57 protein-coding genes, 1 tRNA gene and 1 pseudogene (1 of these 59 running past the window's edge) are annotated in these 55,373 nt (G+C 62.4%); 45 read left to right on the top strand and 14 right to left on the bottom strand.

Going from position 1 to position 55,373, the window contains the following annotated elements; all coding sequences use genetic code 11:
• The 4 genes from MTBSS4_RS06935 to MTBSS4_RS06920 all read left to right on the top strand — a co-directional run.
• Positions 1 to 811, top strand: the 3' portion of a protein-coding gene (locus MTBSS4_RS06935) for a glutamate-5-semialdehyde dehydrogenase (RefSeq protein WP_173982674.1). It extends 455 nt beyond the left edge of the window; only the last 811 of its 1,266 coding nucleotides appear in the window; its start codon lies off the left edge, out of view; it ends in the stop codon at positions 809 to 811.
• A gap of 76 nt (positions 812 to 887) precedes the next feature.
• Complete coding sequence (locus tag MTBSS4_RS06930; protein WP_173982673.1) at positions 888 to 1,028, top strand: hypothetical protein; 141 nt, start codon at positions 888 to 890, stop codon at positions 1,026 to 1,028.
• 41 nt (positions 1,029 to 1,069) lie between these two features.
• Complete coding sequence (locus MTBSS4_RS06925; protein WP_173982672.1) at positions 1,070 to 1,567, top strand: invasion associated locus B family protein; 498 nt, start codon at positions 1,070 to 1,072, stop codon at positions 1,565 to 1,567.
• A 7-nt stretch (positions 1,568 to 1,574) separates the two neighbouring features.
• A complete protein-coding gene (locus MTBSS4_RS06920) occupies positions 1,575 to 2,345 on the top strand; it encodes a methyltransferase, TIGR04325 family (RefSeq protein ID WP_173982671.1) in 771 nt (256 codons plus the stop codon).
• Between the two features lie 20 nt (positions 2,346 to 2,365).
• Here MTBSS4_RS06920 and MTBSS4_RS06915 read toward each other — a convergent pair whose 3' ends face one another.
• Complete coding sequence (locus MTBSS4_RS06915) at positions 2,366 to 2,908, bottom strand: hypothetical protein (protein ID WP_173982670.1); 543 nt, start codon at positions 2,906 to 2,908, stop codon at positions 2,366 to 2,368.
• A 203-nt stretch (positions 2,909 to 3,111) separates the two neighbouring features.
• Here MTBSS4_RS06915 and MTBSS4_RS06910 point away from each other — a divergent pair, with 203 nt between their 5' ends.
• Positions 3,112 to 3,606 (top strand): invasion associated locus B family protein, encoded by a 495-nt coding sequence (locus MTBSS4_RS06910; protein ID WP_173982669.1) that lies wholly within the window; start codon positions 3,112 to 3,114, stop codon positions 3,604 to 3,606.
• 24 nt (positions 3,607 to 3,630) lie between these two features.
• On the opposite strand, the gene fliP is transcribed toward MTBSS4_RS06910, so the two are convergent.
• Genes fliP through MTBSS4_RS06890 form a run of 4 tightly spaced genes read right to left on the bottom strand, consistent with a single transcriptional unit; the run spans position 3,631 to position 5,298 of the window.
• Entirely contained in the window at positions 3,631 to 4,374 is a 744-nt protein-coding gene (gene fliP, locus MTBSS4_RS06905) for a flagellar type III secretion system pore protein FliP (protein WP_173982668.1), read from the bottom strand.
• Positions 4,371 to 4,685 (bottom strand): flagellar biosynthetic protein FliO, encoded by a 315-nt coding sequence (locus MTBSS4_RS06900; RefSeq protein WP_173982667.1) that lies wholly within the window; start codon positions 4,683 to 4,685, stop codon positions 4,371 to 4,373. The genes fliP and MTBSS4_RS06900 overlap by 4 nt, the downstream gene beginning before the upstream one ends.
• The gene (locus tag MTBSS4_RS06895; RefSeq protein WP_173982666.1) at positions 4,685 to 4,960 is read right to left on the bottom strand and encodes a hypothetical protein; all 276 of its coding nucleotides are present in this window, start codon (positions 4,958 to 4,960) and stop codon (positions 4,685 to 4,687) included. The genes MTBSS4_RS06900 and MTBSS4_RS06895 overlap by 1 nt, the downstream gene beginning before the upstream one ends.
• Positions 4,957 to 5,298 (bottom strand): EscU/YscU/HrcU family type III secretion system export apparatus switch protein, encoded by a 342-nt coding sequence (locus tag MTBSS4_RS06890; RefSeq protein ID WP_173982665.1) that lies wholly within the window; start codon positions 5,296 to 5,298, stop codon positions 4,957 to 4,959. Before MTBSS4_RS06890 ends, MTBSS4_RS06895 begins: the two co-directional genes overlap by 4 nt.
• A 208-nt stretch (positions 5,299 to 5,506) precedes the next feature.
• Here MTBSS4_RS06890 and flgB point away from each other — a divergent pair, with 208 nt between their 5' ends.
• From flgB to MTBSS4_RS06830, 12 genes are all read left to right on the top strand, one after another.
• Positions 5,507 to 5,908 carry a flagellar basal body rod protein FlgB gene (flgB, locus tag MTBSS4_RS06885; protein ID WP_173982664.1) on the top strand — a complete coding sequence of 134 codons (402 nt, stop codon included), beginning with the start codon at positions 5,507 to 5,509 and terminating at the stop codon, positions 5,906 to 5,908.
• A 15-nt stretch (positions 5,909 to 5,923) separates the two neighbouring features.
• Positions 5,924 to 6,334, top strand: a complete 411-nt coding sequence (flgC, locus tag MTBSS4_RS06880; protein ID WP_173982663.1) for a flagellar basal body rod protein FlgC — start codon at positions 5,924 to 5,926, stop codon at positions 6,332 to 6,334.
• Between the two features lie 62 nt (positions 6,335 to 6,396).
• Positions 6,397 to 6,717, top strand: coding sequence for a flagellar hook-basal body complex protein FliE (locus MTBSS4_RS06875; RefSeq protein ID WP_173982662.1), 321 nt, complete (start codon positions 6,397 to 6,399; stop codon positions 6,715 to 6,717).
• 12 nt (positions 6,718 to 6,729) lie between these two features.
• Positions 6,730 to 6,999 carry a flagellar biosynthesis protein FliQ gene (gene fliQ, locus MTBSS4_RS06870; RefSeq protein WP_173982661.1) on the top strand — a complete coding sequence of 90 codons (270 nt, stop codon included), beginning with the start codon at positions 6,730 to 6,732 and terminating at the stop codon, positions 6,997 to 6,999.
• A 5-nt stretch (positions 7,000 to 7,004) separates the two neighbouring features.
• Entirely contained in the window at positions 7,005 to 7,769 is a 765-nt protein-coding gene (gene fliR / locus MTBSS4_RS06865; RefSeq protein ID WP_173982660.1) for a flagellar biosynthetic protein FliR, read from the top strand.
• Positions 7,770 to 7,773: 4 nt separating this feature from the next.
• On the top strand, positions 7,774 to 8,841 hold the full coding sequence (flhB, locus tag MTBSS4_RS06860) for a flagellar biosynthesis protein FlhB (protein WP_173982659.1): 1,068 nt from the start codon (positions 7,774 to 7,776) through the stop codon (positions 8,839 to 8,841).
• The gene (locus MTBSS4_RS06855; protein WP_173982658.1) at positions 8,831 to 11,122 is read left to right on the top strand and encodes a PAS domain-containing sensor histidine kinase; all 2,292 of its coding nucleotides are present in this window, start codon (positions 8,831 to 8,833) and stop codon (positions 11,120 to 11,122) included. Before flhB ends, MTBSS4_RS06855 begins: the two co-directional genes overlap by 11 nt.
• Before the next feature lie 114 nt (positions 11,123 to 11,236).
• Positions 11,237 to 11,785 (top strand): TetR/AcrR family transcriptional regulator, encoded by a 549-nt coding sequence (locus tag MTBSS4_RS06850; RefSeq protein WP_173982657.1) that lies wholly within the window; start codon positions 11,237 to 11,239, stop codon positions 11,783 to 11,785.
• A complete protein-coding gene (locus MTBSS4_RS06845; RefSeq protein WP_173982656.1) occupies positions 11,782 to 12,891 on the top strand; it encodes an efflux RND transporter periplasmic adaptor subunit in 1,110 nt (369 codons plus the stop codon). The genes MTBSS4_RS06850 and MTBSS4_RS06845 overlap by 4 nt, the downstream gene beginning before the upstream one ends.
• Positions 12,892 to 12,928: 37 nt before the next feature.
• Positions 12,929 to 15,997: an efflux RND transporter permease subunit gene (locus tag MTBSS4_RS06840; RefSeq protein WP_173982655.1), complete on the top strand. Its 3,069-nt coding sequence runs from the start codon at positions 12,929 to 12,931 to the stop codon at positions 15,995 to 15,997.
• A complete protein-coding gene (locus MTBSS4_RS06835; RefSeq protein WP_173982654.1) occupies positions 15,994 to 16,677 on the top strand; it encodes an RluA family pseudouridine synthase in 684 nt (227 codons plus the stop codon). Before MTBSS4_RS06840 ends, MTBSS4_RS06835 begins: the two co-directional genes overlap by 4 nt.
• A 104-nt stretch (positions 16,678 to 16,781) precedes the next feature.
• Positions 16,782 to 17,591: a universal stress protein gene (locus tag MTBSS4_RS06830; RefSeq protein WP_173982653.1), complete on the top strand. Its 810-nt coding sequence runs from the start codon at positions 16,782 to 16,784 to the stop codon at positions 17,589 to 17,591.
• Between the two features lie 457 nt (positions 17,592 to 18,048).
• Here MTBSS4_RS06830 and MTBSS4_RS06825 read toward each other — a convergent pair whose 3' ends face one another.
• Positions 18,049 to 19,077, bottom strand: a complete 1,029-nt coding sequence (locus MTBSS4_RS06825) for an IS110 family transposase (RefSeq protein WP_173982652.1) — start codon at positions 19,075 to 19,077, stop codon at positions 18,049 to 18,051.
• Positions 19,078 to 19,260: 183 nt separating this feature from the next.
• On the bottom strand, positions 19,261 to 22,902 hold the full coding sequence (locus MTBSS4_RS06820) for a vitamin B12-dependent ribonucleotide reductase (protein ID WP_173982651.1): 3,642 nt from the start codon (positions 22,900 to 22,902) through the stop codon (positions 19,261 to 19,263).
• A 354-nt stretch (positions 22,903 to 23,256) separates the two neighbouring features.
• On the opposite strand from MTBSS4_RS06820, the gene MTBSS4_RS06815 reads away from it, so the two are divergent.
• The 4 genes from MTBSS4_RS06815 to MTBSS4_RS06800 are packed head-to-tail and all read left to right on the top strand — an operon-like array spanning position 23,257 to position 25,058.
• Positions 23,257 to 23,607 (top strand): NADH:ubiquinone oxidoreductase subunit NDUFA12, encoded by a 351-nt coding sequence (locus MTBSS4_RS06815; protein WP_173982650.1) that lies wholly within the window; start codon positions 23,257 to 23,259, stop codon positions 23,605 to 23,607.
• Between the two features lie 35 nt (positions 23,608 to 23,642).
• Positions 23,643 to 24,137, top strand: a complete 495-nt coding sequence (locus MTBSS4_RS06810; protein ID WP_173982649.1) for an outer membrane lipid asymmetry maintenance protein MlaD — start codon at positions 23,643 to 23,645, stop codon at positions 24,135 to 24,137.
• Between the two features lie 16 nt (positions 24,138 to 24,153).
• Positions 24,154 to 24,651 (top strand): outer membrane lipid asymmetry maintenance protein MlaD, encoded by a 498-nt coding sequence (locus MTBSS4_RS06805; RefSeq protein ID WP_173982648.1) that lies wholly within the window; start codon positions 24,154 to 24,156, stop codon positions 24,649 to 24,651.
• Positions 24,648 to 25,058, top strand: coding sequence for a DUF2155 domain-containing protein (locus MTBSS4_RS06800; RefSeq protein ID WP_173982647.1), 411 nt, complete (start codon positions 24,648 to 24,650; stop codon positions 25,056 to 25,058). Before MTBSS4_RS06805 ends, MTBSS4_RS06800 begins: the two co-directional genes overlap by 4 nt.
• Here the strand turns inward: MTBSS4_RS06800 and MTBSS4_RS06795 are convergent, their stop codons facing one another.
• Positions 25,059 to 25,850: an MBL fold metallo-hydrolase gene (locus MTBSS4_RS06795; protein WP_173982646.1), complete on the bottom strand. Its 792-nt coding sequence runs from the start codon at positions 25,848 to 25,850 to the stop codon at positions 25,059 to 25,061.
• Positions 25,851 to 25,913: 63 nt separating this feature from the next.
• Between MTBSS4_RS06795 and MTBSS4_RS06790 the strand changes: the two genes are divergently transcribed.
• A complete protein-coding gene (locus MTBSS4_RS06790; protein ID WP_173982645.1) occupies positions 25,914 to 27,353 on the top strand; it encodes a sigma-54 dependent transcriptional regulator in 1,440 nt (479 codons plus the stop codon).
• Positions 27,354 to 27,380: 27 nt separating this feature from the next.
• On the opposite strand, the gene MTBSS4_RS06785 is transcribed toward MTBSS4_RS06790, so the two are convergent.
• Positions 27,381 to 29,003 (bottom strand): gamma-glutamyltransferase, encoded by a 1,623-nt coding sequence (locus MTBSS4_RS06785; RefSeq protein ID WP_254432423.1) that lies wholly within the window; start codon positions 29,001 to 29,003, stop codon positions 27,381 to 27,383.
• On the opposite strand from MTBSS4_RS06785, the gene MTBSS4_RS06780 reads away from it, so the two are divergent.
• Positions 28,996 to 30,366, top strand: coding sequence for a M48 family metalloprotease (locus MTBSS4_RS06780; RefSeq protein ID WP_173982644.1), 1,371 nt, complete (start codon positions 28,996 to 28,998; stop codon positions 30,364 to 30,366). The genes MTBSS4_RS06785 and MTBSS4_RS06780 overlap by 8 nt on opposite strands.
• A gap of 81 nt (positions 30,367 to 30,447) precedes the next feature.
• Positions 30,448 to 30,523: transfer RNA gene (locus MTBSS4_RS06775), tRNA-Phe, on the top strand.
• 163 nt (positions 30,524 to 30,686) lie between these two features.
• Here the strand turns inward: MTBSS4_RS06775 and MTBSS4_RS06770 are convergent.
• Genes MTBSS4_RS06770 through MTBSS4_RS06760 form a run of 3 tightly spaced genes read right to left on the bottom strand, consistent with a single transcriptional unit; the run spans position 30,687 to position 33,489 of the window.
• Entirely contained in the window at positions 30,687 to 31,718 is a 1,032-nt protein-coding gene (locus MTBSS4_RS06770) for a CBASS cGAMP-activated phospholipase (protein ID WP_173982643.1), read from the bottom strand.
• Positions 31,715 to 32,191, bottom strand: coding sequence for a hypothetical protein (locus MTBSS4_RS06765; protein WP_173982642.1), 477 nt, complete (start codon positions 32,189 to 32,191; stop codon positions 31,715 to 31,717). Before MTBSS4_RS06765 ends, MTBSS4_RS06770 begins: the two co-directional genes overlap by 4 nt.
• The gene (locus MTBSS4_RS06760) at positions 32,176 to 33,489 is read right to left on the bottom strand and encodes a nucleotidyltransferase (protein ID WP_173982641.1); all 1,314 of its coding nucleotides are present in this window, start codon (positions 33,487 to 33,489) and stop codon (positions 32,176 to 32,178) included. Before MTBSS4_RS06760 ends, MTBSS4_RS06765 begins: the two co-directional genes overlap by 16 nt.
• Positions 33,490 to 33,607: 118 nt before the next feature.
• Here MTBSS4_RS06760 and MTBSS4_RS06755 point away from each other — a divergent pair, with 118 nt between their 5' ends.
• From MTBSS4_RS06755 to MTBSS4_RS06720, 8 genes are all read left to right on the top strand, one after another.
• Complete coding sequence (locus MTBSS4_RS06755) at positions 33,608 to 34,486, top strand: WYL domain-containing protein (protein ID WP_173982640.1); 879 nt, start codon at positions 33,608 to 33,610, stop codon at positions 34,484 to 34,486.
• Positions 34,487 to 34,534: 48 nt separating this feature from the next.
• Positions 34,535 to 36,076, top strand: a complete 1,542-nt coding sequence (locus MTBSS4_RS06750) for a class I SAM-dependent DNA methyltransferase (RefSeq protein ID WP_173982639.1) — start codon at positions 34,535 to 34,537, stop codon at positions 36,074 to 36,076.
• A complete protein-coding gene (locus MTBSS4_RS06745) occupies positions 36,073 to 37,272 on the top strand; it encodes a restriction endonuclease subunit S (protein WP_173982638.1) in 1,200 nt (399 codons plus the stop codon). The genes MTBSS4_RS06750 and MTBSS4_RS06745 overlap by 4 nt, the downstream gene beginning before the upstream one ends.
• A 3-nt stretch (positions 37,273 to 37,275) precedes the next feature.
• Positions 37,276 to 38,106: a hypothetical protein gene (locus tag MTBSS4_RS06740; RefSeq protein ID WP_173982637.1), complete on the top strand. Its 831-nt coding sequence runs from the start codon at positions 37,276 to 37,278 to the stop codon at positions 38,104 to 38,106.
• Between the two features lie 12 nt (positions 38,107 to 38,118).
• Positions 38,119 to 41,493 carry a DEAD/DEAH box helicase family protein gene (locus tag MTBSS4_RS06735; protein ID WP_173982636.1) on the top strand — a complete coding sequence of 1,125 codons (3,375 nt, stop codon included), beginning with the start codon at positions 38,119 to 38,121 and terminating at the stop codon, positions 41,491 to 41,493.
• Positions 41,494 to 41,663: 170 nt separating this feature from the next.
• Positions 41,664 to 42,323 carry an ERF family protein gene (locus MTBSS4_RS06730; protein WP_173982635.1) on the top strand — a complete coding sequence of 220 codons (660 nt, stop codon included), beginning with the start codon at positions 41,664 to 41,666 and terminating at the stop codon, positions 42,321 to 42,323.
• A gap of 75 nt (positions 42,324 to 42,398) precedes the next feature.
• Positions 42,399 to 43,616 (top strand): hypothetical protein, encoded by a 1,218-nt coding sequence (locus MTBSS4_RS06725; RefSeq protein ID WP_173982634.1) that lies wholly within the window; start codon positions 42,399 to 42,401, stop codon positions 43,614 to 43,616.
• Positions 43,617 to 43,828: 212 nt separating this feature from the next.
• The gene (locus MTBSS4_RS06720; RefSeq protein WP_173982633.1) at positions 43,829 to 44,866 is read left to right on the top strand and encodes a hypothetical protein; all 1,038 of its coding nucleotides are present in this window, start codon (positions 43,829 to 43,831) and stop codon (positions 44,864 to 44,866) included.
• Between the two features lie 66 nt (positions 44,867 to 44,932).
• On the opposite strand, the gene MTBSS4_RS06715 is transcribed toward MTBSS4_RS06720, so the two are convergent.
• Both MTBSS4_RS06715 and MTBSS4_RS06710 read right to left on the bottom strand, forming a co-directional pair.
• Positions 44,933 to 45,259 carry a HigA family addiction module antitoxin gene (locus tag MTBSS4_RS06715; RefSeq protein WP_173982632.1) on the bottom strand — a complete coding sequence of 109 codons (327 nt, stop codon included), beginning with the start codon at positions 45,257 to 45,259 and terminating at the stop codon, positions 44,933 to 44,935.
• A gap of 13 nt (positions 45,260 to 45,272) precedes the next feature.
• Positions 45,273 to 45,605 (bottom strand): type II toxin-antitoxin system RelE/ParE family toxin, encoded by a 333-nt coding sequence (locus tag MTBSS4_RS06710; RefSeq protein WP_254432422.1) that lies wholly within the window; start codon positions 45,603 to 45,605, stop codon positions 45,273 to 45,275.
• Positions 45,606 to 45,708: 103 nt separating this feature from the next.
• Here MTBSS4_RS06710 and MTBSS4_RS06705 point away from each other — a divergent pair, with 103 nt between their 5' ends.
• From MTBSS4_RS06705 to MTBSS4_RS22095, 13 genes and pseudogenes are all read left to right on the top strand, one after another.
• The gene (locus MTBSS4_RS06705) at positions 45,709 to 46,689 is read left to right on the top strand and encodes an AAA family ATPase (RefSeq protein WP_173982631.1); all 981 of its coding nucleotides are present in this window, start codon (positions 45,709 to 45,711) and stop codon (positions 46,687 to 46,689) included.
• Positions 46,652 to 46,945, top strand: a pseudogene (locus tag MTBSS4_RS22760) (DUF3150 domain-containing protein); the annotation flags it as partial. The gene MTBSS4_RS06705 and the pseudogene MTBSS4_RS22760, both read left to right, overlap by 38 nt.
• Positions 46,946 to 46,958: 13 nt before the next feature.
• Entirely contained in the window at positions 46,959 to 47,480 is a 522-nt protein-coding gene (locus tag MTBSS4_RS06700) for a DUF3150 domain-containing protein (protein WP_217425514.1), read from the top strand.
• A gap of 11 nt (positions 47,481 to 47,491) precedes the next feature.
• Positions 47,492 to 48,985 carry a VWA domain-containing protein gene (locus tag MTBSS4_RS06695; RefSeq protein ID WP_173982630.1) on the top strand — a complete coding sequence of 498 codons (1,494 nt, stop codon included), beginning with the start codon at positions 47,492 to 47,494 and terminating at the stop codon, positions 48,983 to 48,985.
• Entirely contained in the window at positions 48,982 to 49,338 is a 357-nt protein-coding gene (locus MTBSS4_RS06690) for a hypothetical protein (RefSeq protein ID WP_173982629.1), read from the top strand. Before MTBSS4_RS06695 ends, MTBSS4_RS06690 begins: the two co-directional genes overlap by 4 nt.
• Before the next feature lie 252 nt (positions 49,339 to 49,590).
• Entirely contained in the window at positions 49,591 to 50,187 is a 597-nt protein-coding gene (locus MTBSS4_RS06685; RefSeq protein ID WP_173982628.1) for an inovirus-type Gp2 protein, read from the top strand.
• A gap of 98 nt (positions 50,188 to 50,285) precedes the next feature.
• Positions 50,286 to 50,861, top strand: a complete 576-nt coding sequence (locus tag MTBSS4_RS06680) for a hypothetical protein (protein ID WP_173982627.1) — start codon at positions 50,286 to 50,288, stop codon at positions 50,859 to 50,861.
• A 410-nt stretch (positions 50,862 to 51,271) separates the two neighbouring features.
• Complete coding sequence (locus MTBSS4_RS06675; protein ID WP_173982626.1) at positions 51,272 to 51,616, top strand: hypothetical protein; 345 nt, start codon at positions 51,272 to 51,274, stop codon at positions 51,614 to 51,616.
• 10 nt (positions 51,617 to 51,626) lie between these two features.
• Entirely contained in the window at positions 51,627 to 51,983 is a 357-nt protein-coding gene (locus MTBSS4_RS06670) for a hypothetical protein (protein ID WP_173982625.1), read from the top strand.
• A gap of 193 nt (positions 51,984 to 52,176) precedes the next feature.
• Positions 52,177 to 52,365 carry a hypothetical protein gene (locus MTBSS4_RS06665; RefSeq protein ID WP_173982624.1) on the top strand — a complete coding sequence of 63 codons (189 nt, stop codon included), beginning with the start codon at positions 52,177 to 52,179 and terminating at the stop codon, positions 52,363 to 52,365.
• A gap of 375 nt (positions 52,366 to 52,740) precedes the next feature.
• Positions 52,741 to 53,715 carry a YafY family protein gene (locus MTBSS4_RS06660; protein ID WP_173982623.1) on the top strand — a complete coding sequence of 325 codons (975 nt, stop codon included), beginning with the start codon at positions 52,741 to 52,743 and terminating at the stop codon, positions 53,713 to 53,715.
• On the top strand, positions 53,699 to 55,054 hold the full coding sequence (locus tag MTBSS4_RS06655; protein ID WP_173982622.1) for a hypothetical protein: 1,356 nt from the start codon (positions 53,699 to 53,701) through the stop codon (positions 55,052 to 55,054). The genes MTBSS4_RS06660 and MTBSS4_RS06655 overlap by 17 nt, the downstream gene beginning before the upstream one ends.
• A gap of 129 nt (positions 55,055 to 55,183) precedes the next feature.
• Positions 55,184 to 55,373: hypothetical protein (locus tag MTBSS4_RS22095; RefSeq protein ID WP_217425513.1), on the top strand; the 190-nt coding region annotated here is incomplete at its 3' end.

Raw genomic sequence — 55,373 nt, 5'->3', positions numbered from 1 at the left:
TTCGGAAAGTTTCCATTCGTCGTCGGCCATCATGGCTGCGCTGTCCAGGGGCATCGCCGGGGCCGGCCTGCCCGCCGACTGCGTCCAGATGGTGCCCACCACCGACCGCGAAGCGGTGGGAGCGATGCTGCGCCTTGCCGAATTCATCGACGTCATCGTGCCGCGCGGCGGCAAGTCGCTGGTGGCGCGCGTGGTCGAGGAGAGCAGGATTCCCCTGTTCCAGCACCTGGAGGGGATCTGCCACACCTATGTGGACGGCGCCGCCGACCTGGAGATGGCCAAGACGGTGGTGCTGAACGCCAAGATGCGCCGCACCGGCGTCTGCGGGGCCACCGAGACCCTGCTGGTCGACCGGGCCTGCGCCGACACCCACCTGAAACCCTTGGTGGCAATGCTGTTGGACGCCGGCTGCGAGGTCAGGGGCGACGCCGCCACCCAGGCGGCCGATGCCCGGGTCCTGCCGGCCAGCGATGACGACTGGCGCGCCGAATACCTGGATTCGATCATCGCGGTCAGGGTGGTCGATGGCGTCGGGGCGGCGGTGGAGCACGTCAACACCTTCGGCTCGCACCATACCGAGGCGATCGTCACCAACGATTCCAGGGTGGCCGAGACCTTCCTGAACGGCTGCGATTCGGCCATCGTGCTGTGGAACGCCTCGACCCAGTTCGCCGATGGCGGCGAATTCGGCATGGGCGCCGAGATCGGCATCTCCACCGGCAAGCTGCACGCCCGTGGCCCGGTGGGGGTCGAGCAGCTCTGCACTTTCAAGTACGTGGTCAGGGGGAACGGCCAGGTCCGGCCGGGGTGAATGTTGATTTCCCGGTCGGGCAAGGCTATAGACGGCTCGACCGGCCGCGAGGCCTTGGATTTCGGGGATGCCGCTCATGGGAACCTGCCGTCGCATATTCGGTATGATCATCGTCATCATCGCCGTCACTGGTCCGCTGGCCGGATGCGGCAATTGCGGCGCCGCCGGCAGTCGTGGCGGCAGCGCCGGCTGGTGCAGCGCGTCCATGGGATTTTGATGGACCGGCCGAGGCCACTATCCTGGAAGGATTGAGACTCCATGAAGCTTGCCGCCCTGCTTTCCGTCGCCGCCGGGCTGGCCCTCGGCGCTCCGTCTCCGGCCGCCGCCGCCGCCGCGGCCCCGGCCAAGGATGGGCAGAAGTTCGGCAACTGGGTCGCCAGTTGCGCTCCCGCTCCCAAGAATGACTGCCTTCTGGTCCAGACCCAGGTGCTCGAAGGCGGCGCCCGCCTTCTGGAACTGACCGTCGGCAAGGCCGGCACCAAGGGGGAATACGCCGCCATCGCCATGCTGCCGCTGGGCATCCACATTCCGTCCGGCGTCATTCTGGTGATCGACGGCAAGCAATCGCCCATGACGTTGCTGAAATGCTCGCATGACGGCTGTCAGGCGGTGGCCCCCCTCGGCAAGGCCAATGCCGCTCTGCTGGCCAAGGCCAAGACCATCCTGATCGGCATGGTCGACGAGGTCACCCGCAAGCCGGTGACCATCACGGTCTCTCCGGATGGCCTGTCCGCCGGCATGGCTGCCCTGAAGTAACGGCCGCATGACCACGCCCTTCAATATCTGGGACGGCATTCACGCCGATTTCGCCGCCGCTCCCGCCAGGGACGCGGTTACCGGCGGCGGCGACGGGGGGTTCGAGGGGGCCGAATGGCTGGGCAAGATGGAAGCCCTGGCCGGTCGTTCCCTGGACCAGCTCGCCCGGGCGGAAGCGCCGCTTTGCCGCGACTATCCGCTGGCGGTGGTCGCCGCCCTGGTTCCCGAGACCCCTGGCCGGCCACTGACCGTGGTGGATTTTGGCGGCGGCATGGCCAACGGCTTCGCCGGGTTGCGCACGTCGCTGCCCAAGGGGCGGCCCCTGGCTTTTCACTGCATCGAGAACGCGGCGGTTTGCGCCATCGGACGGCGCATGTTCGCCGGCGTCGGCGAGCTTCGCTTCCATGAAGACCTGGACGACGCGCCCGCCGTGGCCGATATCGTCCACGCTGGCAGTTCCATGCAATACATCGAGGACTGGAAGGGCATGCTGGCGCGGCTGCTGCGTTTCCAACCGCGTTATCTGGTGTTGTCCGACCTGCCGGCCGGCGACATCCCCACCTTCGTTTCGGTTCAGAATTACTATGACCGCGGCATGCGGCACTGGTTCTGGAATCTGGACGAATTCCTGGCCGAGCTTGCCCGCCAGGGCTGCCGCCTGCTGTACCGGACCCGGTACGAAGGCAGCTATCTTGGCCGCCACGGTCCCTATCCCATGGACAACTTTCCGCCCGGGTATCGCCTCGGTCACGCCTGCAACCTGATTCTCGCCACCTGACCGGGGGCGGCGGGACCCGGCTACTGCTGGAACACCTTGTTGAGCGCCGCCGCCTTGTCGTCGGCGCCGACGATCCAGAACGAGGTCGATTGGCCAAGGCTTGTCTTGGGAATGCGCGCCTCGAACCCGAAATCGTTGTGGCGCGGCGATTTCAGCGCCGCCGAGACGTCGGGGCGGGGCTTGTCCGGGACGATCTGCGCCACCACTGCTCCGTTGCTGACGAAGATCACCGCCTTGGCCGGGATGTTGCCGCCCGTATCGGCGGCCCAGCCGACGAACACCAGCATGTCGCCATCGGCGGCCACCCGTTCCAGATCACCCCTGACCGTATCCGAGGCGGCCACCATGCGGCCGGCGGAATCCGTCAGGCAACTGGCGCAGAAGCCGAAGGCCGCCGGTGCCGCCAGCGTCGCCGGCGTCGCCGTCCCGGCGGCCGCGGCGGTTTCCGAGCCCGAGGCCAGCGGTGGGCCGACCCGGCTCTTCATGTTCGCCCAGAAATCCTGGCCGGACGCGCAGCCGGAAACGGCCAGCACCAGCATTGCGGCGGCAACGATCCTGATCATCGGGTCCCTCGTTCCATTGGACAAGACGCGCAGGGAGCAGGGGTAGCAGGACGGACGGCCCGACGCAATTCAAACCGTGGCGGTCGGCGGCCGTCGCGCCAGGGAATTGCCGATTGACAGGGGCGACGCCATCGGCTCATAAGCGAGCCGGTGTGTCCCGGTGGGGATGTCGTCGATTCAACAAAGCCAGTCGAGAGGTCCAAATGCGGTTCGGTTCCCTGAAGAGTGCCCTCCTGGTCGCCCTGTCCTTCGGATTTGGCGTTCTGTCCTCCGATGCGGCCATTGCCGCCGCCAAGGATGGCCAGGTTTTCGGCGACTGGGTGGCCCGCTGCGCCGCCGCCGGCAAGACCTGCCGCGTGTCCCAGACCCAGGTGGGGGAAGGCGGCGCCCGCCTGTTCGAGATCAGCTTCGGCAAGATCGGCGCCAAGGGCGAGTTCGGCGTGGTCGCCATGGTGCCGCTGGGCATCCAGATTCCGGGCGGCGTCGCCATCCAGGTGGACGGCAAGCAGATCAACATGCCGGTGCTTCAGTGCCTGCCCAACGGCTGCCAGGCCGGAACCACCCTTGACGATGCCGCCGCCAAGTCTCTCGAAAAGGCCAAGTCCATGCTGATCGGCATGCTCGACGCCAACGGCAAGACCGTCACCATCGCCATCCAGACCAAGGGGCTGGCCGACGGGTTGCAGTCCATCCGGTAGCCAAAGCCGGGGGTGGGCGGCGCCTTATCCGTAGCTTTGCACCAGCGAGCCCACCACCAGATACCAGCCGTCGACCATGACGAAGAAGATCAGCTTGAACGGCAGCGAGATCATGGCTGGCGGAATCATCATCATGCCCATGCTCATCAGCACCGACGCGATGACCATGTCGATGACCAGGAACGGCAGGTAGATCAGGAAGCCGATCTCGAAGGCGCGGCGCAATTCGCTGATCATGAAGGACGGGATCAGCGCCTTCAGCGGCACGTCCTCGGGATTGGCGACCTCCTTGGCCTTGGACAGGTCCATGAACAGCTTCAGGTCCTGGGGCCTGACATGCTTGATCATGAAGGCATGGAACGGCTTGATGGCCATTCCGAAGCCCTCCATCTCGTCCAGCGATCCGTCCATCACCGGCTGAATGCCGGTCTCCCAGGCCTTTTCGAAGGTCGGCGCCATGACAAAGGCGGTCATGAACATGGCCAGGCTGACCAGGACCGTGTTGGGCGGCGCCTGCTGGGTGCCCAGGGCCTGGCGCAGGAAGCCGAACACCACCACGAAGCGGGTGAACGAGGTCACCATCACCACGATGGATGGCGCCAGTGACAGCACCGTGGTCAGGGCGACCAACTGGATGATGCGGCTGCTGGCGCTGGCCGGGCTGCCGCCCATGTCGATGCTGATGGACTGGGCCAGCACCGGCCAGGCGACGGCGGCGGTGCCGATGCCGGCGATGGCCGCCAGGGTCAGACGGGTCCGGCTGATCATGATCCGGCCTCCGGAGAGGCTGCTGGCACCCGAAAGCGGGGCGGCGGGCAGTCGCGCTCCACCACCAGGCCGCCTTCCCCCCCCAGCAGCAGCAGATGCTCGTGGTCGTCGCGCCGCACCAGCACCAGCCGATGCCGCGCGTCCAGCGGCAGCGCCTCGACCAGGGCCAGGCGGCTGGCGCCGCCGGGGCGGGCGGCGCGGGGGATGACCAGTCCCAGGCCCCAGCGCTTCAAGGCCCACATGGCGGCGAAGATGGCTCCCAGGACCACGGTCAGGGATAGAACGAAGCGAAGATAGGTCGAGGCTTCCATCAGGGCTCCGGTGTCAATCTCTGGCCGTCGGGATCGTAGCGTTCACGGAGGGCTTCGGCCAGCAGATCGAGGTCGGCGATCAAGGTTTCCATCTGCGGACGCAGCGATTGTCCGTCCTCGCGGCTCAGGTCAAGGGTGCCGCGGCAAATCCGGCGAACCTTGCCTTCCAGCGCCGCCAGATCGACCATGGTGCCGGTGGCCAGCAGGCGCCGCGCCGTTTCCACCAGGGACACCGCCTTTTCCAGTTCCTGGCGGATGCGCTCAAGCCCGCTCATGTCCGGTCCGCCGCCGTCGCGCGGCCGTTGGCGCGATAGACATAGGCCAGGATTTCGGCGACCGCCACGAAGGCCTCTACCGGAATAACCGTGTCGACCTCGACGGCAGCCAGAACCTCGGCGAGGTCCGGATCTGTCCGGACCTTGACGCCGTGGGCGAAGGCCAGTTCGAGAATCTGCTCGGCGACGCCGCCGCGTCCCGATGCCACCACCTTTGGCAGGTCGGGCTGGTCGGGGTCGTGGTGAAGGGCCACGGCGACGGCGCGGCCGGGGCGCCTGCCGGTCTGGCCGGCCGCCTCGGCGTGTTCGTTCCACAGGTCCTTGCCCTTGCCGCCCATGTCACACCATCGGTCGCGCCCGACCCTTGGGCGTCATGGCGGAAGTCTCGGCCCGTCGCGCTTAAAAAAGCTTTAAGTGGGGGAGGGGACAATGGACGCGAGGGCGATGGCGCGCTTTACCGTTTCTTAAGCGCGCCCGCCCATACTGACCATGGCGAAACAGCGCCGTCTCGGACATGGCGTCCGCCGGGCGGCAAGGGGTCTGGCGATGCTCGGTAGTCTCAATATCTTCAAGATGACCAAGGCGCGGATGGACTGGCTGGCCGAGCGTCAGGAGGTGCTGGCCGAGAACATCGCCAACGCCAACACGCCGCGCTATCTGCCCCGCGACCTGAAGGCGCCGGACTTCAAGGAAGTTCTGGCCGGGACCACCGCCGTTCCGGTCAACGCCGTCGCCACCAACGCCAAGCACATCGTGCCGGCGCAAGCCCCAGACCCGTTCAAGACGGTCGTTCAGCGCAAGGCCTTCGAATCCACTCCCGACGGCAATGCCGTCATCTTGGAAGAGCAGATGGCCAAGCTGGGCGAGTCCAGCACCGCCTACAACACCTCGGCGGCGCTGTTCCAGAAATACCAGAAGATGATTCGCATGGCGGTCGGTGGCCGCTAGAATCGGGGAACGATCATGGACGAACTGACCAAGAGCACCAGGATCGCCATTGCCGGCATGAAGGCCCAGTCGGAGCGCCTTCGGGTGGTGTCGGAAAACATGGCCAACGCCGATTCGGTCGCCCAGACTCCGGAAGGATTGCCCTACCGCCGCAAGGTGGTCACCTTCAGGACCGAGCTTGACCGGGCCAGTGGCATCAGTGCCGTCAAGGTCGACAAGGTGCGGCCCGACAATTCCGAGTTCCAGCGCCGCTACGATCCCAAGCACCCCGCCGCCGACCGTGACGGCTATATCCTGGCCCCGAACATCAATCCGCTGATCGAGATGATGGACATGCGGGAGGCCCAGCGCAGCTACGAAGCCAACATGAACGTCATCAACACCTCGCGCACCCTCATGACGCGCACGGTGGAGATGCTCCGCTGATTCGATCATAATGGCGTCTCCCGGCCGCGGGGTGACGCCGGCTCTGTCAGGAAATCAAGGCCATGTCCAACTTCACATCCGCCATCTCCGCCTATCGCGCCGCCGCCAATCCGCTGGCCGGCCTGGACAAGGACAAGGGCGGCCCCGACGCCCAGGAAGGCGTCGGGACCGACTTCGCCAGCGTCCTCAAGGACGCCGCCAAGATGGCGGTCGGCACCACCAAGGCGGCCGAGCAGGTCTCGCTGTCGGCCATCGCCGGCAAGGCCGACATCCGCGACGTGGTCGCCGCCGTCGCCAGCGCCGAGACCACCTTGGAAACCGTGGTCAATGTCCGCGACAAGGTGATCAACGCCTATAACGAAATCCTGCGTATGCCGATCTGAGGCGGCCTTCCGGTGACCGAGGCGGAACTCATCGACGTCGCCCAGCAGACCATCATGGTGATGATCAAGGTGGCTGCGCCGACCTTGCTTACCGGGCTGGCCGTCGGGCTTCTGATTTCGATCTTCCAGACCCTGACCCAGATTCAGGAACAGACCCTGACCTTCGTGCCCAAGATGCTGCTGGGATTCGGGTCGATGATCATCTTCATGCCGTTCATGCTGAACTCGCTGATCGAATTCTGGCGGTCGGTCATGGACAAGATCATCGCCGGCGGCGGCTGAGCGCGGTGCTGGCCGAACTTCTTCAACTGGATGTTTTCAAGTTCCTGCTGGTCTTCACGCGCCTTGGCACCGCCATCATGCTGTTGCCCGGCCTTGGCGGACAGTTGGTCAGCAAGCGGATTCGCCTGTGTCTGGCGCTGGCCGTCTCGTTCCTGATGCTGCCGCTGCTGGGCCGGCATTTCGTCGCCGTTCCCCCCACCTATGGCGGCGTCATCCTTCTGGTGTTCGGCGAGGTGGTGGTGGGCGCCTTCATCGGCACCATCGTGATGTTCATCATGTCGGTGCTCAGCCTGGCCGGGTCGATGATCGGCTATCAGGTGGGGCTGACCAACGCCTTTTCCTTCGACCCCATCGCCCAGCAGCAAAGCCAGCTCGTCACCAGCTTTCTCACCAATGTCGCGATGCTTGGGCTGTTCGTCACCGACCTGCATCACATGATGTTCGTGGCCATCGTCGAATCCTACGACCTGTTTCCCCCCGGGCTGCCGTTGCCCTGGGGCGATTTCACCGAGACGCTGTCGCATCTGGTCACCGAAACCTTCAAGATCGGAACCCAGTTCGCCATGCCGCTGATCGTCTTCGGGCTGATGTTCTATAGCGGCCTTGGCCTGCTGTCGCGGCTGGTGGCGCAGCTTCAGATATTCTTCATCGCCCAGCCGGTGCAGATCCTGGTGGGTATCTGGATGTTCCTGATCACCTTGCCGATGGTGCTGGGATTGTTCCTGCGCTTCTTCGAGACCACCCTTCACCCCTACATGATTCCGAGGTGATGCGGTGGCCGAGGACGACAGCGAGAAAACAGAAGACCCAACCGGCAAGAAACTCGGCGACGCCCGCAACGAGGGCAACGTTCCGCAGTCCCAGGAGATCAAGATCTTCGCGGGGCTGGCCGGCACCCTGGTCCTGGTCTCCATCATCAGCCCGTTCATGGGACGCGACGTCTTGCGCATGATGCTGCCCTTCATCGAGCGCCCCCATGCCTTCGCCATGGACCGCGCCGACATGGGGATCATCCTGTCGGATCAGGTCATGGGTCTGATCAAGGTGCTGATGTTTCCGTTGATGGTCATGCTGATTTTTGGCGTAGTTTCGAATATCTCGCAGGTTGGCTTGATGTTTGTCGCCAAAAAAATGAAGCCTGACATTAATAAGTTAAGCATAATTGCGGGGTTCGGCCGCATATTTTCGATGATGAACCTTGTTAATTTCATTAAGTCACTGCTGAAGATAGGAATTGTCGGCGTCGTCATCTATATGTTCCTGCGGGCTCGGACCAATGACGTGCTTGGCCTTGCCGCCGTCGATCTGTTCGCCTCGATGGATTATCTGCGGCGTGAGGTGATCGAGCTGATCATCATCGTGATGCTGATGGTGGCGGCGCTGGCGGTGGCGGATTACCTCTACCAGCGCTGGCATTTCATGGAAAAGATGCGCATGACCAAGCAGGAGGTGAAGGACGAGCACAAGCAGGCCGAGGGCGATCCCATCGTCAAGGGCCGTTTGCGGTCGCTGCGCATGCAGCGCGCCCGCCAGCGCATGATGGCGGCGGTGCCCCAGGCCTCGGTGGTGGTGACCAACCCGACCCATTACGCGGTGGCGCTGAAATACGACATGGACTCCATGGGAGCGCCGGTGCTGGTGGCCAAGGGCGTCGATCTGGTCGCCAAGCGCATTCGCGAACTGGCCGACGAGAACGAGGTCCCCATCGTCGAGAACCCGCCGCTGGCCCGTGCCCTGTACGCCACCGTCGAACTGGATCAGGAAGTGCCGCCCGAACATTACAAGGCGGTCGCCGAGGTCATTGGCTACGTCATGAAGCTGAAGGGCACACTTGCGCACTGATCGCACATCCTCCTGGCTGGAACGGCTGCGGAACCGGATTTTCGGTTCGGGACGGGGCGGACTCGCCTCCGCCGCCACCCTGGCCGGCGTCCTGGAATCCGAAAACCGCGCCGTGCTGGTGGTTGGGCGGGACGGATCCGAACTCTATCGCAACGCCGCTGGCCGCCGGCTGCTGGCCGAGGCCGGCGATCCGCTGTCGGTGCTGAAGACCAGGGCCGGAGACGATGATCGCGCCCTGGCGGATCTGGAGCGTCTGGACGCCGCCGCCGCCGTCGGGGCGCCGCGACGGGCCGAGATCGGGCTGGCCATGGCCGGCGGTGGCCGCGAATGGCTGGCGCTGGAGGTTGCCTCCGCCGGTCCGGACGGAGCGGTCGCCTGGATGGCGGAGGACATCAGCGCGCGGCGCGCCATCGAGGAAACCTTGCGCCGCGAAAACGAACTGCTGTCCGATTTCGTCGATTTCCTGCCGGTGGGTTGCTATTCGGCCGACGCCGACGGCACCGTCCGCTACGTGAACCAGCGTCTGGCCGAATGGCTGGGCAAGGGCGGCGACGAAATCATCGGCCGCAATCTGGCGGAGGTGTTCGGCGCCGTTCCCAATCCCGAGGAAGAGCGGGCCGAGTTGCGGCTGCGCGGTCGCAGCGGCGACGTCTTCCAGGGATTGGTGGCCCACTCGGTTTACGACGAGGGCGGGGAGATGTTCACCCGTTCGGTGGTGGTGCGCGACCTGGTGCCGGAACAGCAATGGGAACGGGCGCTGCGCGCCGCCGAGCGCCGCTTTCGCTGGCTGTTCGACGACGCTCCGGTGGGGATCGCCCTGGTGGACATGGACGGCGGGGTCGGGGGCTGCAATCTGGCGCTTCAGGCCATGCTGGGCACCGACCGCGACGACATGGTGGGCCGGCCGGTGACCAATCTCATCGCCGACGAGAACCGTCAGCAGGCGTCCGAGCAACTGGCCAAGGTGCTGTCGGGCTCGCAGCCGGGTACCCATCTTGAAGTGCGGCTGAGGGGGCGGCGCGACCTGATCGCCCAGTTGTTCGTCAGTCCAAGCCACGAGGACGGCGAGATTTCCGGTCTGGTGATCCATTTCATCGACGCCACCGAGCAGCGGAATCTTGAGGTCCAGTTCGCTCAGAGCCAGAAGATGCAGGCCATGGGCCAGCTGGCCGGCGGCGTCGCCCACGACTTCAACAATCTTCTGACCGCCATGATCGGCTTTTGCGATCTTTTGCTGCAACGCCACGGCGCCGGCGATCCAAGCTTCGCCGACATCATGCAGATCAAGCAGAACGCCAACCGTGCCGCCTCCCTGGTGCGGCAGTTGCTGGCGTTCTCGCGGCGTCAGGCGTTGCAGCCGCGTCTGCTCAACGTCACCGACGCCCTGGCCGAGCTTTCCAACCTGCTGCGCCGCCTGCTGGGCGAGACCATCGAACTGCGCATGACCCACGGCCGCGCCCTGGGGCTGGTCAGGGTCGATCCCGGCCAGTTCGATCAGGTCATCATCAATCTGGCGGTCAACGCCCGTGACGCCATGCCGGGCGGCGGCACGCTCAGCATCCGCACCAACGCGGTCCGGGTGGACCAGCCGGTGCAGCGAGGCCCCGAACTGATGCCGGCCGGCGAATACGTCCTGATCGAGGTGTCCGACACCGGCACCGGCATTTCCAAGGAGAACGTCGCCCGCATCTTCGAGCCGTTCTTTTCCACCAAGGAAGTGGGGGCGGGCACCGGTCTCGGCCTGTCCACCGTCTATGGCATCGTGCGCCAGACCGATGGCTTCATCTTCGTGGAAAGCCAGCCGGGGCAGGGGGCCACCTTCACCATTCACCTGCCGCGCATCGACGCCGAGCCGGCGGGAGAGGTCAGGAGGCCGTCGCCGTCGCCGGAGGCGGCCGAGACCGACCTGACCGGGCACGGCACCATCTTGCTGGTGGAGGACGAGGACGCTGTGCGGCTGTTCGGGGCGCGAGCCTTGCGCAACAAGGGCTATACCGTCATCGAGGCCCGGTCGGGCGAGCAGGCGGTCGAGGTTCTGCGCGGCGACGACGCCATCGACATGCTGATTTCCGACGTGGTCATGCCCGGCATGGACGGCGTCACCCTGGCACGCTTCGTCCGGATGGAGCGTCCCGCCATCAAGCTGATCCTGATCTCGGGGTATTCCGAGGACGTGGCCCGTGACGGCATCGATCCCGATGCCGGCATCCACTTCCTGCCCAAGCCGTTCTCCCTGAAGCAGCTGGCCGGCGCGGTCAAGCAGGTGATGACCGAAGGGTAGGGGTACCCTCTCTTCAAGCATACGACTTTCCTGTCTCTCTATGCTTCCGTAGGGATGGACTCCCGCCATCACCCCCTCCTACTATACCGGCTGGACGGTACAGTAGGAGGGGTGATGGGAACCCGCGAGACCATTGTCGAGGCAGCCATGGCCATCGTCCGCGATCAGGGCGTGGCCAGGCTGACCCTGGACGAGGCCGCCCGCAAGGCCGGCATCAGCAAGGGCGGCGTGCTCTATCACTTCAAGAGCAAGGATGACCTGATCCGCGGCATGGTGCAGCGGCTGATCGACCAGTGCGACCAGTTGAACCAGGAATACTACCAGCGCGAGCCGGAGGGGCCGTATCGCTGGGCGCGAACCCTGGTCCGCGCCTGCTTCGATCCCACCGGCCCGGCCAATGATCCGGTGGGCGGCGCCCTGCTGGCCGCCGTCACCGTCAATCCTGTGCTGATGGAGCCCGTCCACGCCATGTATGCGAAGTGGATGGAGCGTCTGGCCAGCGACAGCCCCGACATGACCCGCGCCGGACTGATCTGCACCGCCATGGACGGATTGTATTTCCAGCGCCTGATGGGGCTTCGCCTGTGCGAGGCCGACGCCTGCGAACGCCTGATGAACCATGCCCTTGAACTGTTGACCCCGAAGGAAGGAGAACCGTCATGAAGACCCGGCGGATGATCGTCATGCTGGCGGGATCGGCCATCCTGTTCGGCGGCGTGTTCGGTTTCGTCGCCTTCCGCAATTCCATGATCAAGCAGTTCTTCGCCAGCCAGCCCCGTCCGGTGGTGGCGGTGACCACTGCCCGCGCCGGGCTGGAGGAGTGGACGCTGGTGATTCCGGCGGTCGGCACCCTGCAAGCGGTCAATGGAGTTGAGGTGGCCGGTTCCGCCGCCGGATTGATCAAGGACATCGCCTTCCAGTCGGGCCAGGAGGTCCGGCGCGGCCAGACGCTGGTCCGCCTGGACACCGATGTGGAGATGAGCGAGCTTCGCAGCGCCGAGGCGGAACTGACCCTGGCGCGGACCAGCCTGGGCCGCAGCGCCGCTCTACAGCGCTCCAACACCGTCAGCGTCTCGGCGCTGGAACGCGCCGAGGCCGAGCATAAGGTGCGTCAGGCCCGCGTCGCCGCCCTTAACGCCCAGATTGGCAAGAAGACCGTCACGGCGCCGTTCGACGGCGTGGTCGGGCTGCGTCGGGTCGACCTCGGCCAGTATCTCCAGCCCGGCCAGACCGTGGTCACCCTTCAGGACCTGTCGATGATGCTGTGCGACTTCTCGGTGTCGCAGAAGGACCTGCCGGCCCTGGCGGTTGGACAAAAGGTACGCATGAACGCCGATCCCTGGCCCGGTGAAAGTTTCGACGGCACCATCGTCGCCATCGAACCCCAGGTGGATTCCAAGACCGGCATGGTGACGGTCCAGGCCAGCTTTCCCAACCCGGACCGCCGTCTGCGCCCCGGCATGTTCGCCCGCGTCGAGATCGAGCGTCCCGCCGTCGGCAAGGTGGTGGCGGTGCCGGCCTCGGCGGTGACCTACAATCTTCATGGCGATTCGGTATTCGTGGTGCGGGAGAGCGACGGAGCCAAATCGGTGGAGCGCGTCGTGGTCAAGCTGGGCGAGCGTCGCGACGGGCAGGTGGTGATCCAAGACGGCATCCGGGCCGGCGATCAGGTGGTGACCTCGGGACAGGTGAAGCTGGAGAACGGCAGCCTGGTCCGGCTGGCCGAAGACGACCCGCTGAAGCTGCCCGGCCAGACGGCGGCCCGCTGACCGGGCGCCGGCGCCTGGGGACATTGAAAGGACCATCATGTTCGACATCTTCATCAAGCGGCCGGTCCTGGCCTCGGTGATCAGCCTGCTGATCCTGTTCGTCGGCCTCCGGGCGCTGACGAGCCTGCCGGTGCGGCAATATCCCGAGATGACCAACACGGTGATCACCATCACCACCACCTTGCCCGGCGCCGATGCCGATCTGATCCAGGGTTTCGTCACCCAGCCGCTGCAAAAGGCGGTGGCGACGGCCGAGGGCATCGACTACCTGACCTCGCGCTCGTTGCAGGGCGTCTCGGAAATCAAGGCCTTCATCCGCCTGAACGAGGACCCCGGCACCGCCATGACCGGCGTGATGAGCAAGACCGCCGAGGTGCGTTCGCTGCTGCCGCGCGGCATCAACGATCCGGTGATCAGGAAGGAAACCGGCCAATCCTTCGCCTCGGCCTATCTGTCGTTCTCGTCCGATCGGCTCAGCCAGCAGCAGATCACCGATTACATCATGCGGGTGATCCAGCCCAAGCTGGCCGCCGTGCCGGGCGTCGCCAACCCGGAAGTCTATGGCGGCCAGAAATTCTCGATGCGGGTCTGGCTGGACCCGGAGCGCATGGCCAGCCAGGGACTGGGGCCGGACGAACTGCGCGCCGCCCTGACCCGCAATAACTTCACCGCCGCCGCCGGCTCGACCAAGGGCGCCTTCGACGTCATCAACACCCAGGCCGACACCGACCTGAAGACCGCCGACGAGTTCCGCCGGATGGTGATCAAGCAGGACGGCGACCGTCTCGTCCGCCTGGGCGATGTCGCCCGGGTGGAACTGGGGCCGGAAAGCGACGACATGAGCGTGTTCGCCGGTGGCGACCGCGCCATCTTCGTCGGCATCTACACCACTCCCGAAGCCAATCCGCTCACCGTCATCCGCCATGTTCGCGACATCACCCTGCCCGAACTCCAGGCGCAGTTGCCGCCCGGGCTGTCGGCCAAGGTCGCCTACGATTCCACCTTGTTCATCGAGGCCGCCATCGACGAGGTGGCGATCACCATCGCCGAGGCGGCGCTGATCGTCATGGTGGTGATCTTCCTCTTCATGGGGTCGGCCCGTTCGGTGGCGATTCCGCTGGTGACGGTGCCGCTGTCGCTGATCGGGGTGGCGGTGCTGCTGCTGGCGCTGGGATTCTCCATCAACCTGCTGACCCTGCTGGCCATGGTCCTGGCCATCGGGCTGGTGGTCGACGACGCCATCGTGGTGGTCGAGAACATCCACCGCCACATGGAGGAGGGGCTGCCGCCGGTGCGCGCCGCGCTGGTCGGCACCCGCGAGATCGCCGGGCCGGTCATCTCCATGACCATCACCCTGGCGGCGGTCTATGCCCCCATCGCCTTCATGGGCGGGCTGACCGGATCGCTGTTCAAGGAATTCGCCCTGACCCTGGCGGGCGCGGTGGTGGTGTCGGGCGTCATCGCCCTGACCCTGTCGCCGATGATGTGTTCCAAGATCCTGCGTCACGACCATGACAGGGCCGGCCTGCCGGCCCTGATCGACCGGACCTTCGAGCGCGTCCGCGCCACCTACGAGCGGCTGCTGGCCGCCTCGCTGGCCGACCGTCCCACCACCTTGGCCTTCGCCGCCATCGTCATGATCAGCCTGCCGTTCCTGTTCATGGCGGTGCCGACCGAACTGGCGCCGGAGGAGGACCAGGGGGTGATCTTCGCCGCCTATAGCGGTCCGGCCTCGGCCAACACCGACTTCATGGAGGCGTTCTCGCATCAGGTCGATCAGCGGCTGCGCGCCTTTCCCGAGGTCGACGACAGTTTCCTGATCAATGGCATGGGCGCCATCAGCCAGGGCTTCGGCGGCGCGGTGCTGACCGAATGGGGCAGCCGCAAGCGGGCCGCCAAGGACCTGACGGCGGCGGTGCAGATGTCCCTGAACGACGTGTCGGGGGTCAAGGCCTCGGTGTTTCCACCGCCGCCGCTGCCGGGAATCGACGGCCTGCCGGTCCAGTTCGTCATCGCGTCGACCGCCGATTACCGGCAATTGCTGGAGATGCAGGACGCCATCATGGCCCGCGCCCAGGAATCGGGCATGTTCGCCTTCATCGACGCCGACCTGAAATACGAAAGCCCGCAGACCCGGATCGAGATCGACCGCGACAAGGCCGCCGCCTTCGGAATTTCCATGCAGCAGATCGGCGAGGCGCTGGCCACGCTGACCGGCGGCAATTACGTCAACCTGGTCAACCTCCAGGGGCGGTCCTATCAGGTGATTCCCCAGGTCAGCCGCGAGTTCCGCCTGGACCCGGCTCAACTGGGGCGGTTCCATGTGCGCGGAACCGGCGGCGCCGTCATCCCGCTGTCGTCGCTGGTCAGTTTGGGCAAGCGGGTACAGCCGGTGTCGCTCAACCAGTTCAACCAGCTGAACGCCGTCACCATCCAGGCCTTTCCCATGCCCGGCGTGACGCTGGGTCAGGCGCTGGACCTGCTGTCCTCCATCGCCGCCCAGACGCTGCCCAGGGACGCCACCGTCGACCATGCCGGCCAGTCGCGCCAGTACATCCAGGAAGGCAACGCCCTGATGCTGACCTTCGTGTTCGCGCTGGTGATCATCTTCCTGGTGCTGGCGGCGCAATTCGAAAGCTTCCGCGATCCGCTGGTGATCATGGTGTCTGTGCCGCTGTCCATCTGCGGCGCCCTGATTCCGCTGGCGCTGGGTCTGGCCAGCATGAATATCTACACCCAGGTCGGATTGGTGACCCTGATCGGCCTGATCACCAAGCACGGCATCCTGATCTGCGAGGTCGCCCGCGACCGCCAGATGACCCAGGGCCTGTCGCGGCGGGACGCGGTGATGGCGGCGGCCGGGTTGCGGCTGCGCCCGATCCTGATGACCACGGCGGCCATGGTGACCGGCCTGCTGCCGCTGCTGTTCGCCAGCGGCGCCGGCGCCGCGTCGCGGTTTTCCATCGCCCTGGTGATCGTCGCCGGCATGAGTATCGGCACCTTGTTCACCCTGTTCGTGCTGCCGGTGATCTATACCTTCGTCGCCGCCGAGCGCCGTGCCGGGGAAGCGGAGGAAACGGCCGACGCGGCGGCGGTGGCCGAATGACCCCCGAGGCGCTCCAGTCCCGCCTGCTGTACCGCGACACCGCCATGCTGATCATCGACAAGCCGGCGGGGCTGGCGGTGCATGCCGGCCCCAAGGGCGGCGACCATCTCCAGCTTCACCTGGGCGCCCTGGCCTTCGGGCTGGCGCGGCCACCGGAACTGGCCCACCGGCTCGACCGCGACACCTCGGGCTGTCTGGTGCTCGGCCGCCATCGCAAGGCGCTCGCCCGCCTGGGCGACCTGTTCGCCCGGGGCGAGGTCGCCAAGACCTATTGGGCGGTGGTGGTGGGGCGTCCGCGAACCGATGGGGGCGAGATCGACTTCGCCCTGAAGAAGCGCGAACGCAGCCACGGCTGGCGGATGGAGGTGGACCGGGGCGGTCTCGCCTCGCTCACCCGCTGGCGCCTGCTGGGCTGCGATGGCCGCCTGTCCTGGCTGGAATGCCAGCCGCTGACCGGGCGGACCCATCAAATTCGCGCCCATTGCGCCGCCATCGGCCATCCCCTGGTCGGCGATTCCATCTATGGACGCGGCACCGGCACCCTGGCCGGGGACCGGCTGATGCTGCACTCCCGCCGGATCGAGGTCCCGCTTCATCCCGGCAAGCCGCCGGCTGTCGCCGAGGCGCCGGTGCCCGATCACATGGCCGCCGCCCTGACCACCTGCGGTTGGGTCTCCTAATTACGCATTTTGATACCGAATTGCGTGATTTCGCTTGACGCCGAAGCCTTCCGGCGGTGAACTACCGTCGAGAGATCACGGATTTTCGGGTCAGGTGGGGACAGATGAGCATCAAGGATATTCTCGTCCATGTGGATGGCGATGTGACCACCAGCGCCGGTCTGGCGCTGGCCATAGCCCAGGCGCGCCGTTTCGGCGCCCGGCTGACCGGGCTGTTCGCCCGCAACGAGGTGCATGGGCCGGCGGTGGTCGCGCATCGCCCCAGCGACACGCTGATCAGCGCCGCCAAGGCAGCCAAGGAGGTCTTCGACAAGGCGGCGGCCGGGCTGGATACCCGCTGGTGGCAGGTTCAGCACGGCAGCCCCGACGAGCTGATCGCGGAGGTGGTGTTCTGTAGCCATTACGTCGATCTGGTGGTGATGTCGCAGGCCACCCACCGGGGCGACCACGTTCCGCCCACCCTGATGGAACACCTGATTCTGGAATCGGGCCGGCCGGTCCTGGTCGCTCCCCAGGAGGACGGCGTCACCACCATCGGCGAGCGGGTAGTGGTCGGCTGGCGCTCGGCCAAGCAGTCGGCGCGCGCCCTGCACGACGCCCTGCCGCTGATCGATGGCGCCAAGGAGGTCCTGGTGGCCTCGGTCCGCCCGTTGCTGCGCAAGGATGAAAGCGCTCCGGCGGTCGACATCGTTGACCACCTGCGCCGTCATGGCCTGCCCGCCAACGGCGAGCGCGTCCACACCGAGGGATTGGGCATCATGGATTCGCTGCTGTCGCGGGCCTATGACCTCAACGCCGACCTGCTGGTGATCGGCGGCCACGAGGGCAAGATCCTGTCGTTCCGGGGCAAGGCCGGCGCCGGCACCCGCCACATCCTGGCCCACATGAATCTGCCGGTGCTGTTCTCCAGCTGATCGTTGCCGCAGAAGGAACCGGTAAACGGCGTCCCTCGGGGCGCCGTTTTCGTCAGTTGAACCATGCTCCACGCCGGGTTCCCCCTTGACGGAGTGGGGGCTTTGGCCCTGAAAACCGTACCACCGCCAAGAAGCGCATCTTCGAAGCAAGGTCCGGCGTCGCCAGAACACCGGGGCTCCCACGCTGACTCATGTGTGGACGACCGCCTGGATGCAAGGAGGAAATGATAGGATCGGCAACGGGGTCAGGTGCGGTCATGTGTTCGGCCTCGAAAGGTACGGTACATACGACCGCGGGCCATGATGAAATCCGCGGATCGGGTCCCAATCAGGTTATCGCACATGGTGTGCACTGAGTTCGGCGGGTCTTCCCAATCCCCTGCTTGACCGGGTTGCCATCACGTCACAATTCACCCTCGCACGTTTGCCCCCTCCTTCATTGCCGAGCCTTTTTTGTTTAGGCCGCTTTCAAGGAGAGGGCATTTTCTCTGAAAACCTCGCCCCTGGTCAGCACTGACCAGGCGATGCGCGCCATCTTGTTGGCCAAGGCGACCGATGCCAGCCGGGCCGGCTTGCGGTCAAGCAATCGCTTCAGCCATTCAGCCTCGCCCGGAGCCTTGGCTTGGGCGTAACGGATGACGCTGGTGGCGCCGATGACCAGAAGCCGGCGAATGTAGCTGTCCCCGGCCTTGGTGATGCCGCCAAGGCGGTCCTTGCCCCCGGTCGAGCTTTGTCGTGGCACCAGCCCCAGCCATGCCGCCAGTTTCCGCCCGCTGTCGAAAGCGGAGGGATCGGTGATTGTGGCGGCGAGAGCCGAAGCGGTAATCGGGCCGATGCCGGGGATAGTGGCGAGGTTGCGGCTGGTCTCGTTGGACCTATGCCAAGTGACGATCTGCTTCTCCAGCGCCTCGACACGCCGGTCGCATTCGTCGATCTGTTCCGCGATCAGCTTCAGAGCGGTCCGAGCCAGATCGGGAATCTCAGCCTTACCAAGACCGGCGACCAGTTCCCTCAGCTTGCTCCACCCCTGCGCGGCAACGAGGCCGAATTCCGCCAGATGGCTCCGCAGGGCGTTGATCAGCATGGTGCGCTGGCGCACCAGCAGATCGCGGCTCCGATGCAGCATCAGCATGCCTTGCTGCTCCTCGCTTTTGACCGGAACAAAGGTCATATGGGGACGGGTGATCGCCTCGGCGATGGCGGCCGCGTCATTGGCATCGTTCTTCTTGCCACGCTGAACGTAGGCCTTGACTCGGGTTGGTGCGATCAACTGCACGTCATGCCCCAGCCCTGCAATCAGCCGCGCCCAGTGATGCGCCGAGCCGCAGGCCTCTATGCCGACAAGACACGGCGGAACCGCCTTGAAGAAAGCCTCGACCTCCGCCCGGCGGAGTTGACGGCGGACCACAGCCAATCCGCTCTCATCGACGCAGTGGACCTGAAAAACGTTCTTGGCAAGATCAAGACCTATCGTAACAATCGCCATGTGGACGGCCCTCCCGAATGTGGCGTTTCAGCAACTACCACCCTATGGCACTTCGATGCCGGTGGGCAGCGGTCGTCCACACCATCAGGTTACGGTCAGCCGGTGAGGAAAAAGCCAGTCGTTTGGGTCACCTTATGCCGCGCACCGGCCAAACTATGGTGCGCGGCATAAATGACGACGTGGTCAGCTACATCCGGTGGTGCCGCCGCAAGTGTCGCACTTGAGGCAGGTGCCGTTGCGCACCAGGGTGAAGTTGCCGCATTCGGGGCAGGCATCGCCCTCGTAGCCCTTCATGCGCGCCGTCCGGATCTGCTCGGCGCGGGCGTCGAACTCCTGGAGCAGGGCCTCGGCATCCACCGCCACGCTGACGGCGCCCTGGGTGCTGGCCGCCATCTGCATGCCGCCCGAGATATCGGTGGACATGGAGGTGGGGCCGATGCCGCGCTTGAGGAACAGCAGGTTGGAGCGGACATAGCCCTTGGACGCCACCCGTTCCACCACCGCCATGTGCTGGGTCTGATGGTCGAGATGGCTTTCCGAGGCACCGCGGCCCACCGTGTCGGGGGTGAGGTCGGCCGGCTCCACATGGGCCAGATCGTTGCGGCCCAGATAGGAGATCGCCAGTTCGCGGAAGATGTAGTCCAGGATCGAGGACGACATCTTGATGGTCTCGTTGCCCTCGACCATGCCCGACGGCTCGAAGCGGGTGAAGGTGAAGGCCTCGACGAATTCCTCCAGCGGCACGCCGTATTGCAGGCCCACCGAGATGGCGATGGCGAAATTATTCATCATGGCGCGGAAGGCGGCGCCTTCCTTGTGCATGTCGATGAAGATCTCGCCCAGCTTGCCGTCCTCGTACTCGCCGGTGCGCAGGTACACCTTGTGACCGCCGACGATGGCCTTCTGGGTATAGCCCTTGCGGCGGTCGGGCAGCTTGGTCCGGCGCTGCACCAGACGTTCGACGATGCGTTCGGCGACGATCTCGGTCCGCGCCGCCATGGACGACTCGGCCAGCTGGTCGGCCAGTTCGCCGGCATCGTCCAGCAGGGAAGCCTGCAACGGCTGGCTGAGCTTGGAGCCATCGCGATACAGCGCGTTGGCCTTGACGCCCAGGCGCCACGACAGCATGTAGGCGTTCTTGCAATCCTCGACCGTGGCGGAATTGGCCATGTTGATCGTCTTGGAGATGGCGCCCGAGATGAAGGACTGGGCGGCGGCCATCATGCGGATATGGGCTTCGACCGACAGCGAGCGCTTGCCGGTGCGGCCGCACGGGCTGGCGCAATCGAACACCGGCAGGTGCTCGGCCCGCAGGAACGGCGCTCCTTCCAGGGTCATGGCGCCGGTGCAGTAGACGTTGGCGGCGTCGATCTGTTCGCGGGTGAAGCCCATCCAGGCCAGCATGTCGAAATTGTAGTCGTTGAGCCTGGCGGCCGGAATGCCCAGGGTCTCGGTGCAGAACTGCTCGCCCAGGCCGTACTTGTTGAAGACGAACTTGATGTCGAAGGCGGCTTCAAGCTGCGATTCGATCTTGTCCAGGGTCTCGTCGTCGAAGCCCTTGGCCCGCAAGCTGTCGTGATTGATGTGAGGCGCGCCCCGCAAGGACGCATGGCCCACCGCGTAGCGGATGATCTCGGCCACGTCGCCCTCGGCATAGCCCAGGGTGCGCAGGGCCTCGGGCACCATGCGGTTGATGATCTTGAAATAGCCGCCACCGGCCAGCTTCTTGAACTTGACCAGGGCGAAGTCCGGCTCGATGCCGGTGGTGTCGCAATCCATCACCAGACCGATGGTGCCGGTGGGGGCGACCACCGAGACCTGGGCATTGCGGAAGCCGTGCTTCTCGCCCTTGGCCAGGGCCTCGTCCCAGGACTGGCGGGCCGCCGACAGCAGCGGCGCGTCGGGGCAGTTGGCGGCGTCCAGCGGCACCGGGGTGATGGACAGGCCCTCATAGCCGGTCCCCAGGCCGTGGGAGGCGCGGCGATGGTTGCGGATCACCCGCAGCATGGCGGCACGGTTCTTGTCGAAGCCCTCGAACGCCCCCAGCTCCTCGGCCATGTCGGCCGAGGTGGCATAGGCCTCGCCGGTGGTCAGCGCCGTGATGGCGGCGATCAGCGAACGGCCCTTGTCGCTGTCATAGGGGATGCCCGACGCCATCAGCAGGCCGCCGACATTGGCGTAGCCGAGGCCGAGGGTGCGGAACTCGTAGGACAGCTCGGCGATGCGCGGGCTGGGGAACTGGGCCATCAGCACCGAGATTTCCAGCACCATGGTCCACAGCCTGACCGCGTGGCGATAGCCCTCGACGTCGAAGCTGCCGTCGGCCTTGCGGAAGCACAGCAGGTTCAGGGACGCCAGATTGCAGGCGGTGTCGTCCAGGAACATGTATTCCGAGCACGGATTGGAGGCGTTGATGCGCCCCGATTCCGGGCAGGTGTGCCACTCGTTGATGGTGGTGTCGAACTGGATGCCGGGGTCGGCGCAGGCCCAGGCGGCGTCGCCGATCTGTTCCCACAGGTCGCGGGCCTTCAGGGTCTTGGCGACCTTGCCGTTCTTGCGGTGGGTCAGGGCCCAGTCGCCGTCATGGATGACGGCGTTGAGGAAGGCGTTGTCGACCCGGACGGAATTGTTGGAATTCTGGCCGGAGACGGTCAGATAGGCCTCGGAATCCCAGTCGGTGTCCAGAACCGGGAAGTCGATCTGGGTGTAGCCCTGGCGGGCGAACTGGATCACCCGCTGAATGTAGTTCTCGGGAATCTCGCACTTGCGGGCGTCGATGATCGCCTTCTTGAGGCGGCCGTTGACCTTGGGGTCGAAGCGGGCCTCGCCATCCTCGCCGTCCCAGTCGCGGCAGGCGGCCATCACCTCGCCCAGGGTGCGGGCGGCGAGGCGCGAGCCGGCCACCAGGGCGGCCACCTTCTGCTCTTCCCGCACTTTCCAGGAGATGAAATTCTCGATATCGGGATGATCGACGTCGACCACCACCATCTTGGCGGCGCGCCGGGTGGTGCCGCCCGACTTGATGGCGCCGGCGGCGCGGTCGCCGATCTTGAGGAAGCTCATCAGGCCGCTTGAGCGGCCGCCGCCCGACAGCCTCTCGCCTTCGCCGCGCAGCTTGGAGAAGTTGGTGCCTGTGCCCGAGCCGTACTTGAACAGCCGGGCCTCGCGCACCCACAGATCCATGATGCCGCCCTCGTTCACCAGATCGTCCTCGATGGACTGGATGAAGCAGGCATGGGGCTGGGGATGCTCGTAGGCCGACTTGGACCGCACCAGCTTGCCGGTCTTGTGATCCACGTAGGAATGGCCCTGGCCGGGACCGTCGATGCCATAGGCCCAATGCAGGCCGGTATTGAACCATTGCGGCGAGTTGGGGGCGCCCATCTGGGCGGCCAGCATGTGGGCCATCTCGTCGCGGAAGGCCAGCGCGTCGTCCTCGCTGTTGAAATAGCCGCCCTTCCAGCCCCAATAGGTCCAGGTGCCGGCCAGACGGTCGAACACCTGCTTGGCGCTCTTCTCGCCCACCACCCGTTCCTTCTCGGGCAGCTTGGCCAGCGCCTCGGCATCGGGTTCATGGCGGCACAGCCACTCGGGAACGCCCTTTTCGGCGACCCGCTTCAGGCGGGCGGGAACGCCGGCCTTGCGGAAATATTTCTGCGCCAGGACGTCGCAGGCCACCTGCGACCATTCGGATGGAACCTCGATGTCGTCGGCGGAGAAAACCACCGACCCGTCGGGATTGCGAATCTCGCTGACCGCCTTGCGGAACCGGAGTCCGGCATAGGCCGTCTCGCCGTGCTTGGTGTAGTGACGCTGAACCCGCATTGTCTCCCCCTGCTGGACTGGCCTTGACGACTCTGGCCGAAGTGGGCGCCGGCCGAACGGGCGGACCCGGTCCGCCCTTGAACATCCCCCTGGTGCCGCACCACTATATCTAGTGGCTCTCCCCCGACGGCGACGCATAAGCTATGTCAGCGCCCCCGGTTCCGTCAACAGCTTCTTACAATCCATTCACATCATATTGTGTTCAAACTTATTGGAAATTAGCACCAATGGTATGGTTGGCGGTTTCGACACACCCGGCGTCCTCAGGGAAATCGGATTGGCGCGCAACCCCACTGGACGGAATGGGGAGGTTTTGCCTATAGTCCGCCCGACATTTGCTTCGCGAGGATGACGATGGCGACGCTGGGCACCCTGCTTTTCACCTGGGCCAAGGGCAAGCTGGTCGGTACCGATACCGCCGGCAACCGCTATTATACCGAGCGTTCCGAGGCCAAGGGCCGTCGGACCAGACGCTGGGTGCTGTATGCCGGCAAGCCCGAGGCCTCGGCGATTCCGCCGGAATGGCACGCCTGGCTGCACTATACCAGCGACTCGCCGCTGACCGGCGTCACGCCGCAACCCTGGCAGAAGCCGCATCAGCCCAACCGGACCGGCTCGCCCGAGGCCTATTTGCCGCCGGGCCACGACCTGGCCGGCGGCATCCGCGAGCGCGCCACCGGCGATTACGAGGCCTGGCGTCCTTAGAACTGGGGTTCGGGACCGATTGGGGGGATGGGAAAATGGCCAGCCGCGCCGATCGCGATACCGTAACCGGCGGAGCCGTCGTCGCCGTGGGGGCGCTGCTGCTGACCCTGGCCTTCGTCCTGGGCGGCAAGTCGCCGGATTCATCGTCCGAGGGCTATCTTCTGAAGGCCCGCTTCAACCACGCCGACGGCATCGGCATCGGCAGCGCGGTGCGGCTGTCGGGAACCCTGGTGGGCCGGGTGGTCGAGCAGAGCCTGGACGAGCGTTACCGTGCCGTCCTCACCTTCCGGCTGCGCCCCGACGTTCAACTGACCGCCGACACCGCGGCGGTGATCTACACCGACGGTCTGCTGGGCGGAAAGTTCATCGAGCTGAAGCCGGGCGGCGACGACCGCATGCTCGCGGCCGGGCAGGAGTTCCAGTACACCCAGGATGCCGTGGTGATCGAGGATCTTCTGGACATGATCATTCAGCAGGCCAGGGCCAAGCGCGGCTATCTGGACAAGCCGCTGCCCCAAACCACCAATTAACCGGACGGGTGTGCCCATGGGACGCAATCTCATCGAAACCATCATGGGAGCGGTCGTCCTGGCCGTTGCGGGATTCTTCCTGGTGTTCGCCTACGGCCACGCCAACATCAAGACGATCGAGGGCTATCAGCTGACCGCCACCTTCGCCAGCGTCGGGGGGCTGGACAACGGCGCCGACGTCAAGATCAACGGCATCAAGGTCGGTACCGTCCAGTCGCTGGACCTGGACCCGCAAAGCTTCGACGCGGTGGTCAAGCTGTCGGTGGCCCATGCCATCCAGTTGCCCGAGGATTCCGTGGCCAGCATCTCCAGCGAGGGATTGCTGGGCGGCAAGTTCGTCAAGCTGATCCCCGGCAAGTCCAAGACCATGATGGCGGCCGGCGGCACCCTTGGCCCTAGCCGCAATTTCAAGTCCATCGAGGAAATGGTGGGCAACCTGATCTTCCTCGCCACCGCCGACAACCAGCCCCCGGCCGCCAAGGCCCCGGCAGAACAGCCGGCCGAGCGGCCATGAGGCCGGGCGGACGGGCGGCCGCGGCCGTCGTCCTGGCGACAATCGGGCTGGCGGCAATCGGGCTGGCGGGACCGGCACGGGGACAAGGAACTGAACCGGCCTTCGACACCGCCATCCTGCAAGGCCTCGACAAGGTCACCGCCCGGGTGATCACCATCGACGCGCGGGTGGGGGTGCCGGTCCGTTTCGGCGCCCTGGAAATCATCGCGAGGGCCTGCAAGAAGCGTCGTCCGGAGGATCAGCCGGAAAGCGCCGCCTTCCTCGATATCTGGGAACTGCGTCCGGACCAGCCGGCGCTCGGCCTGTTCCGGGGCTGGATGTTCGCGTCCAGTCCGGCCCTGTCGGCCATGGAGCATCCGGTCTACGACGTCTGGGTCCTGGACTGCCGCAACGCCGTTCCCCGCTGATCAGGGTTTGCCGATCACCATCCGCTGTCCGTGCACCGGCTTGCGATAGGCCTCGCGGACGCCCTTGACCGTCAGTGACGCCTGGAACATGTGGGGTGGGCAGGAATTGTCGGCGAACATGTCCCAGTGGCAGGGGATGGCCTGGGCCGGCGCCACCCGGCGCACCAGCTCGGCCGCCTCCCAATGGGACAGGTTGGCATAGCCGCCGTTGATGGGGAGAATGATCGCATCGGGGGCGTGCTTCATCCCGGTCTCGGCCAGCAGGTCGCACCAGGCGGTATCGCCGGTGATCCACAGTTTCGGTCCGTCGCCGGCCTGGATCACGAACCCCATGTGGGTCAGGTCGCCGGAATCGGTGGGCAGGGCGAAGGTGCCGGTAAGGCGCAGGTCGCCAAGCTCGGTGACGTGGTTGGGCCAGGTCAGGCGCCGGCTGGTCTCGGCGATTCCCGCCTCGGCGAATGCCGCCTGGGTATCGCCCGGCCCCAGGAAGATCCCGATCCGCCCCGAGCGGGCGCACGGGCGCAAGGTATCCGGATCGGCGTGATCCCGGTGGGAATGGGTGCAGGCCAGCAGGTCGGCCGCCAGATCCTCCGGCGCCACCGGAACCGGAACCCGCCGGGCCAGGTCGAGCCCCCGCCGGGACGGGTTGCACGAATCCGACAGATAGGGATCGATGGCCACCACCCGTCCCTCCGGCGACTTGACCATCCAGCCGTTCTGGCCGAGAAACCACAGGGCCAGTGTTCCGGTTTCCACCCCGGTCTGCTGGATTTCGGCCATCAGGGCATTCATCTCGTCGTCCGCCGTGCTCGGGTTGCTGTTGACCTGCCCGATGATACTGCGAACAATGCCGCCATGACCAATCTTCCGATCATCCTGGTGGTGGACGACGAACGGCAGTCGCAGGAAGCGTTGCGCCGCGTGCTGTCGGACGAATTCCGGGTGCTGACCGCCTCTTCCGCCGAGGAGGCGGAAACGCTGCTGGAACAGGAAATGGTTCACGCCATCCTGTGCGATCAGCGCATGCCCGGCCAGCAGGGGGTTGATTTCCTGAAGACGGTACGCGCCCGCTGGCCCGATCCGGTGCGGATGATCATCTCGGGCTACAGCGACGCCGAGGACATCATCGCCGGCGTCAACGAGGCCGGCATCTACCAGTACATCACCAAGCCGTGGGACCCCGACGCCCTGATCCACACCCTGCATGGGGCGTTGCGGCTGTACGAGCTTCAGCGCGAGAACGCCCAGGCCAGCCTGGATCTCAGGGTTTCGCCCGCCGCCCTGGAACGCTCGATCGCCAGCAAGACCGGCACGTTGAAGCGCCAGCATCACTTCGACGGCATCATCCATTCCCCGGCCTCGCCGCTGGCCGAGGTGATCGGAATGGCCCGCCGGGTGTCGTCGTTCGACATCTCGGTCCTGGTCACCGGCGAATCAGGCACCGGCAAGGAATTGCTGGCCCGTGCCATCCACTACAACAGCCCGCGCGGCGGCAAGCCGTTCGTGGTCGAGAATTGCGGCGCCCTGCCAGACCAGTTGCTGGAATCCGAGTTGTTCGGCTGCAAGAAGGGGGCCTTCACCGGCGCCTACGAGGACCGCATCGGCCTGTTCGAGCAGGCCAGCGGCGGCACCATCTTCCTCGACGAGATCGGCGAGACCTCGCCCGCCTTCCAGGTCAAGCTGCTGCGCGTGCTTCAGGAGGGCGAGATCAGGCCACTGGGCGCGCGCCTCACCCGCAAGGTCGACGTCCGGGTCATCGCCGCCACCAACCGCAATCTCGAGGACGAGGTCCGCGACAAGCATTTCCGCCGCGACCTCTATTACCGTCTCGCCGCCTTTCCCATTCACATGCCGCCGCTGCGCGAGCGCCCGATGGACGTCCCCCTGCTGGCCGAAAGCCTGCTGGCCACGACCCGCAAGGGCTTCGGCAAGCCCAGCCTCGCCTTCCGCCCCGAGGCGCTGGCCCTGCTGGAGCGCTATGACTGGCCCGGCAATGTTCGCGAGCTGCAAAACGAGATTCAGCGCATGGTCGCCCTGGCCGATGGTTCCCGCCTCGGCCCGGAGCATATCAGCCCCCGGCTGCGGGCCAGGGCCTGTCCCGTCCAGAGGGGACTGGCCGACGAGGGGCGCCGGCGCAGCCTGAAGGATCGGGTGGAGGGACTGGAAGCGGAGATCCTGGCCGAAACCCTGGCGCGGCATCGCGGCAACATCAGCCGCGTTGCCGAGGAACTGGGCCTGTCCCGTGTCGGCCTGCGTTCGAAGTTGAGCCGCTATGGCCTGGAGAAGGGAGGATAATCCTCCCTTTTTTCATCATCGCCCTGATCACGGTTGCCCGACTTTCATCGCCAGGCCGAAGCCGCGTGGGTCGGTGGCCGCCTCGCAGCTGTCCGGGTTGTTGTAGCCCTCGCGACAGATCAGCGCCTGAACCCGGCTGGGCATCGCCACCGCGTTGACCTGATGGCCGCGCCCCTGCAACGGGGCCGGATCAAGGGCATGAGGCCCGTTCTCCACGAAGACCGCGTCCGGGAAGGCCGGGTGAATCAGGCGCGGCATGCCCAGGGCGTCGGACAGCGGCTTGTCCTCGGCCACGGCGGCAAGAAGGCTCTGGGTCAGCGCCAGGGGGGCGGTGGCCCCGCCCGAGGCGGTACCGGCAAACCGGACCTCGTCGCTGTTGTGGTTGACGGTCATCATCGTGGTGATGGGCGGCGGACCGAAGGGGCCGGGTATTCCGGCCAGCACGATGCCGGTGACCGGCGCCACCCTGCCGCTGCCGAACAGGCCGTGGGTGGTGACGCCGCAGACCACGGTGGCGCCCTCGCCATCCATCACCGCCAGGCCGGCGCCAAGCGGGAAATCCGAGGGTGGCGCCGACACCCCGGAAACCGGAACGTGGGTGGCGGGGGCGTAATCGGCCATCATCGCCCCCAGATGCGCGGCCGCCATCAACCCGGCCGGGGCCTCGCCGGTCTGGCCGACGGGGGTCATCCAGCGGGCGCGGTCGGCGAAGACACGGGCCGAGGTCTCGGCCAGCAGGTGCGGGCGCTCGTCCGGCGGCGTCTCCTTCCAGCGCTCCCACAGGGCGCCGGTCAACTGGCCGGCGACGGTGCTGCCGACCGAGGGCGGCGGGGCTACGTGGGTGGTCTCGAAGCCGGTCTTGACGGTCAGGGTCTCGCGCCAGACCGGCTTGATGTCGCGCAAGTCCTCCAGCGTCAGGGTGCCCCCGGCCGCCTGGACGCTCCGGACCACTTCCCGCGCCCCCACGCCGACGTAGAAATCGCCGGTGTTGCGACGGATGTTGGCGATCACCGTCGCCAGCCCAGGCTGGGCCAGCATGTCGCCCTCGCGCAGCACGCCGCCGTCTGGCCTAAAGAAGATCGAGCGCGCCACCGGATCACGGCCCAGGACCGGCACCGCCCGCGACAGGTCGCTGGCCAGGGCGCGCGATACCGGCACGCCCTGGCGGGCCATGCGCTCGGGCTCGGCCAGCAGACTCTCGAAACGCAGCTTGCCGTATTTGGCGTGCAGGGCGAAGAAGCCGCGCGGATTGGCCGGCACCGCCGACGGCACCGCCCCGGCCATGGTCGAGGCCATGGCGGGAAATTCCATGACTTCGGTCTTCTTTTTGCCTTTATCGTGTACTATGCATGAGCCGCCGCCGCCCAGGCTGGCGGCCGACGGATAGGTGACGGCCATGGTGAAATACATGGCGACGGCGGCATCGGCGGCGTTTCCGCCGGCGGACAGCACGTCGCGGCCCACCAGGACCGCCCGCGGCTCGTCGGCCGCCACCATGCCAGCGAAACCGCGAACATGGCCGACGGTGCCCACCGGCCGCTTCTCGACCGCCGAGCAGGCGGCCAACGACGCGGCCACGACGACGGCAAACAGGCCGCGACCGCGGCGGCCACGCAACATTTCGACCGACGGGGATTGATCCTTGCTCACGCGATTGTTCCTTCTGGTGACAGCCCTGTTCGCCCTCGCCTTGCCCCCCGGCCCGGCCGAGGCCCAGCAGGCCAAGCGTCAATTCATCCGCGACGCGGAGGTGGAAAATACCATCCGGACCTTCGGCGCGCCAATCTTTCAGGCCGCCGGACTGGACCCTTCGGCGATTCGCATCCTGCTGATCAACGATTCCGCCCTGAACGCCTTCGTCGCCGGCGGCCAGAACATGTTCATCAACACCGGCCTGATCGTCCGGTCCGAACATCCCGGCCAGTTGCTGGGGGTGATGGCCCATGAAACCGGCCACATCGCCGGCGGCCACCTGATCCGCAACAGCGACGCCATGAGCAGCGCGTCGACCGAGGCGATTCTCGCCATGCTGCTGGGCGCCGCCGCCGGGGCCGCCACCGGGCGCGGCGACGCCGCCGCCGCCGTCATGCTGGGCGGCCAGGACATGGCCATGCGCAACCTGCTGGCGTTCTCGCGCAGCCAGGAGCAGCAGGCTGACCAGATGGCCATGCGCTTTCTCGACGATTCCCGGCTGTCGGGCAGGGGATTGCTGGAATTCTTCGAGATTCTTGGCGACCAGGAAATGCTGGTCTCGGCCCGCCAGGACCCCTATGTCCGCACCCACCCGCTGACCCGCCATCGCGTCGCCTTCGTGCGCGAGCAGGTGGACCGCTCTCCCCACCGTGACGCCCCCTGGCCGGCGGAATGGGTCGAGATGCACCGGCGCATCAAGGCCAAGCTGTTCGCCTTCATCGAACCACCCATCCGGACCATGCAGCGCTACAAGGACACCGACGCCAGCATCGAGGCACGCTACGCCCGCGCCGTCGCCCTGTACCGTCAGCCGGATATCGAAGGCGCCCTCGGCCTGATCGACGGCCTGATCCGCGATCGCCCCCAGGACCCATATTTCCATGAACTGAAGGGGCAGATGCTGTTCGAGAACGGCAGGGGGGGCGAGGCCATCGCGCCCTACCGGACAGCGGTCGACCTGCTGCCCGACAGCGCCCTGCTGCGCATCGGCCTGGGCCAGGCGCTGATCGAGACCGAGGACCCCGCCCAGTTGGAGGAGGCCGCCAACCACCTTGGCCGGGCGGTGCGCCTGGAGCCCGAGGACCGGTTCGCTTGGCATCAGCTGGCCATCGCCTGGGGCCGCAACGGCAAGGAGGGCCTCGCCTCCTATGCCCTGGCCGAATACTTCCTGCTGGGGGGCAAGCTTCCGGAAGCCAATTTCCACGCCAACAAGGCCGAACAGTCCCTGGGCAAGCAGGGAGCCATCTGGCTGCGTCTCCAGGACATCAAGGAGCGCGCCTCGCAGGTGAAGGCCGCCAAGGATCGGAATGGCCGATGGTAATTTCCACTTTTTCCGTCCAGGGGGCTTGACCTGGCCCCTCCGCGTCCTCTATAAGCGCCTCCTCTTCACCAGAGATGCCGTGCCCAGGTAGCTCAGTTGGTAGAGCATGCGACTGAAAATCGCAGTGTCGGTGGTTCGATTCCGCCCCTGGGCACCATATAACCCCCTGAAACCTAACGGTTTTAGGGGGTTTCCATTTGTGGGGTTTGGCCCCTTGTTTTTATCCGGATGGCACCGGGGTGGCACGGTAAAGGAAGCGGGATGCAACAGGATGAAAGACCACGCGCCCCAGGATGCGCCGGCCTACTGATGCGGAAAAGCTATTTCATCAAGGGACATGGTGCGTAATTCCGCGCCTCAGACGACAAGAACACCCGCTCAATCTCCCGGCCGGCACCTTCCACCAACGAGCGGGCCATGTTTGGTAGTTCGTCCTTCGCACGCCGATGGTCATCAAGGGCAATGGAGTTGACCGTTTCCGGTGCATCGAGGCGCATGACGTTGTCCTTACCCAGCAGCAGGTAGGCTTGACCAAGAGCATTCAGCGATTGGGCTCGCATGGCAGCGCGAATGATGTCCCGCCATTGAAAGAGGCCTCCCCCTGCTCGTCGAGGGGTGACCTGGAATTGGGTTTCGCCGCACCCCAGGCTCAAGACTTGGACTTGCCGGCGTTCGATATCAAAGCAAGTGAGAGCATCGACGATGGCGTTCATCACTGGATTATTCGCCCACAGACCACCATCGACCATGAGATAGCCGTCGTTCTTGAGTGCGCGAAAGAATGTCGGCGCCGCCGCTGTCGCCAATCCAACTTTCACCATCTTCTCGTGCTGATCGTTCTTGTAATCCGGGTGATGGGGAGTCTTGTAAATCCATGGCTCTCCGTGCCGCCCTTCGAAAGACGGGATGCACAGACGAGAAGCAGATTCACCCAACACCCGAGCCTGGAATATCCGGGCCAGCTCAGCTTCAAGCACGTCCGCATCGTAGCCGTAGCGCACAAGGCGGCGGATCGAGCGAAGCGGCCGGGTCAGCCATGTGCCCCTGGGGAAGATGAGACCGCCGCGTTCGATATAGACGTTCCTGATTTCTGCCGCTGCCATCCCGATGCCAAGCGCAAGGGCGATGATCCCGCCGGTGGACGTGCCCGCAATCATATCAAAGTGCCCAGCAATCGGATTCCCGCCGAGGTACCTGCGTTCCAATTCAGCCAAAACGGATGCCGGCAGAATGCCGCAAATCCCACCACCATCGATCGACAGAATGCGGAATGGTCGGTCCTTCGGCCAGGGAAGGGGCTGGCGCTGCTTCTGGATCGTGCCGTCGGAACGGCGAGGTGTGATATAGGTCATGAAGCCTTCTCCGTCGGATTCTCGGCGTGTCGCCCACCACCCTGCCAGCGTCCTGTGGCCAGCCAAATTTCGTAACAGGCCAGCCAATCGGCCGCCCAAGGAATGGTGGTCAGGGCAATGGTATCGGAATGGTCCCATTCCCCGGCTGCTGGATCGAAAAGACAGAGCGGCGACAAGCGAATGTCCGGTTCGCTGAAATAGACGTGCGGTAGCGGCGCTTCTTCGGGCGCATCCCATTGGAGCTCAAGACGAGGGGACACCACCCGGACCAGAGGGAAACGTCGAAACATTGGATCGCTCGGCGGATTTCTCGGCAGACCGTACTCGACCCACAGAGTATAGGCCCGCTCGATACCGACCAGATCGCCGATCCAGATGACTTTGTCGGTGGTGCGCTTATGGACCTCGAAGTTCGGCCAGCGCAGGTGCATGACATGCACCTGCGCCCCGATGGATTTTACTTTTTTCGCCATGGCGCACCGAAGAAGGTATGGGCGGCGGCAGGCTTGATCAGCGTGGAGACCGAAGCGGCAGCACCAATCACCACGCGCCCCGAAGGACTAATCAGGCGGGTTCCGTCACGAACGCCACGAGCGAGCTGAGCCGCATACTCGTCAATCACGGCCCCAGCCGGTCCCTCACCGAACATTTCGATCAGAATGTTCCGCTTCTTCGGCAGCGTCAGATCCTCGCTCATCAACAGCGAAAGCTGATGGCTGAATGCCTTGAGATCGTTGATATAGGTATGCTGGGCCACAAGATTTTCCGGCCAGCGGTCGGTGAAGCGTTCATCGAGACAGACGGGATTACGCACATCGACCAACCGGCCTGCGGCGTGGGCCTCCCCCATAACGTGGAGCATATGCTTCACGATGGCGTCCAAGGCTCCGCTGATGCTGTTTCCCGGTGCGGCCACATGCCCGGCGAAGCAAGCCATCATAACCGAGGGCGGCATCCGGCCATCGCGGTGCGCATACCGGAGGTTACGGTTCCGCTTAAGGAGTTGGAGGGCTACGACGACAGACGATTTGCCGCCTTCCTTGGTCGAATGGTCGGGAACTGGTTCAGCTGGCGCTGCCGCCTTCATCAGCATGCGGTCAAAGGCAAGCGATCGGTTTCCGTAGGCTTCGCTGAACAAGAGGTCCACGGGCGCCCGCCGGTTGAACCATTCGATGAAGGCGTAGGTGTTAATCAGAAGGCGCTTATGGGCGCTGATCGGCTCCTCCTTCTTCGCATGGTGGATGAAGCTCTTGCGCGGGTCCGATTGGTCCGCAAGAATCGAGGGCGTGATGTCCAGGTGCATCCCATCCTCGTATTCGACGGTGACACAGCGGGTCTGGCGCTTCACCTTGCCGTGATACAGTGAACCGGGAGGGCCATTGACCGCCGCGAAAAGCAGGTCCAGAACCTCCGCCGGAGGCATCGATACCGACAGAAGCAGTTCGGCGATGATGTCAATGTCATAGCCATCGTCGCGCTTGCGGGCCTTGATCGTCGCGCGGATCGCCATCGACCCCTGGGGGTAGAAAAGCGCGACCCTGTCGGCAAGCGGACTGCCGGGACGTTCGATATGCTTCCGGATCGCGTCGTAGCGTTCGACGGCAAGGCGGTGCAGGCCGGGCGGCAATTCGATCCGAATAGCAGTTTCGGCGAGGAGAATTTCACCGAGCGGGGCTTCCGGGCCAAGTGGAGAAGGAGGACGTAAGGCAGCCATGATCTTGAAGGTCCTTTCATGAAGTTCGTCGATCGGCGACGCACCTGGGATGCGCATCGGTCGGCTGTCGAAAGGATCGTTTCCCGTTGACCCGGTCTGCCGGTGCGTATAGTTTCTATATGAGGCAAGGAACTATACCAGTCAAGAAATTATTCGCACACATGTAGGGGGTAACGTGAATCAAGCCACCAAACTTAGGCATGGAGCGGAGCAACGGCTTGAATTTGTCGAATTCCGGCTGTTCTGGGAGGGACGGGTCAACCGTAGCGACATAACGAGCCGGTTCGGGGTATCCGTTCCCCAGGCATCGAACGATCTCAGCCGCTATCAGGAACTCGCGCCGGGGAATGTCCGCTATGACACTCGCGAGAAGTGCTACCTGCCTTCGGACGCCTTCAGCCCGAAATTTCTCAAATTGAATGCAGGCCGCTACCTCGCCCAATTGCAGGGGCTGGTGGAGAACGCCGTCGATATGGGCGACACATGGATCGCTGAGATGCCGGCCGCCAGTGTTTTGCCGGTTCCAAGCCGCAACGTTGATCCGGTTTTACTAAAAGCTTTTGTCGGCGCAATTCGCCGCCGCCGCTCGCTGAACGTCCATTACCACTCCATGAATCCGAAACGGCCGGATGCCATATGGCGGCGAATAACCCCGCATGCCTTTGGGTTTGATGGGTTGCGATGGCATGTCCGAGGCTTCTGCCATGTCGATAGGGTGTTCAAAGATTTCATTCTGTCCCGATGCCTGGAGGTTGAGGACGAGGGGGAACCTGGCGCGCCCCAAAGTGATGATCATCTTTGGACAGAGAGTTTTGACGTCATCCTCGCACCCAATCCGGATTTGGCGCTGCCCCAGCAGCGGACGATTCAGGTCGATTATGGGATGACCGATGGGAGAATCATTATTCCGGTCCGTCGCGCGATGCTGTACTACTTCAACAAGCGGTTGCGGTTGGACGTCGCGGAGCATCTTGACAGACCGGAGGAGACGCCGGTTGTTGTAGAGAACCACGATGCGTTTCGCCGTGTTCTGGCTGAAGTGTCGGCGCAATAGGATTTATAAGCGCCGTCTGAAGCGCGGCCAGAAGAAAGGTGGGGAATTATGCTCGTGGGCGATATTCGCAATCAAATTGACAGCATCTGGAATGATTTCTGGTCCGGCGGGTTGTCCAACCCGCTCGCGGTCATGGAGCAGATCACCTACCTCCTGTTCATCAAGCGCCTTGATGAACTCCATACCGTCGAGGAGCGCAAAGCGGCGACCCTGAACAAGCCCATGGCGCGGCGCATCTTCCCAGAGGGGGCGGATGAGCGCGGCAGACCATTTGATGACCTCCGCTGGTCGCGGTTCAAGACCTTCGAGCCACGCGAAATGTTCAAGGTGGTTGACGAGCACGTCTTCCCCTTCATCCGCACCGTCGCCGGGGAAACGACTGCCGTTTCACAGCACATGCGTGACGCCCGCCTTGGCATTCCGTCGCCGGCCCTTCTCGCCAAGGTGGTCGAGAAGCTGGATAACGTGCAGATGGAGAATCGGGACACCAAGGGCGATATCTATGAATACATGCTGAGCGTCATCGCCAGCGCTGGTCAGAATGGCCAGTTCCGCACCCCCCGCCACATCATCCAGTTGATGGTCGAGTTGACCGAGCCGAAGCCGAGTGACGTCATTTGCGACCCAGCCTCCGGAACCTGCGGTTTCTTGGTTGCGGCAGGTGAGTATCTCCGAGAGCGTCATCCCGAAGTCATGCGTGATCCCGCGCTACGTAGCCACTTCCATGAGGGTATGTTCCACGGCTTCGATTTTGATCCGACCATGCTGCGGATCGGGTCGATGAACATGATTCTGCACGGCATCGAGAACCCGGCGATTATAGCCCGCGATTCCCTGGCGGAGGACCATGCCGGTGAAGTGGGGCGCTACAGCTTAGTCCTGGCCAATCCGCCATTCGCCGGTTCGCTCGATTACGAGGCTTGCGCCAAGGACCTGCAACAGGTCGTGAAAACCAAGAAGACCGAGCTTCTTTTCCTCGCCCTGTTCCTGCGTCTTTTGAAGGTCGGCGGCCGGGCGGCGGTGATCGTACCCGACGGCGTGCTGTTCGGCTCCTCCACCGCTCATAAGACTCTTCGGCGGATGCTGGTCGAGGATCACAAATTGGAGGCGGTTATCTCGCTACCGGCCGGTGTGTTCCGGCCTTATGCCGGTGTCTCCACCGCCATCCTGGTCTTTACCAAGACCGGCGTTGGCGGCACCGAGCAAGTGTGGTTCTACGATATCGTGGCCGATGGCTGGTCGTTGGACGACAAGCGCCAGCCTCTGTTGCCAGAGGAAAAGAGGGGGGCCGCACCTGCGGAGGAACTGACCGATGAAGAGCACGCCAAGAACAACCTTCCCGACGTGCTGATGCGCTGGGAGGAACGCGATGACGCTGAGCGAGATCGCCCTCGCACGGCGCAGAGCTTCTGCATCCCGAAGGCGGATATAGCGGCTAGCGGCACGTATGACATTTCGCTCAACAGATATAAGAAGATCGCGTACGAGGAGGTAACGCACGAGCCGCCGGCCAAGATCATCGCCGAGTTGAAATCGTTCGAGGCTGATATTGCCAAGGAGCTAAAGGCACTTGAGGAGGCGATGCAGTGAGACTTGAGCGAATTTCCGACATTGCAGAGCAGCTGCGCGGCGTTTCCTACGCCAAATCAGATATTTCTATGTCACCGGGAGAGGGTTTTTTGCCCCTATTGCGGGCAAATAATGTCACAGACGATGGCGTAGAGTTTGATGGACTGATTTACGTGAATAAAAAATGTGTGTCCCAACGTCAGAAATTAATTATTGGAGATATAGTTATAGCTGCATCAAGCGGTAGCTTGTCCGTTGTCGGGAAAGCTGCGCAGCTTGCAGCAAACTTTAATGGAACTTTTGGGGCCTTCTGCAAAGTTATTCGTCCAGGCCCTGGCGTTAATGCCAGATATCTTGGCCATTACTTCAGAACGCCAGCATATCGTAAGAAGATGTCGTCGTTAGCCGCTGGAGCGAATATAAACAATCTGAGGAACGAACACATCGATGACCTCGAAATCCCGGTCCCGGATATTAACGAACAGTGCCGTCTTGCGGAAATTCTTGATCGCGCTGACGATTTGAGGCGAAAGCGGCGCGAGACATTAGTAATGCTGGATAGCCTCGCTCAGGCTGTCTTCTTTGATTTATTCGGAGACCCCGTATTAAACCCAAGAAATTGGGATGAGGACTTGTGTCTCGGCGATGTAGCCGAACTCGTATCTGGCATTACAAAAGGGCGTAAGCTGAATGGAAGTGTGACCAGAGAGGTTCCCTACCTTGCTGTGGCAAATGTCCAAGACAAATCTCTCAACCTAAAGGCCATCAAGACAATCGAGGCAACGGATGATGAAATTCGTCGATATCGATTGATGAAGGATGACCTCCTTCTGACTGAGGGCGGCGATCCTGATAAACTTGGGCGTGGCACGCTTTGGAACGATGCGATTGAAGAGTGTATCCATCAGAATCATATTTTCAGGGTTCGGCTCAATTCAAGCCGAGTTCATCCTATATTCTTAAATTGGCTCGTTGGAAGCCAAAGAGGAAAGGCATATTTCCTTCGATCTGCCAAGCAAACGACTGGCATAGCATCCATCAACATGACCCAATTGCGAGGTTTTCCACTTCTCGTGCCGCCATATCCGTTGCAGAAGAAATTTGCAGATTCTATCTCCGCGATTGAGAAGGTAAAAGCTTGCCATTCGGCGCACTCGGCGGCAGTTAATGCACTTTTTGCATCCCTTCAAGATCGCGCCTTTCGGGGGGAGCTGTAGCCAATGCGTGGAGAGTTCCTCCCTGTCTGGTCAGAAACCTGGGGCGACATATGGTCGCCGTTGGCGAAGCATGCCGGCGCACCCAAAGACATGTTTTCGGAACTCTATCGCGAATTTACGCCCGCTTTCATTGTGGCTTCCTCGCCCGAGAGTCTGGCTGAAATCGCTGCGAATCCGGATAAAGGCCGTGCGACCTTTCAGCAGATGAAAGCCGATATCTTCCAGGGGGAACGGGCGGTGGTGGAGTTCCTGGAGCGAGCTCATGGCGTTGTGGACGATCTGGGAGGCGACGCCCTTGCCAACCGCTACTTCCTCCTCGTCGAGGCATTCCTATCGAAGTTCAGCCTGCGCTACGATCTTCGCCGGCCCTTTGCCCTCAATCCCACCCTGTCAGGCGTGTTTGCCGGTTTGATTCGCGAACTTAAAGCCGTGACGCTACGTGATCCTCATTTTCATTCCCTGATGGTGGATTTCGAGGAGTCGTTGCGTGATCTCAGCACGGATTCTTCGTCGCGGCGAATCAGGATCTGCATCCAGAAGCAGGTCAACCTGCTGGAAGCCCTCGGCCAGAACAGCCCTGGCGTTGCCGCGAATACCCTTGGTGCGATTTGTGACCAAGTCGGTTCATGGCCGCACGACAAGATCAAGGAAGCGGTGAAGGCTCTTTATAAATTCACGTGCAGCTATCCCGGTATTCGACATGGCGGAACCCCTGCAACCGCTCTGCGGGACATAGAAATCAAGGATATGGTCGCGATGACGGTGGTACTCGCAGGGTTCACTCCATATCTGGCGCATCAACTTGATTCGGATATCGCCTATCGGGGGCAATAGGGGGCTATCGGCATGTCGCAGTTTGCTTTTCTCAAACCTGAATTTGCCGAGGTCTACGAACACGCAGGCCGTGCTGAGAGTCTGGCCCTCGCCGATCCTCGCGCGGCCTGCTTCTATGCCCGCTTCGCCCTTGAGGTCATCGTCAACTGGCTCTATCGCCATGACAGCAGCCTGAGAAACCCTTACGAGACAACCCTGTCTGCCCGCATCCACGAGCCGACCTTTCGTCGGCTGGTCGGCGATAAGCTGGTCGCCAAAGCCCGCATCATCAAAGACCTTGGCAACGTCGCTGTCCACGAGGCGCGGCCGGTGGCACTAGTCAGTGCGGCAACGGCCCTTCGCGAACTTTTCCATGTCTCGTACTGGCTGGTGCGCACCTATGCGCGGGGGGCCAAGCCCGATCCGACACTGTCATTCTCCCCAGACGCCTTGCCGCGCAATGCCGCCATCTCGGCAACCTCGCTAAAGCAACTTCAGGAAGCCGCCCGTCAACTGACCGAAGCGGTTAAGGCCAAGGACGAGGCCGAGGCCAAACGGCTGGCCAGCGAGACCGAACGCCAGAAGCTGGAAGCCGAGATCGCCGCTCTGAGGGCCGAAGTAACCAAGGCTAAGGCTGCCAATGCCAAGGTCTCGGACCTACACGATTATGACGAGGCCACCACCCGCGATACCTTCATCGACCTTCTGCTGTTTGAGGCGGGTTGGCAGTTGGACCAAGAGAGGGATCGCGAATTCCCGGTGGTCGGGATGCCCAACGAGAGTGGTGACGGCTTCGTCGATTATGTGCTGTGGGGTGATGACGGCAGGCCGTTGGCGGTTGTCGAGGCCAAACGCACCAAGCGTGATCCCCGTGTAGGCCAGCAGCAGGCCAAGCTTTATGCCGACTGCCTTGAAGCCCGCTTCGGGCAGCGTCCGGTGATCTTCTACACCAATGGCTATGACCACTGGATTTGGGATGACCAGCGCTATCCCCCGCGCCAAATCCAGGGCTTTTTGACCAAGGATGAACTCGAACTCGCTATTCGGCGCCGTGCCACACTGAAGCCGCTTGCGGCGGCAGACATCGATCGGACCATCGTTGAGCGGTTCTATCAGACCCGTGCCATCCGCCGTGTTGGAGAAGCGTTCGAAAAGGACAACCTGCGACGGTCTCTGCTGGTGATGGCGACCGGGGCAGGGAAGACTCGCACCGTCATCGCCCTCGCCGATCTTCTGATGCGGGCCAACTGGGCTCGCCGCATCCTGTTTCTGGCGGATCGGGTGGCCTTGGTGAACCAGGCGGTGGGAGCTTTCAAGCGGTTCCTGCCCTCGGCTTCGCCGGTCAATCTTGTGACCGAGAAGACTACTCAGGGTCGGGTGTATGTCTCGACCTATCCGACCATGATGAAGTTAATCGACGAGGCTGCGGACGGTAAACGCCGGTTCGGGCCAGGCCATTTCGACCTCATCGTCATCGACGAGGCGCACCGCTCGGTTTACCGAAAATACGGTGCCATCTTCGACTATTTCGACAGCCTGCTGGTCGGATTGACGGCCACGCCGAAGGGGGAGGTCGATCACGACACCTATGGTCTGTTCGGCCTTCAGCGGGGCGTACCTACCGATGCCTATGGCCTCGACGAAGCGGTAAAGGATGGCTTCCTAGTCCCTCCGAAGGCGGTGTCGGTGCCGTTGAAATTCCCCCGAGAGGGCATCAAGTACGACGATCTTCCCGACGAGGAAAAGGAGGCCTGGGACGCTATCGAATGGGACGAGGATGGAAATGTCCCTGCACGTGTCGAGCCGGCGGCGGTTAACAAGTGGCTGTTCAACATCGATACCGCGGACAAAGCGCTTGAACATCTGATGACTTTTGGGCTCAAGGTGGCGGATGGCGACCGTCTCGGAAAGACGATCATCTTTGCCAAAAGCCATGATCACGCCCAGTTCATCGTCGAGCGGTTTGACGCGAACTATCCGCACCTCAAAGGCGAGTTCGCTCGTGTCATCGACTTCAAGACCGAATATGCCCAGTCCCTGATCGACGACTTCTCGAATCCCGAAAAATCCCCCCATATCGCCGTATCTGTGGACATGCTTGATACCGGCATCGATGTCCCCGAGGTGGTGAACCTCGTCTTCTTTAAGATCGTCCGCTCCAAAACCAAGTTCTGGCAGATGATCGGGCGTGGAACGCGCCTCCGTCCGGACCTGTTCGGCCCAGGCCGGCATAAGGAGTCGTTCTCGATTTTCGATTTCTGCCAGAATTTCGAGTTCTTCAACCAGAACCCCGATTTAGCTGATGGGTCGACCGGCTCTTCACTGGCCAAGCTGTTGTTTACGGCGCGGGTCGAGTTGATCGGTGAATTCGATGCATCTGCCGATTCAGCCGTCGAACTACGAAGCGCCATCGTTAAGCGGTTGCGTGACGAAGTGGACGGCATGAGCCTGGAAAACTTTCTTGTTCGGCCAAAACGGCGGCTAATCGAAAAATTTGCCGAAGATGGAGCATGGACGAAGCTCGATCTCGCGGCCCGATCCGAGCTGATCGACGAGATTGCCGGGCTGCCCACTAGCCTGACCGATGACGACATCCCGGCGAAGCAGTTCGACCTTCTGGTGCTCAAGACAGAGTTGGCCGTGATGCGCTCTGACAAGGGCTATGACGGGCTGCGCAAAAAGATCGCCGACATCGCCAGCCTGCTGGAGGAGATGGCCAATGTGCCTATGGTTGCCGCCGAACTGGCGCTCATTCATGACCTCCAGACCGATGAGTTCTGGCAGGACGTCACCCTGCCGATGCTCGAAAACGTGCGCACCCGTTTGCGTGGGCTTATCAAGCTGATCGAGTTGAAAAAGCGCCCGATCGTCTACACTGACTTTGAGGACGAGATCGGGCAGGCGGCGGAGATTGCCGTCAATGGCGTCAGTGTCGGAACCGACATGGATCGATTCCGACTAAAGGCACGGCACTTCCTGAAGTCGAATGAGAATCACATCGCTGTGCTAAGGCTGCGGCGAAACGAGCCGCTTACCAAGACGGACCTGGCGGAATTGGAGCGGGTCTTCGTCGAAGCTGGGATCGCTGCCGCCGATGATGTTGATCGCCTGAAGGAGCAAGGCGGTCTTGGCGTATTTGTCCGATCCATTGTCGGGCTGGACCGCGAGGCTGCCAAACGGGCTTTCGACCAATTCTCAGCGGCGCACATGCTTACAGCCAATCAACTCGAATTCCTAAATATGGTCATCGACCATCTGACCGAGCGGGGAATTGTAGAACCGGAGCTTCTGTACGAAAGCCCCTTCACCGATCTCGACCCGTTGGGCGTTGCTGGTGTGTTCAGCGAGGGCGAGGTGATTGAGCTCATCGGGATACTGAACGGGGTGCGGGACCGGGCTGCGGCTTGATAGGTTGGGTCCTCTGCTGCCCCCGACTGCCAGCGCACTGCCGATCATCCCATTTCAGGCATATATCATCTCATTGATATAGCCGGCCAAGACTTCCTTTTCACGCCGGCCATGCCCAATCCCCGCCCTCCCTCACAACCGAGGTGGGGCGTTTGTTGTTGGAGGAGATAATGCTGACCTCGGAGATTTTGTCGTCGCCGGAAATCGCCGAACTGGCGAAAGCGATGGTGAGGGTGCAGCAGGCCCTGACGCCTGCCTGCAAAGATGCTGAAAACCCCTTCGTCAAGAACCGCTATGCCTCGCTGAATTCGGTGATCGAGGCATGCCGGGATGCCCTGATCGCCCAGTCGATCTGGGTCGCACAGTATCCGGTGGCGGCTGAAGCCGGCCACCTGGGGCTGGTCACCAAGCTGGTCCATGGTGACTCCGGCCAGTGGCAATCATCGCTGATGGTGATGCCGCTGCCGAAGATCGATCCCCAGGGCTATGGCTCGGCACTCACTTACGCTCGCCGATATGGTCTCGCCACCCTGGTGGGAATGGTCAGTGAAGCGGACGACGATGCCGAGGCGGCGACGCCGCAGCGGGGCAAATCGTCCAGGGCGGCGGAACGACGCAATTCACCACCGCCCACTCCGCCAACTCAATCCACCGATGTCCTGGCGGGATTGCCCAAGATCGACGGCATCAACTACCAGACGGTGACCGCCGGCAACGGAAAACTCTGCATCACCGCCTCGGGCAATGTCCGCGATAAGCGGCCTTTCCTCCAGGAAGCCGGCTTCCGCTGGGACGGTAATCGCAAACTGTGGTGGCGCTACGCCGCCTGAACCCTTCCCCACAATCCGAACCGACCCAGAGCCCCGGTCTCACGACCGGGGCTCTGTCGTTTATGGAGTCCAATCATGAATGCTCATCCCCGTGCCCTGGGCCTGCTCGCGCAAGTGACGCGCGGGCTGCTGCGCCACGGCGAACAACGAACCGTTCAACACCTGGGCGACCGCTCCACCTATGTCGGGCTCTCCGATGTTGGACGGGCGATCACCTGCCTGCGGGCCGCCGTCGCCTCCAAATTGGGGCGGAGGATTTCACCCGATGGTGACGACATTACCCGCTGGCTGCGCCAAGGGGCTGAACGGCAGATCGCTGATGCTCTCGGCCGCCAATTGATTCTCCAGCGTGGCCACTGGCTGGAAGGTGGCGTTGAATCCGCTCTCAGGGCCAACGGCGTCAACCTGATCTCTCAACTGGAAATCGGCACCATTGAGAATGGGGTTCCCATCCGGGCTCATCTGGATTTCGTCCTGGTCGGCGGTGGCAATCGTCCGGCGATCCGGGTGTTGGAACTGAAGAGTACCGAACACCACCCCCAAACCCTGTATTCGGGATACGAGACCCAGCTTTACGGCCAGATCGGCTTGCTTGCCGCTCATTGGAACCGACCAGCGTTCAGCCTGAAGAATCAACACGGAATCTCGATCCTGGACCAGATGACTTTCCCCCAAATCTGCCACCATCTGTTCGGCATCGCCCTGCCGGACAAGGTGGAAATCGTCGATATCGAAGGGTGGGTGCTGTGCCTGTCCATGTCCGAGGCTCGACCGTTTGGACCTTACACGCCAGATGCTACCATGCTGGGCCTGTGTTGTCGGACCGCCGAGACCCTGTGGAATACGGTGCAGGCGGTGAAGGCGGGGACGACCAGCCTGGATGATGTCCCGATCTGTGCCGGCTTCCATCCCCTGTGCGACTGGTGCGATCACGCCGATGGATGCCCGAAATTCACCGCTGATCCGGTCGATGATCCGGTGCTTGACCTGGCCCTGGCCGAGTTTGCCAGGCTGAAATCCGACAAGGCTGCCCTGGAAGAAGAAATCGAGGTTCGGGAGAGCCGGATTCGGCAGTTTTGCGGTCGTGCGAGTAACGGGTCAGGCTGGCTGGCAACCCGGCATTTCCGCTTCAAAACTTCCCGTATTTCCGGGCGGAAAAACATCGATCCGGCGTCTTTGCGTGCCGAGCTTACCAATCGTCTCGGTGAGGGGAACGCCGACACGCTGCTGGCCCGCGCCACCACGACAGGGAATGATTACGAGCGGCTGTTCGTCAGTCCCATCAAATCCTAATGGTGAATTCCTAAGAATGCTCCCGGCCTCAGCTTCCCGCTGAGGCTGGAAGAGGGCCACGGGGCGGTCGCATTTCGGCCTTCTAAATCAACTTGTATCGGATATTCTCGGGCATACACGTGCGATGATTGCCGGATCGGCCGTGCGTTGGAAACGCCGAGAAAAGAACCTGGCGTCTTGCAGATATCACCGAACCGAAGGAGTTCGTTCGGATGGCTGAGACCCAAAAAATCCACGCCTTCTTTTCGTGGCAAAGCGATTCGCCTGGAAAAACCAATCAGAACGCCATTCGAGACGCGCTCAATGTGGCAGCGAAGAAGATTTCCGCTGAACGTGCTGACATTGAGGTTGTCCCCGACGAAGCCACCAGAGAGGCTTCTGGGAGCCCCAACATCGTCTCTAAGCTCTTGGAGAAAATCCAGGAGGCAGAAATCTTTATTGCAGACATCACCACCATTACCCTGCCAGGGGCTGAGCGACCTTGCCCAAACCCAAATGTTACCTATGAACTTGGCTACGCTGTGGCCGAGCTGGGCTGGGACCGGATAATTCTTCTGTTTAACGAAGCACTTGGAGTGTTTCCAGCAGACCTCCCATTTGACTTCGCCCAGCATCGGGTAAGTCGCTATCGATTTGCACAATCTGACGACCCGAAGGCCGTTCGAGGGCGCCTTGAAAAGTTGCTCAATGCTGCGCTCAATGCCATCCTCGATAAGAATCCAAAACGGCCGGCCGAAGTGCGCGGACTATCACGTGAAAAACTTGAGCACGATCACGACGTCGAAAACATGAACTGGCTGATGTCGGCGATCCATCCGCCAACCCTGGATCAGCACATACTGGATCTACCTCACAGCATCTCCGACCGCGCATTGTGGTTCTGGGAAAATTTCAAGGGCGTTTTCACCAACAGCCTCTTTAACATCTACGACCCAGTCCTCAAGGGTGCAGTTGAGCGATTATTCCTGGGCTGGCGGACAGCGATATCCCACGGCGAGCTCTATCACGACACCCCTGCGGGCCTCCATGTATTCACCAATCCTGGGGATATGCCTCTCACCGGCAAGCACCAGCAGGCATGGAACGAGATCAACAGCGCTCGGACGGAGATGCGCAGGGCATTTGACCAAATTTTGGAGCGTCTCCGGGAGGGGTACATTGAAGTAAACATACACAAAGCAAATGCCAAGGCGTGGGATGAGTATGTCGAGTTCAAAAAAAAGTTTCGGGAAATTTTTGACGACAACTAAAAAACTACATATATCAGAAATTCTATTCATGTCAAGAATGGTCTTAAACCGCGCGTGACGCACCTACTAATGCGCCGCCACCTGAATACCTGTTGGCGATGCCCGGCGGTGGATGGTGCGTTTGATCTCGTCGCCGATCTGCTCGGCGGCAAGGTCCAGCTCATAGCGCTTTTGCAGGTTCATCCAGAAGGCCGCCTCAACTCCCAGCCATTGTTCCAGGCGAAGAGCGGTGTCGGCGGTCATGGCCCTGCGACCGGCAATGAGCTGATAGAGGCGATTGGAGGGAACATGGAGTTCGCGCGCCAGCTCCGCCGCCGTCATCTGAAGCTCGGCCAATTCATCGGCCAGAATAGTGCCGGGGTGAATGGGGTAAATGGGCCGCTGTTCGGTCATGGTGTCGCCTCGGTCAATGATAGTCGGTGATCTCGATGTTGAATGGCCTGTCGTGCGTGTCGGGCCACTCGAAACAGACCCGCCATTGCAGATTGATCCTGATGCTGAACTGCCCCTTCCGATCACCCTCCAGCGCCTCGAAGTGGTTGCTCGGCAACAGCATCAGGCCATTCCTTGAAACTGCTTCCAACAGGATCACCAGGCGTTTCTTGGCCTGTTGCTCGAACGCCTGAAATTCCTTTACCCGCTCACCGGCGGCGAACCGGGCCGTCCGCTTGTCCCGACAAAGCGGCGACACGGCGGATTTTCCGGCCGGCGGCTTTGGTTGCTGGTCGTCGTCCATCATGCCGCCAGCTTGGGGCTAACGACGCACGACGTCAATCGTCTATTTGCCCCAAAAGCCTCTATCCCCACTCACCCCATCACCTTCATCATAAGGAGTACATCCCATGACGGACTCTGATTCCGATCTCGGGCGCTTGCAGGTCATCGACCTGGACGCCGGGGAAGTGTTCAGCGGCCAAGCCTCCGGCCGCCTGATCAAGGGCTTCGCCGCCCCCTGCATTCATACCCCCGCCATCGATCCCGACTACCTGTTCCATGACGCCATGCGCGAACTGGTGGTGTGGATCATGACTCCCTCCGATCCGTTGTACGTTTTCGGTCCTACGGGCGCGGGCAAAAGCAGCCTGATCCGTCAGGTGGCGGCCAAGCTCAATTACCCGGTGTTCGATATCACCGGCCATGGCCGGTTGGAGTTCAACGATCTCGCCGGCCATCTCACCGTCGAGAACGGGTCCATGCGGTTCCAGTATGGACCGCTGGCCTTGGCGATGAAGTTCGGCGGGCTGTTTCTGTTGAACGAGCTCGATCTGCTCGACCCGGCCACCGCCGCCGGGTTGAACGGGGTGTTGGACGGGGCGCCCCTGTGTCTGCCGGAAAATGGCGGCGAGGTGATTCCACCCCATCCCATGTTCCGCTTCGTCGCCACCGCCAACACCAACGGTGCCTCCGATGAATCGGGCCTCTATCAGGGCACTCTGCGGCAGAACCTCGCCTTCATGGATCGGTTCTGGCTCTGCGAGGTCGGCTATCCCGAACCGGACGCCGAAGCCAAACTGCTGGAGCGTCTGGCGCCTTCATTGCCGGAATCCCTGCGTCAAACCATGGTCGAATACGCCAACCAGGTGCGGCGGCTGTTCATCGGAGAGGGTGACAACCAGCAGCCGGGCGAGACCATCGAGGTCACCTTCTCGACCCGTACCCTGATCCGCTGGGCCAGCCTGACCCAGCGGTTCCAACCCCTGGCCCGTCAGGGCGTGCAGCCGGTGATCCACGCGCTGGACCGCGCCCTTGGCTTTCGTGCCTGCCGCAGCACCCGTGCCCTGCTGCATGAGTTGGGACAGCGGATGTTCACGCCGCCGGCATAGCGCCGGTCTTCCATCCACCACATTCACCCCACAGCGGGAGCCGGCAACGGCTCCCGTTTTTCATTGTCTGAAGGAGAACACCATCATGGCTTCCATCAATCCTCCCACCACCGATATCACCGTGCTGAAACAGCTCACCGCCATCCGGCTTGACGTCAACATCTGGTCGGCTCGCCGGAAGCTGACCCCCGCCGACTTCGTTACCCCCGATCTGCCGCCGGAACACCTCGCCTCGCTTGGGTCAAAGAAGGTGTGCAACCCGGAAGAAGGTGGGCAAGACCGAGGCCGAGCGTCCGTTGCTGGATGCGGTCGCCGGTCTGGGAACCACTCTGTTCGGCGAGGTTGCCAGGGTCGCCGACGAAGCTTGGCACAAAAGTTTTGCCGGCAAAATGGAGGTGTCGTCCAAGGCGCTGTCCCCCTTACGGGGCCTGCGCATCAAGTTGGCGGGGCTCAGTTTCGTTGAGCCGCGCGTCACGCCCGTGGTTGATCTGCTGGACGCCGCCATGACCAGCCTTCCCGACAAGGGACCGATAAACGGGGGCGATCTGGTCATGCTGCAAGGCCTGGTCTGCCTGCTGCGTGATCCGGCAGCCCTGGTCGAGCATGGTCAGAAGATCATCGACGGTCAGACTCCGGACGATACCCTGCGGGGCCTGGTGGCGCTGCCCATGGGCAATCCGTCCACCCCGTTCCCCGAAGAGGAAGACCTGGAAGAGGAGGAATCCCCCTTTGCCGAGGGCGATATTTTGCCTTCGGATGAGCCGAAAATCGACAGTCTTGGTCTCTGGTAGGAGGGCGGAAAATGAACACGCAAGCCATCCTCCATTGCCTGCCCTTGCTGGCTGATGTGCTGGGGCGTGCCTACGGTGTCGCCGTCGAGATCGGCGGCACCGAGGCCTTCACCACCGGCCGGGTCATCCGGCTGCCGAGCCTACCGGCAACCGGCGACACCACCTTCCTGGGGTTGGTTCGGGGCTATATCGACCACGAGGCGGCCCATGTCCGGCACACCGACTTCGACGCGATGGCCAAGGAGACCATCACCCCGCTTGAGCGGCATATCTGGAACGTCTTTGAGGACTGGAGGGTCGAAGCCAAACTGGGAGCGATCTTTCCAGGATGCCGGCGGAACTTCGAGTGGCTGATCCGCCATCTGTTCCTCCAGCAACCATCCCAACCGCACCATCCGGTTCACGCCATCACCGACTGGCTGTTGCTGACAGTACGAAGCTGGAGTGTCCCCGACCTGATTCCGCTGTGCCGGGCGGAAGCGGAAATCCTCGACCGTCATTGGCCTGGGCTGATCCATCGGCTGGGAATCACCCTGACCGTCATGCGCGGCCATTGCCCCGACAGCCTTGCCGCGCTGGAATACGCACGGCAAGTGGTGCGGTGTCTGGGGGATATCCCGCCATCCACCGATTCCGCCTTGTCCCTGCGGAGTCTGCTGGACGCGGTGGAGGGCGATCTGCCCGATGATCTGGGCCAGGTTCTCAAGCGGAGCCTGGGGGAGAAAGCCGAAACGGTCGGACGGTGCGCGGTAGCCACCATCGGCGAGAAGCCGCTCTCGCCGTTGAGCCGACAGGACCTCAGCGACATCGCCCGCGTCACCGCCGGATTACGTGCCCGGTTCCATGGGATGCTCCAGGCCACCCGGTTGGTCCGGCGCCGGCCATCCCGCCGGGGAAGAATCGATCCGCGCCGCACCTATGGCATCGCCATCGGCGATCCCCAGGTATTCCTGACCCATCAGCCCAAGCCGGCCATCAACACCGCCGTCCATATCCTGCTGGACACTTCGGCGTCGATGCGGGAGCGGATCGGCTTGGCGTGTCAGTGCTGCGCCGCTCTGGCCCAAGCCCTCGATCAGGTTGGCATCTCGGTCGGCATCACCGCGTTCCCCGGTGATCCGGCTGCCTCGAAAAGCCCAACGGTGGTGCCGATTCTCCAGCATGGCGACCAGCGCCACGGCAATCTGCTGGTCGCAACCGGTGGTCAGACGCCGCTCGCCGAGGCGATGTGGTGGGTCCTGCAACGGCTTGCCCCTCTGAAACAGGACCGCAAGATCGTGCTAATCATTACCGATGGCTCCCCGGACAACCAGTTGGCCACTAGGGAAGCGATCCGTGCCGGTCTTGCCCTGGGTGTCGAGATCTACGGCCTCGGCATCCTGGCGCCACAGATCGGGAGTTTTCTGCCGCACAGCAGCACCAGCATCACCAGCTTGGCGGAACTGCCCTCGGCGCTGTTTGCGCTGCTGGGCCAGGCCTTGACCAGGGGGAGGGCCGCAGCATGATCATCACCGACCAGTGTGGGGACCGGGCGTTCCCGGTGATCTGCCCCAAATGCGGTTCGCTCAACACCGAACTCCAGTCCACCGGCCGCAAGACCGGCATGGTGGTCGGTGGCGTGGTTGGGGCTGTCATCACCGCCGGTGTCAGCGGGGCCAAAGCAGGGGCCGCCACCGGGGCCGTCATCGCTACGGTGGTCGCCCGGCATCCCTCGGCATCGACCATGGGAGCCATCGTCGGTGCTCTCATCGGCTTCGTCTGGGGTGCCCGCCTCGGTCATGCCGTTGGTGCGGTGATCGATGAAAAGGTCCTGGGGCTCTATCGCTGCCATGCATGCGGCGAGGAGTTCAGGGTGTGACGATATCAGCGGCCTGGGTGTTCTTCATCCAGGTCGTTGTCTTTTTAACTTTCGCGAACCCAATACCCCAAGAAGACAGACGATCTCTTTAATGAAGGCCCTGCGAGGACGGAAGAACCAGACATGCGCCTGCTGGGTTATTGGTAATATATTTCTATATACTAGTAATTACCAAACGAGTGATGGCGTAATTAATAACATCACATAATATGTTATGTGGGAGTTAATCAAAAGCATATGGGAGAATTGAAATTGTACTATTCAGATGACAACGATACCAGGATCATCAATCACATGGAGCGCCAACTCCATTACGCAAACGAACACCACAATAAGGTCCTCCTCATACGCTTCGATGTCCATTTCCCCAAGATGGGCTATCTCTATGACGGAGGGAATCGGGAAATATCAAGCCTTATCAAGTCGTTGAAGGCGGCCTATAAGGGCCGACTGCGTGACATCCAGTACGCTTGGGCCAGGGAGCGGATCGATAGCCAGCATCCGCACTGGCACCTCATGCTGTTGATCGACGGCGCCATTATGCAGAACCCCTATGGCCTGCTCAAGAAGGCCGAGGAAATCTGGAATCGCATCCTCGGTGGTGAATATCAGGGTCTCATCGAGTTCTGCGACAACAGGTGCATGGGCCACAAGACCACCGGCAGCGTCATGATGAGGCGGCCTTCGTCCGAGGCGGAGGGGGCTGAACTGATACGGCAGCAGCAGGCCTACCAAGCCGCATGCGGTGATGCCATCTGGCGGGCCTCCTACCTCGCCAAGAGCTTCAGCAAGGACGAGCCGCCGTACCGGAATCGGAGGTTCGGCTGCTCCCAGGTTCCACGTACCTGACCGACTGTCCGTCATCGTATTGATCCCGGATGATCACCAACACACAGAATTCGTCAGCAAACATCTGACACGAAACACCATGCTTAGGAATATTTATCATGTTTAATCCGGTGCCTACTCCAGTCAGCCATTCCTTTCTTCGCTGTTCCGCAGAGAACGATAAGGAAACAACACTGATCATTAGCGTATTCGCTGGCCGGTTATTTCTTAATATTTTCAAGCGTGGCTTGGATAAGCCAGATCGTCTCCACATAGCGAGAATCGGCTGCCTCAGCCTAAAAGATTCACTTCAGAATGCCATCAATGGTCAGCCAGGAGAAAAAAGAGAACATGCATTTTGTCGGCGCGACCATGGGTCGAAGAAGGAGGAGTGGTCTGGTACGCTTGTCATTGGCAAGGACGACAAGCACATGATTTATTTAGGCTTGGTCACTCCGAACGTACAGGCGTCAAAATTCGTCATAACCGTACCGTCTGACATGGAGATGTCAATTTCTGGATCGGACATTGATCGTTCCGTGCTTGGCGCGCGTGCATTGATAGAGCAGCTTAGCTGCGATATCCCAAATGCCATTTTGCTGACGACTCAGAAGAAAGAAAGCCAGACTCCGGGGAATGGCTATGGCCGATCTCCACACCCGTCCAATAGCCCCCGGACTGCACCGGTATTTTAAATAAACACGCGGCCATCTCTCTGGTGTATCCGCTAAGCTTACGAAATATAATAACTATTGCTGTGGATAGGCTGAAATAATCACGGATGAGTGAGGCAACAGTTAGGAGGTGTGCCATGTTCAGAGCCACGGGAGCCCTGGTTGTCACTCTATTTTTCCTCTACGGGCTGGCTAAATTCGTGTCCCTCCACGTAGTACCCAGCAAGGAGGATTTGCCACATTCTTGATATGGAAAAGGCGCTGTTCATCAAGCAAATGGATGGCGCTTCCTTCATTTTTTATTCTTTGCCGTTGGCTCGGTTCCTATTTCCACGAAAGGCATATGCACAATGACCAGACAACCATCTCCGGCCCCACTCGCTGAAGGGGCGGCTCTATCCACCCATGAGCATTGCGCCAATCCATCATCGGTGACCATCACGGTTCGGTCGGCCAAGATCGAGGTCGTCACATCGGATGGTGAGGTGTTGGAGGTTCCCGCCGCCGCCGAGAAGGCGATGGAGAAGTTCTTGCTGGCCGTTGGCCTAGATGCGAGCGCCCTGGTCAATCACCAGCCTGCGTTCTCAGTCGCGGAGGTGCGCAAAAATCACTCCAGCGCATATCTCCCCTGGACACCTGACCAGGAAGCGGACCTTACGAGCCGCTTCCTCGCCAATGAAACCGTCGCCGATATCGCTGTCGCAATGGGGCGCAAACCCGGGGGTATACAGGCAAGATTGACCCGGTTGGGCTTGGAGAAGGGCTCTGCGGCCTGAGGCATTAATCATGTTCTGCCTGCTGGAAGGGGCAACAGGCTCAACTTCCGGCCTGAATGTCGTCCTCGGTGATCAATCCGGCGGCACGGAGTACAGTCACCGGATTGGCACCCATGGCGCGGCAGACTTCGATAAACTCGACGATATCCAGGCGACGTTCACGGCACTCGAATTTCGACACGAAAGACTGCGGCTTACCCAATCGCTGGGCCAAGTCCGTTTGCAGAATCTGCCGTTCCTTGCGAGCGGAGATCAGGGCGGCAAGCGCCTGCTGATACTCTTCCGTGTGCGTCGATTTCATGGGCTGGCCTCGGAGCCAACCTATTTGCCCGTTGCCCATACCCCAACTTGGGATATCATCGTTTGAGAGCGGTGCCGCTCGGCATTTCGCGCGCGGTTGTGCCGAGAAAATCACGTGAGAAAACAGGACGCATTTCAGAAACTGGGGGGACACCCCTTTACCGTCGGGGATACGAGCTTTGGCTGGTCTGGGTGTGCCGTGGCATTTGCCAATCTCTGGCACAACCCACCGGCCAAGGCATGAACGCGGCGGGGGAACCATGCGCGAGCCGAACGTCAAAAGTCATCCACATCGGGAGATCGTTCTTGAGGCGCTGAAGACCGCGCAGAACCTGGGGGAGAACAGCCCGCAGGCCATGGCCCGAGCCACCAGGGCCATCGTGGAGGCGCACCCCGAGGTCATGCTGGGGGACGCCTTCCAGATCGTCTGGACCATCTGGGAAACATGAGCGTTCCGAACTTGGTGAATCGTTATTTCCGAAAAATGGGGGGAACGGCCCTCAGAATCTGGGGGCTCAGTCGCGTACCGTATCCATGAGAACAGCGAACGGAGGGATCAAATGTTCCGCTTTGTGGGGTTTTTGGTGGTTACCGGCTTCGCTCTTTACGGGGCTGCCAATTTCATCGCACGCCATGTCGTGGCGGGTAAGGATGAATAAATTTGAGAGCCACCAAGCGATGATCATCGCTTGGTGGAACCAGAACTAATTTTTTTCGCAATTTTATCAATCTCTATGGATTGTCGGATGCGCTATCGATAGGCATAGTCCTGTTGGTCGTGCCGATGCCGAGACAAGTCGCATGAAAGGTTGCTGGAACCTAAAATGCCACCAAAGCGGTCTGATGCCTTGCCGAGCGAAAAGCTGTTGGTCCTGTACCAGCTTCTGACCCTCGTTGCCGGAAGGCATTTCCAGAGCGACATCGCCGATCTCCTTGGCTGCTCGGCTCAACGGATTCCACCGATGATCCGAATCATCGAGCGCTATCTTGGCAAGGATGCCTTTATCGACAGCGGATTGGACGGCCGTCGCCGTTATTACCAGCTCCGGACCAAGGCGGATAAAGCTGCCCTGGGCTTCTCGTTCGAGGAACTGCGTTACCTCGCCATTTGCCGCGATCTGGCAGCACCGATGTTGCCGGAAGGAGTCGCGGATCGCATCGACCGCAGTCTGACTCAGCTTGCGTTGCATCTGGGGGAGGCCAACGGCCATTCCCTGTCCGGCGCCCCCATCGGGTTCCGCAGCAAGGGCTACATCGATTTTGGGCCGCATCTCGGCACCATCGCCACCTTGCGCCACGCCATCGATAAACGACAGGTTTGCCGGGTGATCTACAAGGCCGGCGGACGCAGCAGCGAGTCCGAATACCGCTATGCGCCCGGCCGTATCCTCGCCATGAGCGGCACTCTCTATGTGCAGGGTTATCGACTGCCGGAGGGATCGCTGCTCAAGGAGCGCCCGACCACCTTTTCGCTGCACCGGATCGCCGAGGTCGCTCCTACCGGGGAATATTTCCGTTTCGATGCAGCCGACGCCGATGCCCGCAGCTTTGGACTGAACTGGCACCCGCCGAAGCGAATCCAGGTCCATGTTGCCCCACAGGCCGCCGATTACGTCCGCGACCGCATCTGGAGCGACGACCAAACCATCAGGGATCATCCGGATGGCAGCCTCACCCTGACCGTTAGTACGACCAGCGAAAAAGAGCTGAAGGCGTGGGTCTGGAGCTTCGGCGAACTGGCCCGGATTGTTGCCCATCAACCCCACTCGAATGAGGACCACCATGTCGGACAATGGTGACATCAGAACCATTTCATTCGATCGGCCGGATGACATCATGGCAGCGATCCGCAACCGCGAAACATTTGAGGTCGGCGGGTGCCACGGCAGGATGTCCGACGCGGTTCTCTTCGTTGAACGGGCCATCGGTGGCGAGGGCATGAGTTCCCGCACTTTCACCAAGGGTCGGGCCGCCGCCTTAATTCCGGCACTCGCTGTTCCGGGAATGGCCCTTGCCGCAGCGGCGGGGATGGCTGCCCAAAACCTGGCAACTCTCAATCCCGATTACGAAATCATGAAGCGACCAGTCGATAAGGCGTTGCGGCTTTCGTATGTGAAAGATGACCCCAGTGTAGCGGAGAGGGCATCTAACACCGCATCCGCTGTTGGGCGGGGCATTACGACAGTAGCGGCAAAAACGGCATCTGTTGCAAAGGACGTTGCATCCACCGTTGGCGAGCATGTTTCTGCTGCGGCGGAAAAAACTGCATCACTTGCATCCGACGCGGCCAGTTCTGCGGCGTCGGCATGGAACGAGCATGCTCCCACCAAGGAGCAGGTTGTGGGGACGTTGGCTCTCGGTCCTCTTGCCCCACTGTTGATTGACAAAGAAGGGGTGGAAGCTGCTGGGGCAAAGGCGATCTCTAAGGCTTCAGGCGCGGTTGGCGTGGTCGGTGAGACGTTCAAGAATGCAAGCCCTTGGGCACTCCTTGGGGGGGCTATTGCCGGTGTCAGCGCAGTGGCGGCGGCCCCATTTACCGGCGGCGGCTCGGCTTTTGGGGGAGCAACTCTGATCGCCTCTCTTACGGGGGCGACCGGAACTGCCGTTGCTGCCGGCGGCATTGGAGTTGCGGCCGGGGCGGCCATATCCCGCGCATCCAAGGATCAAGCTATTGAAGACAGCTATCGACAGGGCAAGGAAGGTGGATTAGCCGAGGCCGCCGCGAGAATCCAGGTGCTCCAGGAGCGGTTGGCCCTGGCTTCCGAGCGTTACCGAGAACAGAGCAAGCTCAACGAGTTCGTCGTGTGCTTGATCGCCGTTGGTGCCGGAATGGCTGCCAGTGACGGCACTTTTCATGATGATGATATGTCCAATCTTCAGGAATTTGTGTTGGGGATGTCGGCTTTTGCCCTTCCTCCGGCCATCGAGACTGCCATTCAGCAATTGTTGGCAAAACCGCCGACATTCGATGAGGCCATGCTGTACGCGAGCAGGCTTGGACCAGATATTTGGCCGGTCATTGATGAAATTCTGATCAACGTCAGTGAAACCCGAGGGGCTGCCAGCGAACAGGGACAGGCGTTTTTGACCAAATGGGCCGGCTACAAGGATGCCCATCAGCAGGTGGAGTTGGTCTGATGAAGCCCCGAATGATCACGTCTGGTGCGACGATCATCCCGATGGCGTTATCACCACCAGCGAGAAAATCTGCGTTCCGGGAACTTGGATGATCGTCAAATATCTTGCCGTATCGCACGTGAGGGGAAAATGGAAAGCATTAAGGCAGTTGATCAGAGCACAGTTGAGAGAATTAAGGACGGAGACCTCTATGCGTTATTGTCCATATGTGACAATGATGACGTTGATCCTGTTGTTGCCACAATATTGAGTGCCTCAACCAACGGCCTTGAGAAAAAGGAAAAATTCAAGCTCCATCGCCCTAATCTCACCATCCATC

Source organism: Magnetospirillum sp. SS-4 (assembly GCF_902729425.1).
In the GTDB taxonomy this organism is placed as follows: Bacteria; Pseudomonadota; Alphaproteobacteria; order Rhodospirillales; family Magnetospirillaceae; genus Phaeospirillum.
This window is presented reverse-complemented; position numbering and strand designations above follow the sequence as displayed.

Excerpts from the sequence above, each read along its gene's own strand:
- MTBSS4_RS06930 (WP_173982673.1), top strand. The coding sequence starts at position 888 with ATGGGAACCTGCCGTCGCATATTCGGTATGATCATCGTCATCATCGCC.
- MTBSS4_RS06925 (WP_173982672.1), top strand. The coding sequence starts at position 1,070 with ATGAAGCTTGCCGCCCTGCTTTCCGTCGCCGCCGGGCTGGCCCTCGGC.
- MTBSS4_RS06920 (WP_173982671.1), top strand. The coding sequence starts at position 1,575 with ATGACCACGCCCTTCAATATCTGGGACGGCATTCACGCCGATTTCGCC.
- MTBSS4_RS06915 (WP_173982670.1), bottom strand. The coding sequence starts at position 2,908 with ATGATCAGGATCGTTGCCGCCGCAATGCTGGTGCTGGCCGTTTCCGGC.
- MTBSS4_RS06910 (WP_173982669.1), top strand. The coding sequence starts at position 3,112 with ATGCGGTTCGGTTCCCTGAAGAGTGCCCTCCTGGTCGCCCTGTCCTTC.
- fliP (WP_173982668.1), bottom strand. The coding sequence starts at position 4,374 with ATGATCAGCCGGACCCGTCTGACCCTGGCGGCCATCGCCGGCATCGGC.
- MTBSS4_RS06900 (WP_173982667.1), bottom strand. The coding sequence starts at position 4,685 with ATGGAAGCCTCGACCTATCTTCGCTTCGTTCTATCCCTGACCGTGGTC.
- MTBSS4_RS06895 (WP_173982666.1), bottom strand. The coding sequence starts at position 4,960 with ATGAGCGGGCTTGAGCGCATCCGCCAGGAACTGGAAAAGGCGGTGTCC.
- MTBSS4_RS06890 (WP_173982665.1), bottom strand. The coding sequence starts at position 5,298 with ATGGGCGGCAAGGGCAAGGACCTGTGGAACGAACACGCCGAGGCGGCC.
- flgB (WP_173982664.1), top strand. The coding sequence starts at position 5,507 with ATGCTCGGTAGTCTCAATATCTTCAAGATGACCAAGGCGCGGATGGAC.
- flgC (WP_173982663.1), top strand. The coding sequence starts at position 5,924 with ATGGACGAACTGACCAAGAGCACCAGGATCGCCATTGCCGGCATGAAG.
- MTBSS4_RS06875 (WP_173982662.1), top strand. The coding sequence starts at position 6,397 with ATGTCCAACTTCACATCCGCCATCTCCGCCTATCGCGCCGCCGCCAAT.
- MTBSS4_RS06850 (WP_173982657.1), top strand. The coding sequence starts at position 11,237 with ATGGGAACCCGCGAGACCATTGTCGAGGCAGCCATGGCCATCGTCCGC.
- MTBSS4_RS06845 (WP_173982656.1), top strand. The coding sequence starts at position 11,782 with ATGAAGACCCGGCGGATGATCGTCATGCTGGCGGGATCGGCCATCCTG.
- MTBSS4_RS06840 (WP_173982655.1), top strand. The coding sequence starts at position 12,929 with ATGTTCGACATCTTCATCAAGCGGCCGGTCCTGGCCTCGGTGATCAGC.
- MTBSS4_RS06835 (WP_173982654.1), top strand. The coding sequence starts at position 15,994 with ATGACCCCCGAGGCGCTCCAGTCCCGCCTGCTGTACCGCGACACCGCC.
- MTBSS4_RS06830 (WP_173982653.1), top strand. The coding sequence starts at position 16,782 with ATGAGCATCAAGGATATTCTCGTCCATGTGGATGGCGATGTGACCACC.
- MTBSS4_RS06825 (WP_173982652.1), bottom strand. The coding sequence starts at position 19,077 with ATGGCGATTGTTACGATAGGTCTTGATCTTGCCAAGAACGTTTTTCAG.
- MTBSS4_RS06820 (WP_173982651.1), bottom strand. The coding sequence starts at position 22,902 with ATGCGGGTTCAGCGTCACTACACCAAGCACGGCGAGACGGCCTATGCC.
- MTBSS4_RS06815 (WP_173982650.1), top strand. The coding sequence starts at position 23,257 with ATGGCGACGCTGGGCACCCTGCTTTTCACCTGGGCCAAGGGCAAGCTG.
- MTBSS4_RS06810 (WP_173982649.1), top strand. The coding sequence starts at position 23,643 with ATGGCCAGCCGCGCCGATCGCGATACCGTAACCGGCGGAGCCGTCGTC.
- MTBSS4_RS06805 (WP_173982648.1), top strand. The coding sequence starts at position 24,154 with ATGGGACGCAATCTCATCGAAACCATCATGGGAGCGGTCGTCCTGGCC.
- MTBSS4_RS06800 (WP_173982647.1), top strand. The coding sequence starts at position 24,648 with ATGAGGCCGGGCGGACGGGCGGCCGCGGCCGTCGTCCTGGCGACAATC.
- MTBSS4_RS06795 (WP_173982646.1), bottom strand. The coding sequence starts at position 25,850 with ATGAATGCCCTGATGGCCGAAATCCAGCAGACCGGGGTGGAAACCGGA.
- MTBSS4_RS06790 (WP_173982645.1), top strand. The coding sequence starts at position 25,914 with ATGACCAATCTTCCGATCATCCTGGTGGTGGACGACGAACGGCAGTCG.
- MTBSS4_RS06770 (WP_173982643.1), bottom strand. The coding sequence starts at position 31,718 with ATGACCTATATCACACCTCGCCGTTCCGACGGCACGATCCAGAAGCAG.
- MTBSS4_RS06765 (WP_173982642.1), bottom strand. The coding sequence starts at position 32,191 with ATGGCGAAAAAAGTAAAATCCATCGGGGCGCAGGTGCATGTCATGCAC.
- MTBSS4_RS06760 (WP_173982641.1), bottom strand. The coding sequence starts at position 33,489 with ATGCGCATCCCAGGTGCGTCGCCGATCGACGAACTTCATGAAAGGACC.
- MTBSS4_RS06750 (WP_173982639.1), top strand. The coding sequence starts at position 34,535 with ATGCTCGTGGGCGATATTCGCAATCAAATTGACAGCATCTGGAATGAT.
- MTBSS4_RS06740 (WP_173982637.1), top strand. The coding sequence starts at position 37,276 with ATGCGTGGAGAGTTCCTCCCTGTCTGGTCAGAAACCTGGGGCGACATA.
- MTBSS4_RS06735 (WP_173982636.1), top strand. The coding sequence starts at position 38,119 with ATGTCGCAGTTTGCTTTTCTCAAACCTGAATTTGCCGAGGTCTACGAA.
- MTBSS4_RS06730 (WP_173982635.1), top strand. The coding sequence starts at position 41,664 with ATGCTGACCTCGGAGATTTTGTCGTCGCCGGAAATCGCCGAACTGGCG.
- MTBSS4_RS06725 (WP_173982634.1), top strand. The coding sequence starts at position 42,399 with ATGAATGCTCATCCCCGTGCCCTGGGCCTGCTCGCGCAAGTGACGCGC.
- MTBSS4_RS06720 (WP_173982633.1), top strand. The coding sequence starts at position 43,829 with ATGGCTGAGACCCAAAAAATCCACGCCTTCTTTTCGTGGCAAAGCGAT.
- MTBSS4_RS06715 (WP_173982632.1), bottom strand. The coding sequence starts at position 45,259 with ATGACCGAACAGCGGCCCATTTACCCCATTCACCCCGGCACTATTCTG.
- MTBSS4_RS06710 (WP_254432422.1), bottom strand. The coding sequence starts at position 45,605 with ATGATGGACGACGACCAGCAACCAAAGCCGCCGGCCGGAAAATCCGCC.
- MTBSS4_RS06705 (WP_173982631.1), top strand. The coding sequence starts at position 45,709 with ATGACGGACTCTGATTCCGATCTCGGGCGCTTGCAGGTCATCGACCTG.
- MTBSS4_RS06695 (WP_173982630.1), top strand. The coding sequence starts at position 47,492 with ATGAACACGCAAGCCATCCTCCATTGCCTGCCCTTGCTGGCTGATGTG.
- MTBSS4_RS06690 (WP_173982629.1), top strand. The coding sequence starts at position 48,982 with ATGATCATCACCGACCAGTGTGGGGACCGGGCGTTCCCGGTGATCTGC.
- MTBSS4_RS06680 (WP_173982627.1), top strand. The coding sequence starts at position 50,286 with ATGTTTAATCCGGTGCCTACTCCAGTCAGCCATTCCTTTCTTCGCTGT.
- MTBSS4_RS06670 (WP_173982625.1), top strand. The coding sequence starts at position 51,627 with ATGTTCTGCCTGCTGGAAGGGGCAACAGGCTCAACTTCCGGCCTGAAT.
- MTBSS4_RS06665 (WP_173982624.1), top strand. The coding sequence starts at position 52,177 with ATGCGCGAGCCGAACGTCAAAAGTCATCCACATCGGGAGATCGTTCTT.
- MTBSS4_RS06660 (WP_173982623.1), top strand. The coding sequence starts at position 52,741 with ATGCCACCAAAGCGGTCTGATGCCTTGCCGAGCGAAAAGCTGTTGGTC.
- MTBSS4_RS06655 (WP_173982622.1), top strand. The coding sequence starts at position 53,699 with ATGTCGGACAATGGTGACATCAGAACCATTTCATTCGATCGGCCGGAT.